Here is a 57,671-nt window from a genome sequence, read left to right as displayed (position 1 = left end):
ATTACAGTAGTTTCATCTTTACTTTGTTTCATTCTTTTTTCAATCATTTCTTTTGTTATTTCACTGGGAGACTTTCTAATTTCATCCAAATAATGAATCTTTTGTTTTTGTGTTGCTTCTTCAAACAGAATTGCTGTTCTATCTTTATTGGCGGACAATAAATGATGATTATATCTATTGATTCCTAATAAAACTTTCCCTGTATTTCTTAAGTCAAACTTTTTTGAGGTATCATTAAGATTTGGTTTAAATATTTTAGGCAAAAACACTGTAGAATAACATAATCGATTTCTAAATCTATTTATAGTTTGTATCGCGTCGAGAGCACTCACTTTTGTGTGTATATTTCCAAGATCTATTATTACAGCATATTGTTGTGTAGAGGTACCCCCATTGGAATGTTCCTCATTAGTGATATTGTCCAAATTAATATTGATACCATTTATAAAATATATTGTAGCTAAAACAATATCATAATCTCCAAACTTTCCTGATAGAATATTCTCTGTACAATGACCTTCAGAGCCGGAGTAAAACAATCCTATTTTAATGTCGGCTGAAATTTTAGTTTGAAGCTCTCTTCTATATTCATCCATTTTTTCTTTATTATTAAAAATTTGAACAACCTTTCTACCTTTTTTTAGATATTTTTTAATTTCAGTTATTACTGTATCTTTTCTTATTTTAACATCAACAGTATCTAAATGTGTTAAATACATTACAGGAGTCTTTTTATATTCTTTATCTATTTTTATAATTTGGAATAAATCTTTGATAGATTGTTTTTCCATGAGTTCTGGAATCACTAAAGTTTCAACATTAGGAGTGCCTGTCATAAAGATAATTTTGGTTTTTGATTTTCTTTTCTTTGCAACAAATTCGATTAAATAATTCATCAACCTAGCGATTACCTCAGCCCTGTAACTTAGCCCATCAGATAATGTATGACATTCATCAATTACTACATAGTCAAAGGTTGCCATATCTTCATGAGATATGTTTAATATTTGATTATATGTAGTTTGAAGTGTTAGGTTTTTGTTTTCTGGGATTTGAAAACCGTTTAGTGTTTTAGAATAATTCAATTTGATAGACTCTTCATTTGAACTTTTAAAACTATTAAGCGTTTTTTCAATAGTGGAGTTAACAAATAATTGTGAATTTCCTTCTGTTTGTTTGTTGTTCCAAGCATCAGATGCAATCTGATCTCCTATACTTTTGTATGGCATTCCAATAGCAATCCTTCCAGGCATTTTGTATTTAGGATTACCTGTTATACTGTTTTTACCAGTCATTAATGTTCAGAATGAGTCGTTAACTCATTCCCGAAATAATATTTATAAAATATCTTTCTGCTTATAGTTTCCCATAAGATCGGACTATATCTTTACCTGTTCTAGGTAACATTTACTTCCACTAGACTTCTAGCGTACTCCCCGGAGGGATAGTCTCTGAACTTTCTAATTCAATATATAGGGACCAAGTGTGGAGATCCTCTTTTATTATATATTAAAAGGCACCTTCCCCAAGTGGTCCTTTCTGTGATATAGATTATGAATTAGCTTAGCTGCTGATTAGCGACTTAGCGTAAGTTCTTTATTGTTCACTTACGTACCTTGTTGTTTGACAAGGGTTAGCCTTCCAGCAATTCAAATGTTTTATTACTCAAGGTTTCCATCTTGAGACGGCACATAATTTACCGCACTGGCTTCGTAACAAGAAGATTCTTTTAGTGGCATATTTATTTTGAAAAATATCATGCATCACATCTTTGTCTAGATAATCTTTGGTACCTAGAATCACTTCAGGAATAAGATTATCAAATTCTTCTATTAAAGGTAATCTTGTTTTCTTTTTGTTTAAATAATCAGTAATATCATCCAAAAACTCATTTAAATTCTCGGTATCATCATCAAGCTCTTTATTACGTGTATAAGTTTCGTAGTAGTTATTCAATATTTTAAAGTCAGAGAAGTTTTTAGAAGATGCTCCAAAATTTTCTGAAATAAAATCGTTTATAACCGGGAGCTTTCTTACCCTTGCATAGAAGGGGGATGGGGTCAAAGACTCAAGTAATTCCTTATCATAATCATCTTTTGATTTTATTGCCCAACGATAATCATTATGATCTTCATCTAATTTGTTAGAATCAGAAGGTATTAATCTTTTTATTTGTTCGATGGCTAAATCCCCAAATACACCATACAAAACCCAACTTAATTTTTGAAGAGAATGATAGTTGTCAAATTCTTCCAAAACCCAGTTTTCTACACGAGAATCTTTACTAGTTTGCTCTTCTATAAAATCAATCACTTTTATAAATTTATCAGTCTCTAGCTCTAGATCAAAATCATATATTCTTTTTTTTTGAAATAACTGGTAAGCTTCTTCTGGAGAGGAAATATTATGTTCCTTCATAAACTTGTCAACCTCAACCTTGTTTTCTGAAATCTTTTGGAGAATGATCTCATGTTTTAGTTTCCTTTCCTTTTCAACGATCTCAGAATAAGTAGAGGTTCTTAAGATGTCGTATTTGAAGTCATTCTCTTTGTTTGCAATAAAAGGAATGTAAGTCAAACGCTGGGGGTCGGTGGTGGCTAAATCTATCTTATCTTTCAATTCTGGAAATTTAGATACTAATTCTTTTCTAGCACCTTCATACCATACCTTGTGATGCATTATTACAGTGTTTTTATCTTCTGAGGCAAAGTCTTTTATAAAATCTACATTAGTGGTATCGATTTTGAAGAATACCTTGACACCTTTTCCCCTAGGAGAAACAAATGCCATATAAGGCTTGATATTTTTAGTGCATTTCCAAATGTTGTTTAAACACTCTATAGCATGTTGTTTGTCTTCTAGACCATCTATATCAAAACAAAACCGACCAGTATGTTTGAATCTCATTTTATTTGTATCCCTGGTATTGGTGTGAAGGGATATCATTATGGCTGGTAAAAACGGCTTTACAGCAGAAAGATCTCCTTCTGAAGCGTCTAACAACTTTTTAATAGATGACTTAGGACTAGTCATGTCTTCAATTAGCTCATTTTCTATAATTTCTTCTGCTCTGTCTTTACTGTTTTTTCCAAAGGACTTAGTGCTTGCATTCCATTGGTTGGCGTACCCTAAGAAGTTATAAAGAAATTCTTTTGGAGAAGTATCTTTCAAGTTATACAGCTCATAAAGTTCAACTTTATGTTTTGCTATAAATTTAGAACAATATTCTAAAGTGCTAAATTGTTTGTCTCGTTTCCCATAGTCTTTTACGAATTTCTCTAGTAAAGTTTGAGTTTCTGCATCTAGTTTTTGGTATGCTGCATTAGCTTTTAAACGAGTGTAAACTTGTGGGTGGGTTGTGTGCGTTGAAAAATAATAATAGTTATTATTCATTTTTAATGTTAAGATTTAATACATCTTTATATGGCCCAAGTGTGGAAGCTAGGCTTTATTATATATTTAAAGCATGCTTCCTCAAGTGGTCCATATCAGGAATCTATAAATGCGTTTTATAGATCAATTTTTATAGCGATTTTCCTATTTAGTATAAGGTCTTAAGATTTTACTCGCTGTTGGTCTTTTGGAAGGGGTATGTTGAGGATTAATTCCAATCTTGGTCCTGTTATAAAGGTTTTGAGTTTTAATTAGCTGTCTGTAATAAATTATTAAAACAATGTTTTGCAATAACAAAATCTGGAAAGAATATGATGAAACTAACGTTTCTGTTTTATTAAAATAAGTATTGTTTACATAAAAAATAAAAGCTCAAAATACGAATGAATAGTATTATGAACCTAGAATAATAATGCATAAATTTAATTAAGAAAAGAGTTGTTTTTTAGCTCAGTTCTTTGTTACCTGCTGGTTTCTATATTTATACTAAACCTCTATTTCTTTCCTCAAAGTCTTTTATATCTGTTGCGGATCGTTTGTAAGTTAATCCCAAGTAAGGGTAGTCCTCTAAAGACATTCCCTTTCTATCGTTTCCATCCCCTATTAAGAACTCCAGGGATCTCTCCCTGGAATCTTTAACATAGGAATCCACCATATCTATAAGGTATTCGCGATTCATAATTTATTTATATTTGAGTTTAATTAATAATAGTCTTATTTACTGTAAGCCAACATTTCTGCTGGTATGAATGGGAAGGATTTATACCCTTCCAATTTGAAATCGGATATAGAACAGTTTTTTAAGAAATCATCCAATTCTGATTTTTTATCTATTTCCTAAATTATTCCCAGATTTATATTGCTATAAGTATCTGGATCTCTAGTTAGTTGTAGCTTGATAGCTTCCAGATGAGGTTCGTATACGTGAACATTACTTAAATCACCTATTATACTTTTAGGTTTCATACCTGTTAATTTTCCCAGCATTACAGCTAGTAAGGAATAGGAAGCAATGTTGAATGGTAACATTTTATTCCATAAAGTTCGTTACTACTTTATGCGTTTAATCAATAACACTTTACCGTAGGTTTCGAATGTTATTCATTAGACTGCTACATATTACTATGCAGATTAGACTATATCTTCACTCATTTCTGAGGACTAGCTTTTCCACTTACTTAAGTGTACTCCCCGAAAGGATAGTCGTTAGAGTTCTTCCTCCAGATTATGTAGCCTTAAAAGCCAAAATTTATGTCGCTATCCGGGGGTAGGACCTAATATTAAGGAATATATACGTGTTCCCCAGGATAGCGACATAAAATAAGCTCTAGCGAGCTTGTTTTACTGTCTCCATCTTTTAGGGGATTCTCAAGATGTACCTTAAGTATTCTACCCAAGCAAATAATTTATGTCGCTATCCGGGGGTAGGACCTAATATTAAGGAATATATACGTGTTCCCCAGGATAGCGACATAAAATAAGCTCTAGCGAGCTTATTTTACTGTCTTTACCCTCATGTAATATTATTGAGTATGCTAAATAATTTTTGGCTTTTAAATCTATTTCTGGAATCTTTACTACGGGATTGTCCTTAACTTAATAGTAGGAGTTTCCCCGTTTAACTAGTTTTTACTTGAGCTTACTACCTACCCAGGAACTTATCTACGCTGTATTGATGCCACTTTAAAGTGAATTGGTATCCGACTACTTGTTGTATATACAAAACAAAGCACAATGCTAAAGAATAAAATATATGGAGAATAAGTACTAGGAAACCCAAGTAAGTTTGTTGTAAAGTCTTTAAAATAAAGTTTAAAGAATCTTGAAAAACAAATAAAAAATTTAGAATCAGAGTTGTTAGTTTTAGTTAAACAAGCTCACCAAGAAGTATTAACAAATTTAAAAAGCATACCAGGGATAGGAGATAAAACAGCGATTATGTTAGTGGTTTTAACCGATGGATTTGATCGATTTACAAGCGGCAGTGAATTGTGTAGTTACGCAGGATTAACACCAGTGATTCGGCAAAGTAGGAGTAGTGTAAAAGGACGTCCGCGAATTAGTAAACTAGGAAATCAAAAGCTTCGGAATTTATTATTTATGTGTAGCTTTAATGCCTGTAGATATAACCATGCTTGCAAAGCAATATACGATCGATTGGTGGCCAAAGGAAAGAGCAAAAAATTAGCCTTAATAGCGGTTTGTAATAAGCTTTTAAGACAGGCTTTTGCTATCGCAAAATCAGGACTTAATTATGATAATAATTATAGAAGTACTTTAGTAAAAAGTTAATGAGTTTTTACTTGTTTTTTACCACAGTACTTTGTTGTGCACAGTTATTTTACTCTCTTAGATTTATAAAGTATGAGAATGTATTATTTAGTTTCTTTGATGGCTTTTTTATTGCATAATCAACTAAATTTGAGCTATAATTACCTACAATGGCAGAAATTCCGCTTAGATATGCTGTAGCCATTGGGGTTAAATTTTCTTGGATTCCGATTGAAGCTCCTATTACAGCAGTACCAAAGGGAATAGCTTGGTTCAAAAATCTATTTAAGTTTTTTAAGAATTCAATTTGATATTTTGATAACAACGGTTCAATTTCTTTAGAAATATAGTTATCTACTTCTTTTATGAAATTGTTATCAAAATCACTATTTTCTAAAAACGATATAGCTTGCAATAACTTACGTCTCAATTTCATACATTCTTGAAATGAATTTTGTCTAGCTATTATTAATTCTTTTACAGAGATTTCGGCTAATACCTCGTCAGTAAGAATGACTTGAGAGATTTTGTGTAATAAATATTGAACGTTATTTATTTCCTTACCATATTGGCTTTCAAATTTCTCATTGACATTTTTGTCTACATTCTTTTTTGCAATTTCATTTTTGAAAGAATAAGCTTTTGCAATTTGGTTATCAGTAAATATCGGAATTAAATCAAACTCAGCACAAACGGCAAGTCCTTTATCAATTCTTGCTGTAATTGAATATAATTGATGATCTAATGCGAACTTTTCATTTTCTTTATCGTCAAAAAAATTAACGGATTTTGGTATATCGGGATATAATTTCACTCCTGATGGGCTAATAAAACCACCTCTAAAAATTCCGGTTTTTCTACTAATATTTTCTTCTCTTTTTAGAAGTGGAAGAAACGTATTTAATAATTCTGCATTTCCTGTATCAAAATCATAAGCTAATCTCAATGGCAACCAATTTTTATGGTAAAATTTTCTTAGTCTTATGTCAAGAATTTTGATTATTCCTTTGCTCGTTGCATAATTAAATTTATCTAAAAGCTCTTCTTCTTGATTTTGAAAATTTTCTCCATTATAGAGAATTCCATATTCATATCCCGTAATAGTCATCTTACCATAATTAATTGTAGAGACTTCAGCAGGAATCAGTACATTATTTTCAATTGGATCCAAAAAATATATTGTATCAAAAATCAATAATAGCCTTTTCAAATATGATTCCGAAATAGGTTCGTGATTAATTATAATTCCTTCTAACTTATTATTCATTTACGTAAATGATGATTTTATAATTGTGCACAACGTGTTTATGTATGGTTAGTTGCGTTGTATAAGCAGTGAATTTACTAAATAAAACACGAACGGCGAAAATCCGAAGGATTTTCCCAAGTGAGTTAAAACCAGCAATTAATTATACATGGTGTTGTAACACGTTTTTTTATTCAACTTTTTCATAAATTGTTGTTCCACAATCTTCGCAAGGACTTTTTCCAGGTTTTAAAGTTAATAGTTCATTTGATTTAATATTAACAGTATAAATTCCTTTCTTTTCAAATTCTATTATTGGCATTGCATAATAAGTTCTAGAAAGTTTATATTTTTCTTTTGAGATTAATTTTTCATCTTTAAAGAAATAGGCAAATTTATCTTTCTTAAATTCTATTTTTTCGTTTCTGTGACCATTAAACGGTAAAAATGTATTAATTAATGCTTTCCATTTCCATTTTCCAACAATCTGATTGAATTTTACAATTCGTTGATTTACTTCGATATTTTTAATTCTATCTAATGAATACATTGATAAATATGACTTTGGAAATTTTTTAGCAAAATCGACGTATTCTTTCACAAGTATTGAATCAGATGTTTTCAATTCATTTTCTTGTGTAGGTAAAATATATTCAGTTTTAGATTTATTTCTCAAAGAATCTAAGGAAGAATCTTTAGATATTATTTTTTCAAATTGAACGCTTGGTAAATTTCTCAAAGAATCTAATTCAGATTTGAGCGAATTTATTTTATTATTCAATTTAGTATTTTCATATTTTAATTTTTCAGATGTATTTGAACAAGATAAAAAAGAAGCTATAATTATAAATATTGCGATGTTTTTCATAGTATGGTCAAATGTGTTACAACGTTGTTGTATATGGTTTGTTGCGTGTTTCAAGCACCTAATTTAGTAAATAAAACACAAACCAAGAAAGTCCGTTTAGACTTTCGTAAGTAAGCAAGAAGCTAGCAATAAATTATATACGGTGTTGGCAACTGGCTTTTTGTTATTATCATTAATTAACATTTTTCAAGTCATATCTCACCTCATTTAATGGTTTTTCAAATGCAGTTGATTGTTTAGATTCAGTCATTTCAAAACCGTATTTTGTATAAAGGGAAGCTGCTGTATTTAATTCATGAGTTGTCCATAAATAAGCAGAATGATATTTCTTTTCTTTTAAGAAGTTCATAAAGAGTTCCATAAGTTTTTTTCCTAACCCAATCCCTCTGTATTCGGGTTCTAGGTAAAAATATCTAAGTTGAGCAGTATTATTTTCTCTATGCATTAATAATACAAACCCTATAATTTTATCATCATGTTCACATATCCAAACCCTATCTTTATCTGTGTCATAATTTTCATAGAATTCGTGAAGACCTAGACCGACATATGTTTCAAAACTTATTCCATAGTTGTATTCATCACCATACAGTTTACCATGTCTATAAATTACATATCCTAAATCACCAGGTCTAATTTCTGTTCGTATTTTTATTTCATTAATGTTCATTTTTATTCTTTGGAATTAATAATTTATGTATTTCTTGTAAATTTTTAATTAGTTTCTTTTGTTCCTCTGAGGTTAGGTGACTTATTAATTTCTTCACACTTTTTGATGAGTTTTTATTGAGTTTCAGAAAAATGATTTCTCCTTTTTTAGATAGTTTTAATATAGATATTCTGTTATCTTTTTTTGACTTCTCCTTTTCAATAATATTTTGCCTTACTAATTTTTTAATTAAACGGCTCAGATATCCTTCATCAACATTTACAAGGTTCTTTATAAGTCTAGCAGTAATTTCAGGATTGCTATAAATTTCATACATTACACGAACTTCAGTAAGTGAGTAACTACTTTCTAAAATGTGATTATTAGTAACGCCTATAATTCCTGTATAGAATCGGTTAAATTCTCTAATTTTTTGAATTATATTATTTTCCATGGTGCAAATATATAAAAATACTTGCCCAAGGCAAGTATTTTTATATAGACAGTTTAACTATTAAGGAAAATTTATATTATGTATGTGGGTTTATCCGTTCATTTTAATTTTAGACGGATTATTTTTAGCTTGTTGCCAACTGGTTATATATAATCAAATATATTACATTTCGATTGAATTTTAGTGGATAATAAAAGTATCATTATTTTTGCAAAAAAAAGTGTTATACTAAAACAGAGAAAACCTGTTATTTTAAGGACGTATTTATAAAATATATTTACTAAAGTAAAAACTTTGATTATTCCAGGATAATAAAATAACATAAAAGAAATAAAACCAGTAAGAAACGATTTACACCCATTACTAGTTAGTTTTTTGAGTTTCACATTTAGATCAAAAGAAATTAAACTCTTTAAGAAGTTATTAAATTGTTATTTTACTTTTTTGGTTGTTGTTTTAAGAGATACGGTAGAATCTAAATAATCTTTTACGTCAACAGAAAAGAGATTTATACTGTAATTCTAAGAGCCCTCCCCCTTAGAATCATTTGCATAGTAGTTTCTTCTAAAATATCTGGATTGCAGATGTCTTTATTTCTTCTAATTTAGGAATAATCCCATCTTTCGTGATAAATCTTTCATTTTTATAGACATAGTTACATAAAAACTTACACATTTTACTTGACGCTAAAAGTAGCATAGCAATCTTTCCTTGTGGTTGAATCATAATTGATTCTCTTTGCTTTTATAAATTCTATATAACAAAAAGATTTCCCCAACTATTACACATTAGTTATCATAAATTTTAAAAAATAATTCATTTTTAAGTGATAAAGCTAAACTAATATCGATTGTATTGGAAGGTGTGTTGACATGATTTTGATAGGACTATTTACTTATCTAATAGCCTTATAGGAAACAAAAAATATGTCAAAATTAAGTAAAAAAGAATTTTTAAAACACTACAGTTCAAACCCATTTTTTCATAGAAAGTTGTTAAAACAAGGCAGTGTGGAGTGGTCGTTATTAAAAAAGTATCCACAGGATTATTACGCTGCTGATAGCGGATCTGTTCCTGGTATGATCTATTATGTAGATACAGTAGCTTTTGCAAAAAAACATCACTTGAATATATTGCAAATTCTAAATGAATTTGAGTGTGATTGTGGTAAGTTAGAAAACAAGCCAAGCCCTCAAGATGAAACTCAATATTTTAATTGGATGTCCTGGTTTGCTTGGGAAAATATGATGAGTGAAGTAATTTCATTTATGGAGACTGAAAATTAAGAAAAAGAGGAGGGGTTACCCTTCCTCTTTTCAGGTATTTGACTAGTATTACAGAACAATGATTAGTAATCGGCATAATTTATTAAACCTTTTGATTTTTCAATTTCACTTGCCTTAATATAAGTTCTAAATGCTTTTTCAGTCTCATGCCCAGTAGCAGCCATTATTAAATTTATAGGAGTGTTTTTTAAGAAAAGATTTGTGGCGAATGTTCTTCTTCCGGTGTGAATCGTAATTAAATCTCGTTTAATAAAAAGACCATTTAATTTTTCTTTATGTAATATTATTTCTTCTGAAAACAAATTATACAATTTTAAAACTTCCTTTAGTCTTCTATTAAAATATGCATTAGTGTATTTTGGTAGTTCAAAATCATATTTTAATAATAATTCACAAGCTTTTTTATGGACAATTGGGACTGAAACTTCTTTTTTTGTTTTTGTCTGTTGGAAGTTAATAAACCAGTGTCCATCAATTAGAGAAAAGTTATTTTTAGAAATTTTAGAATAGTCAGAAAATCTAATACCTGTCAGGCAAATAAAAACGAAGGAATCTATAATTTGCGCTTCATTTGTTTTTACAAAGTCAGTATTTGAGAGTTGTTCAATTTCACTTTCAGACAAGTATATATTAGAAGTGTTTGTCTTTTCTTTTTTAATTGACTGATATTTTGTAAAGTCATGAAGTTCTAATTCGTGTGCATAATTTAGAACTGATTTTATGTTTTTTATTTGATTGCTTCTTGTTCCAGGAGAATGTTTAAGTTTGGTCTTTAAGAAATGAAGATATTTTTCAAACCAAACTTTATTTAATTTGGTAAATGTTAAGACCTCATCGTTATTTACATAATTTTTTAAATGAGTGAGTGAATTCTTATATGAGTTTATTGTTACAGGTGCATATATTTTACTTTTAGATTTTATAAATAAATCAAAAGCATAAAAAAGATCTTTTTGTTTTGGTTTTTCATTCTTAGTAGAAAATTTTTGTTTGATAAAATTTTTAAGTAAATCGTGATTATAAGATTGTCCTTTTCTTTTTAAATCATTAATATGAGCTTCTATTTCATTTCTATAAGATTTTATTAATTGATTTGCAGAAGTTGCATCATTAGAACTTTTAAGAATGGATTTGTTTTTTCTGTTCCATTCGTTTGTTTTACATTGAATTCCAGTATATATTCTAAATTGTTTTCCGTTAATGCGATACTGAATAATGATTGAATTTTTTTTCTTTAAAATTGTTAACTTCATAAATAATTCTTTTTCGGCACCCCTATGAGCACCCCCAGAATTATATCATTATTTACTTTTGTCTAAATTTGCACCCGCATTAGAGTATTGGCCTATGGTGTAATTGGCAACACACCGGTTTTTGGTACCGACATTCAAGGTTCGAGTCCTTGTAGGCCAACAAAAAAGTCCTAACAATTTTAAATTGTTAGGACTTTTTATTTGTATCAATAACTATTACTTATTGTATTTATTGAGTATGGATTTCATAAAATAATAGTTAATCTTGAAAGTTTTATTAGCATATTATTTATTCTGATTATTGATAAGTTTCATAGAAAAGAAAAGAGTGAACAAATATTGTTTTAAACAAAGGAATCTTGTAAATTGTCAGTAAATAGTCTATCTGTTTTACGTAAAATAGATAGGTTTTAGGTTTGTTTAAAATAAATCTTACTATAGTTTTGCCGGTTTTTAAAAAACCCCATGAATTTTTAAAGTCATTCTTCTTAGAATTAATTCTTGTAGTTTTTGCTAGATGTTATATTGTTGATTTTAATATGCCCTTGAATTTTAAAATAACTATTAAAAATGCGTTTATTGTTTTTATTGATATTTTTAATATCATTTACACTTTTCTCACAAAATGAAAATCAATCTAAAAGATTTGATTCTATATTTTTTAATGTAGCTATAAATATTTCTTCATCAGACCCTGTTAAGGCAATATACTTAGCGGATTCACTTTCTTTGTATTCTACAAATAAAAGACAAAAGATGAAATCTTTAATGTTGATTGCTGATATTTTAGCCAAACAAGAAAAAAGAGGAGAAGCTATTATAAAGGGTTTAGAGGTTTTAGAAGTAGCAAAAAAAGCAAAAGATTATGTTTATCAAGCAAGGGTTTATGGCTTTTTATCTACTCAGTATAGGTTGATAGGTTTTGTTGATAAAGGCAAGAGTTTTCTTAAAAAAGGTATTGAAGTAAGTAATAAAATTTCTAATAAAAAATATGTAGTTGATTATCTTGCAATGGCTAATCAAGAATTAGCAGAATTTGCTATAGAAGAAAAAGAGTACAAAAAAGCTTTGGAGTATTTAAAATTAGCCCTTCTAACATATAATAAAAAAGAAGAATCTCAAACTAAAAGTTTTCTTATTGCCAATGCAGAAGAAATGTTGGGGCGTTGTCATATGTTTTTGGGAGATAAAAAAGAAGCGCTATCTCATTTTTATAAATCTAATATTTTTATAAATAAATCAGGGTCTGGAAATACTATTTGGGCGTCACTTATTTATCATCGTTTAGGTAACGCATTTTTAGAATCAAAAAAATTAGATAGTGCAGGTGTTTATTTGTCAAAATCTTTAGCTATTTCTAAAAATAGCAGCCATGGTTCTTTAAAAGAAAGTGTGTATAAGAGTCTTGCAGAGTATTACAAGCAGTTAAAAGAAATAGATAGTTTTTCTCTGTATGATACTAAGCATAATAAAATGGTCGAGGAAAATAAAAGGCAAAAAAGGTTGATGATAAATAGAGCTTACAATGCGATTGATAAAGATTCAAATACTATGCTTTCTAACATTAAAATTTACATTATAATAGGTGTAGTTTTGTTTTTTCTTCTATTGATATCTTTCTTAAAAATAAAGACTCCTTTTGCTAAGTCAAAAGTTATTCCATTAATAAAAAAAGTGAAACCATTAAAATTAATGATTTCAAAAAAAATTAAAAAGAGGCTTATTGTAAGGTTGAAAGAGTTTGAGGAGTCTAAAAAATTTTTAGATAAAAATATGTCGGTAACTAAATTAGTAGGCTTGTTAAATACAAATACTAAGTACTTTAGAATATTTCTTAAAGAACATAAAAATAGAGATTACAATCATTATATTAATGAACTAAGGATAAATTATATTGTAGATAAATTAACTACAGATAAAGATTATTTAAATTATAAGATTAGTTATTTAGCAGATGAATGTGGTTTTTCTTCTCATAGTAAATTTTCTGCGTGTTTTAAGTCAATTGTTGGTATACCTCCTTCAGAGTTTATAAAAAACATTTCAAATAAATCCGTATAGTTATTGTTATACATAGTGTTTATTTAGATAGATTTTTTTTATGATATAATCTATTATGTAAGAATGTTTTTATCTTTTTAATTTAAAACTTAATTTTCATGTTAATAAATATGTTTGATAAATGGTATTTAGAAAATATTGTAATCAAAAAATATTAGTTGAAAAATTTATGTGATTAAGTCGCTTTTGTTCTGTCTTTTTTCGGTAAAACGGCTATTGTATAAGTTTTAAATAAGTAGGTGTTAGTGTAGTTTTGTTAGGAATGTTGATTTTTTAATATCTCTCTAACGATGAAAAAAACTACTCTAAAACAATTTTTTATTTTTTTATTTTTTATTGGTTTTGTAAGCATATATGCGCAAAATAATATTTCTAGTTTACCTAAAAATCAAATTGTACCATTGGTTAATGATGCCATTAATTTTACGGGAATTGGTGTGGAGAGTAGTAAATTTCTTTCTTTTGATGAATGGGATAACAAAACGAACTCTATAAATAGTTCTATATCTGATTATGCAGAAACAAATAGTGATTCTCATTTAACAATTACATCTCCTGTAACAATGCCAGCAGGAACTTATGCGGGAGCAAGAATAGGGTCTAGCTCCCTATTGGGATCAATAACAAATCTGCTAGAATTTTTAAATGGTGTAACTATAGTTACCTATAAAGATAATGTTCTTCAAGAAAGTTATGCTGTTCGTGATGATAGTTCTTTAAGTTTGTTAGATCTTTCTAGTAACTCCCCATACAACGTTGGTTTTGCAACTACAAAAGAATTTAATAAGATAAGAATTACTTACAATACTGGTTTAATAGGTAGTCTAACTGCTGCTTTAAGAGTTTATTATGCTTTTGTAAAAATATATGATGATGATGTAAAAGATTTAGATTGTAATACAATGACGCCTATTACGGCACCAGATTATGCCTTAGAGATTGATGATGTTGGGACTACAGGTCTTGATATTACAGTTTTAGGTAGTAATATTCTTAATTCAGAAAATGTTATAGATACAGATCAGACAAATCATGCAACACTAAATGCGGCTACAGCAGGTGTGTCTGTGTTAGCAACTACATATTTATCTATAAAAAAACAATTAGCATATGATGATGTAGATGGTGTGTTAGATCCTTTTTCTGCAGGGACCTATGCTGGTTTTAATATTACCTTAGCGGATGTTGCAAATGTTGGTGTTTTAGATAACATTATAATATCTACTTATAAAAACAATGTACTTAGAGAATCTAGTGATACATCTACTAATCTTATAGATGTACCGCTTTTGGGTGCAGCTACTCAAAATAAAGGGTTTATTACTACGTTAGATTACGATGAAATAAGAATAACGGTCTCTCAACCCGTAGGTGTTACTTTAGGTGAAGTTCAAGTGAATTATCCAATAATAAAAAAATATTGTAGTAATGATGATTCTTTAAATTGTAATATGCAATTGCCTTGGACGAATACAGACTATCCTGTAGAGGTTTATACACCGGTTACAGCTGGTGTGTTAGCAGCAGGTACAACCATAACAGGATTAGATAATATTATAAACAATGATACTACAGATTATGCAGAGTTAGGTTTAAATGTTAGTGCTCTAAGTGATTTTGAAATAGGTGTTTATGATGTTTTAGATAGTTATACAGATCCTAATTTTGTTGGTTTTAATATAGAGTTAGCAAGTCTGATAGATGTAAATGTGTTAAATAGTATTACAGTTTCTACATATTTAGATGGTAGTCTTAAAGAATCTAAAACAGGGGCTACTTCATTGATAGATGTACCATTACTAAATAGTTCTATTGTGCAGACTATTGGTTTTGTAACTTCTATGGAATTTGATGAAGTAAGGATTAAGTTTAGTTCAGTAGTTAATGCAAATTTAGGTACAATTAAGATTTACAATAGTGTAATTCAAAAAATGTGTGCAACAGATTTAGAGTGTAACACTTCATATAATTTGAGTTCTCCAGATTTTTCTACCTATGTAGATTTTACACAAACAGGTGTTTCTGGTGTAGCTTGTGTAGATTGTAGTGTTGTAGATGCTAATAATGTTATAACAGAATCAGAAACAGATTATGCGTCAATGAATCTAGCTGTGGGTGTTTTAGGGGCTGCGAGCATAGCGGTTAGAGATGCTACAAATGCATACCCTGCTGGTTCTGTAGCTGGGTTTAATATTTTTTATGATAGTTCTATTTTAAGTATAGATTTATTTGATGCAATAACAATATCTACTCTAAATGCAGATGGAACTGTTAATGAGTCTGCTTCGGGTAGTTACTTGCTGGGATTAAGTTTGTTAGGTGCTACATTTTCTGGTACAACAGGGGTTGGGTTTGCTAATATTGGGTTTAAAACCACAGAAGAGTATTATGGGGTAAAAATAACATTAGATAAGGTTATAGGTGTAGATGTTGGTGGTGTTTTAACGGCTAGTGAGATTAGGGTTTATGGGGCTTTTGTAGATACAAGAGGTGCTACTGGAGGTGTTTTTGAGGCTTGTTTGGATGCAGATACAGATTTAGATGGTGTTTTAGATAGTGTGGATTTAGATTCTGATAACGATGGTATTTTAGATGTTAATGAGGGGTATGTTGCACCTGGAGATTGTATAGAAGATTTAAGTCAGTCAACTTGTAATTATGATGAAAATGATAATAATATAAATTTATCTTCAGGTGAAGTACTTTGTGTAAATTCTGGGATATTTAATGGTTCAATTAATAATTTTGGAAGCGGGTCTATAATTTATATAGCACCTGGTGCAGCTTTTTCACCATCAACATTAAACAATCCTGCAGGTAAAATAATTAATCAGGGTACTGTAGTTTTTTCTAGTCTTAGTATTTCTAATGGTTTTACAATAGAAAATTATGGCGAAATAGATTTTACGTCTAATGTTAATTTTAATGGAGCTGCTATAATAAATAATTATTTAGGCGGAGTGTTAAACTTTAATGTTCAATTCGCTCTAGGAGGCAATGGTACAGAAATAACTAATTATGGAGAAATAGTTTCAGAGGCTGGTTTTAATACAGATAACACAACTACTTTTTATAATTATGGTAATATTATGATAAATAATCACAACAATTTTAATCCAAATGGTTTTTTTGTTAACAACTCATTGGTACATGCTACAGGGTTTATAAATATCAATAGTAACTCAACAGTAACAAATAATTGTGCATTTATAGCTGATGATGGTTTTAATAATAATAGTAATAATTTTATAAATGAGGGTACTATATTTGTTGATGGGTCTGCAGGAAATGAAGAGTGGAAGAATAATGCCTCTATGATAAATAATGGTATTATTGTTGGTGTTGATTTTCAAAATAATAGTCCTATGACCGGTTCGGGTTCATTTTATTTTTCTGGGAACACGGTTCAGAATAATCAGTTTGGAGAGGATGGTTTGGGAATAAATTTTTATGATACATCCAATACAAACAGTTCTCCATTTGACACAGGTGTTCCGCACTCATCTGTAACATCAAACCCTTTTACTCCGCCTAGTTTTTCTGATGTTGAAACGAGTTGTTTTGCAAATCAAACAATTATTTGTGAATCTTTAGACACAGATGAGGATGGTGTGCCAGATTATTTAGATTTAGATAGTGATAATGATGGCATACCAGATAATATAGAAGCACAGTCTACTGTTAGGTATATAGCACCATCTGGTGTAGATGATGATAAAGACGGTTTAGATGATGCTTATGATGCGGATGTTGATGAAGTTAATGATACAAGTACAACATCAATAGGTCTTGTGCCAGTAAATACAGATGAAAATTTAACCACCAATTCAGATGATATTCCAGATTATTTAGATTTAGATTCAGATGGAGATGGATTGTATGATATTGTAGAGTCGGGTAGTGGTTTTGATAATGATGGAAATGGTAAGGTTACAGGTGAGGTAGGAGTAAATGGATTAATCAATGAGGCAGAAAATAATGGGATGGATAGAGGGTATACAGATATAAATGGAATTTTTGATGATCCTAAAACAGATTTTGCAGATAGTGATTCTGATGTATTGTTGTTAGGGGATGTAGATTATAGAGATCTTCCAGGAAAAGTTATACCGATGATTACCCAAGTATATCAATTTGAAGGAGAAAGATGGATAGAAATAACAAACATTGGTTCTGTAGAACTGGCGGGAGGAGTGGTTTATGTACAATTATATAAAAATAAATCGTTAAATGATTCAAATTTAATACCAGATGTAAGTATAGGAATTTCTGGTGTTTTACCTCCGGGACATTCCGTTTTGTTTAAACGAAGTACATGTAGAATAAATAATTTATACTATCAAAGTAGTTCTTTACAAGATTTGTTTATAGCAGAAAATGATAACTTAACGGATTTTGAAGATGGAGATGATATAATTACTTTGTCTACAGGAAGTTCTATTGGGGGGACAGCTTGGGAAAATAGATTTGATGTTGTTGCTGATTTTGCAAATAAAACATCTTATGTAAGAATAGATGAAACACTATTGCCTAATAAACATTATAATGAAGATGAATGGCAGATTTTTATTGATGATGCTATACCTTCATATTCAGAAATAGGGGATGAGTCAATTTATTTAAACCCAAGACATCCACAAGTACCATTAATCTCTGAGATTGAAAATGCAGATACGGAGTCAAATTCTATTTTAGGTTTGCATAGAATTGATGTAACAACTAGAATTAGTGGTCTTTTGCCAAGCGATGAAGATGTTTGGTCTAATGGATACCCAGATAGATCTCGTTCTGTAGTAATTGATACAGATTATAGTCACCCAAGTACAGATAGGTTTAGTGCAAGAAGGCTAACGATCAATGATGGTAAGGTACTTGCTATTACAGATTCTCCATTAGTAGTATCAAATGATATTATTTTAAATGGAGAGATTAGGTTGATAAATGATGCTCAATTAGTACAAACACATATTTTTAATAATCAAATTAGTACAGGTGTTAATGGGAGGTTATTGGTGGATCAAAATTCAGAAGTTCCTAGTAAATATAGGTATAACTATATGAGTTCTCCTGTAACAAGTTTAACAAGTACAACTTATAGTATAGAGAGTGTTTTAAAAGATGGTACATTAGCAACTAATGTTAATGGGGTGGTTGGTGTAGATATAGCCAAAAATATTATTTTTATTGATGGGTATGATGGGACTTTTACATCAGAAAATATATCATTAGCAGATTATTGGATATATACTTTTGCTCCCAGCACAAATGGTCTTTCTAATTGGGTGCATAAATATAAACATGGATCAATTGGTAGAGGAGAGGGATTTATATTCAAAGGACCTGGAAGGCCTCAAAATTATACATTTTTAGGTGTGCCAAATGATGGGGTGTTAACTACTCCGCTAGAGGTTGGTGCTAATGAAGAATATTTAATAGGTAACCCTTATGCGTCTGCAATAAATGCACGCAAGTTTATAGAAGACAATGAAGATTCGCTTACAGGTTCGCTTTATTTTTGGGAGCACCATATGAGTGCTTTAGGTGAAACGGAGGGGGCGATAGATGGCCATATATATAGTGGTTATGTTGGTGGTTATGCGGTTATAAATAAATCTATGGGGTTATCAGCAGTTGGGAGTGCTAATAATAGTGCAAATGATGATAGTCAAGGAATTTCTGGGATAGGCACAGGAAACTATATGACACCAGCACCATACATAGCAATCGGACAAGGATTTATGGTTGTAGGGGATTCAGATGGTGGAGATATTCAATTTAATAATAGTCAAAGAGTTTTTGTTAAAGAAGGGTCGGAGTCTGTTTTCTTTAAAACAAGACAAGCATCAACAAAGAATGATGCAAAAACAAGTTCAGATTTACTGCCAATTATTAAGTTAGGTTTAGATTACAAAAATGATGATGAAGATGTAATGTTACACCGTCAAATAGGTGTTTCTTTTAGTGCTTCAAATTCATTTGATTTTGATAAGGGGTATGATGCAGAGATTTTTGATGTTGGTGACACAGATATGTATTGGAAATTTCCAGATAATGAAGAGAAATATGCAATTTTAGGTATACAAGAAATATCTGAAGATTTAGAGGTTCCTTTAGAAATTGTAATGGGGTATTCAGGAGAAGTTTATTTGATGATTGATGAGTTGCAAAATGTGCCACAACCTATATTTATAAAAGATAAGTTAACAAATACTTTTTATAACATCAAAGAAGATGATATTGTTTTAATGTTAGATATAGGAGAGTATATAGATCGGTTTGTATTAGTTTTTAAAGAGGTTGAGGGTAGTTTAAGTGTAGATGACGTTGATTTAAAGAATGGCATTTCGGTATTTTTAGATAATACCACAAAAGAAATAGTAATAAATAATAGTAGTAATTTAGAATTTAAAACGGTGGAGTTGTTTAATTTGTTAGGTCAAAAAATTAATCAATGGTCATTTGGTCAAGGAGCAAAAGAAACTAGATTAAAAACAAGTAATCTATCTAGTGCTATATACGTAGTTAATGTAAGAACTGAAAAAGGAAAAATTTCAAAAAAAATAATATTAAAATAATTTAATATTCATTAGCTACTTGAGTAAAGAAAGGGAGGAATTAAAATAATTTGTTGAAGAGGTAATTTATTACATAATTGTGGACACGTAATAGAAAAAGTTGATTTTAAAAAAGATGGGGGATTTTTTTAATTTTAGTTTAATTATTTTAAGCTTGATTCTTTTTCTATAGTGTCCTTTTTTTTAATTTTATAACAAAAAAGGATAACAAATCAATGTTATCCTTTTTTAGTTAAATTATTTTCTTAGCAGAAAATCTTTTAAATCTTGATAAGATGCTGCTTTTATGGCAACTTTTTTATTGCTAATTACTTTTTGTATTTGAGTAGGAATTTCAACTTTTACAGGCAAAGTCTCTTCAACTACATCTAAAAACTTAACAGGATGAGCAGTTTCTAAAAACACACCAAATTCGTTGTCTTTTAATCCATATTTTTTTAATCCTAAATAACCAACGGCACCATGAGGGTCTGCAACATAACCAGAATTGTTGTAGATTTCTTTCATTGTTTCTTTGGTAGCGTCATCAGAAAAGCTATAAGAAGAAAAAGCACTTTTAAGAGTTTCTAAATCATTGTTAAATAACTCTTGTATTCTAATAAAGTTACTTGGGTTACCAACATCCATTGCATTAGAAATAGTAGCTTTAGATGGCTTTGGCTTGTAAACACCGTCTATTAAGTAATTAGGAACTGTATCATTTACATTAGTTGAAGCAACAAAATGCTTAATTGGTAAGCCTAGTTTTTGAGCCATAATTCCGGCGCATATATTTCCAAAATTCCCACTAGGAACAGAGAAAATTAAGTCTTTATTTTTTTGATGTAATTCTTTATAAGCAAAGAAAAAGTAAAACATTTGTGGTAGCCATCTAGCAACATTTATAGAGTTTGCAGAGGTTAAAGTTCTTGTAATCTCTTCATCTAAAAAAGCGGTTTTTACCATTTCTTGACAGTCGTCAAAAACTCCATCTACTTCTAAAGCTGTAATGTTTTGCCCTAAAGTTGTTAATTGTTTTTCTTGAATATCACTTACTTTACCAGAAGGATATAAAATAACTACATTTACACCTTTTGCACCTAAAAAACCGTTTGCAACTGCGCCGCCAGTATCTCCAGAAGTAGCTACTAAAACAGTAACTTCATCATCTTTATCTTGATTAAAATACTCTAAGCATTTTGCCATAAATTTTGCACCAACATCTTTAAATGCCATAGTTGGGCCGTGAAATAACTCTAAAGAAGCAATATTATCGTCAACTTTTACTAAAGGAAAATCAAAAGAAACCGTTTCTGCAACTATTTCTTTTAGCTTATCAGCAGGAATTTCATCACCTACAAATTGTTTAATGGCTTCGTATGCAATTTCATGATTAGAATAATCAGAAATATTATCGATAAAATCTTTTGATAAAGGAGTAATGCTTTCTGGAAAGTAGATTCCTCTATCTTTTGCTAAACCTTGAACAACTGCATTTTTAAAAGTTGATTTTGGTGATTTATGATGTAAACTATAGTAGTTCATTTTTTTTGATTTTAATTTAGTTATCTGTACATTTTTGTTTCTAAAAAGTTACGATAACATATATAAACATATTGTTATATCTAGTTATTTTTTTAGAGAAGACGTACTAATACTTTTTTATTTACTTTCAATTATTTTTGTACCCTCGTTATTTACTTTTGATGTAAACATTTCAAAGGCAATACCTGTGTTTTTATAACTTTCTTTAATGTTTTTATAAACTTCTTCTGCAACTTCCTCTCCTTTGCAAAGGGCAAAAATTGTAGGTCCAGAACCGCTTATTCCAGCCCCTAAAGCTCCTGCTTTTAATGCTGCATTTTTTACATCATCAAAATGTGGAATTAAGGTTTTTCTTACGGGTTCTACAATAATGTCTACTAAAGAATTACCGATCAATTCGTAATTATTAGCATACAAACCTGCAATTAATCCACCAACATTTGCCCATTGTGTAACAGCGTCTTTTAGTGCTATTTTGGTAGGTAAAACATCTCTTGCGTCTTTTGTTTTTACTTCAATCTGCGGATGTATGGCTACAACTCTTAGCTCACTAGGTACTGGTAGTTTTACAATTTCTAAAGGTTGGTAACTTCTAATTAAAACAAATCCGCCGTAAACAGCAGCAGCAACATTGTCTGCAATTGGTGTTCCGCAAGCAACTTCTTCGCCAAACATGGCAAATTTAGTTAGTTCTAATTCAGAATAAATATTGCCTAATAATTGATTTGCACCAAAAGCAGCACCTGCAGCACTTGCGGCAGAGCTTCCTAAGCCACTTCCGGGAGAAAAGCCTTTATGGATTGTTAGTTCTATACCGAAATCAGCATTAGTTTCATTTAATATTTTTTTAACTACAGCACTTGCGGCATTTTTATCAACATCATAAGTTAAATTTGCGCCAGTTATGTTAGTTATTTTAACTCCTTTTTCTGCAGTTTTGGTAAATGTCATTTCATCTCCAATAGCATCAACTGCAAAGCCGAGAGAATCGAATCCGCAAGAAACATTAGCAACGGTTGCTGGAGCAAATATTTTTAAATAATTCATAATTTTAGTTTCGTGTATTTAGTCTTTTTTAATTTCAATTTATGTGTCTATGAAATATGAAGATTAAATACTTTTTTATTTTAAATTATTATTGATTTGCAATTCTAATTACATCAGCAAAAATACCAGAAGCAGTAACATCTGCACCTGCACCTGCACCTTTTATTAATAACGGATTTTCTGGATATCTGTCTGTAAAAAATAATACAATATTATCGCTACCTTCTAAGTTGTAAAAAGGATGGTCTGATGGGATATGTTGTAAGCCAACATTTGCTTTTCCATCAACAAATTCTGCAACGTATTTTAATCTACAGTCTTTATCATTAGCTTCTTTAAATATATTTTGAAAATGAGCTTCGTTTTTAGTTAAAGATGCATAAAAATCTTCATTATTATCTGTTTTTAAACTGTCTTCAGGTAAAAATGCATTTTTATCAATATCTTCTAACTCCATTTTATAACCGCTTTCTCTGGCTAAAATTAAAATTTTTCTAGCAACATCAACTCCGCTTAAGTCAATTTTTGGATCTGGTTCTGTATATCCTTCTTTTTGTGCAGCCGCAACAACATCGTGGAAAGTTGTGTTTGCGTTAAAATTATTAAAAACAAAATTTAAACTACCAGATAAAACAGCCTGAATTTTGTTAACTCTATCACCAGAATTAATTAAATTTTTAAGAGTGTCAATAATTGGTAAGCCTGCACCAACGTTAGTTTCAAACAAGAAAGAAGCGTTGTATTTTCTAGAAAGGTGTTTTAGGTTTTTGTAATTATCAAAATTAGAAGCACATGCTATTTTATTACATGTAACAACAGAAATGCTACTTCTTAAGTACTTTTCGTAAATTTCTGAAACTTGCTGATTTGCAGTATTATCTACAAATACGCTATTTATATGATTGCTGTGTTTTACTCTGCTATGAAATCTTTCTAAAGTTGTTGGTTCTCCGTTTTCTAAAGATTCTTTCCAATTTTCTAGATCGATACCTTCGTTATCAAAAAACATTTTTCTAGAATTAGCAATCCCGATAACTCTAATGTTTAGTTTTAGGTTTTCTTTTAAAAACTGATTTTGTTGATGAATTTGGGCTAAAAATTGTTCGCCAACATTACCAACACCTGTTACAAATAAGTTTAACTGTTTTGTTTTTTCTTCAAAAAACTGCTCATGTAAAGTATTTAAAGCTTTTTCTGCATCGTATTTATTAATTACTGCAGAAATATTTTTTTCTGATGAACCTTGTGCAATGGCTCTAACATTTACATTATTTCTACCAAGAGCGCTAAACATTTGTCCGCTTAATCCTTGGTAATCTTTCATGCTTTCTCCAACCACAGCTATAATAGCTAGGTCGTTTTCTATAATAACTGGTTTTATTTTTTTGTTTTCTATTTCTCTATTAAAAGTTTCATCTAAAAGCTCTTTTGCTTTTGTAGAGTCATTTTCGTAAACACCAACACAAATTGAGTGTTCTGAAGATGCTTGAGTTATAAAAACAACATTAATTTTTGCGATAGAAAGTGTTTCGAATAAACGTTTAGAAAAACCAGGAATACCAATCATTCCACCACCTTCTAGAGTAATTAGGCTAATATCTTCTATGTGAGAAATCCCTTTTACCTCATTAGTGTTTTCTGGATCGTTACAAATTAATGTTCCAAAAATCTCTGGTTCAAAAGTATTTTTAATTAAAATAGGAATTTCTTTTCTTAAAGCTGGTTGAATTGTTGGTGGATATAAAACTTTGGCTCCAAAATGAGACAATTCCATAGCTTCTTCATAAGAAATTTGCGAAATAGGGTATGCTTGTTTTACAACTCTTGGGTTTGCAGTATACATACCACTAACATCTGTCCAAATTTGTAATTCATCAGCATCTAAAGCGGCAGCATAAATAGCAGCTGTAAAATCAGAACCACCTCTACCTAATGTAGTTGTTTCTTTTGATGGATTAGAAGAGATAAAACCACCTAAAACAGTAACTTGATGTTTGTTTTCTTTAAAGTAAGAAGCAATGTTTGCATTGGTAGCTTCAAAATTTACTTGTGCATTTAAATAGTCGTTATTTGTAATAACTAAATCTCTACTATCTTTATGTGTTGTGTTAAATAATTCATTTGCTGCATTAGCAATAATGTAAGAAGAAAGCCTTTCTCCAAAGCTAGAAACTTTGGCCAAGGTTTTGTCTGATAATTCTTGTAATAAGTAAATACCTTCGTAAACAGAAGTTAAAGTATTAAATAGTGTATTAACTTCATTTATTACCTCCTCTTTATTTTTAGTGATTAATTTTTCAATAACCTCTAAGTGTAATTTTTTTATGTTTTCTAAAATTTCTTTAGAAGAGTTGATGTCTTTTAGGGCTTCATCTGCACCTAATAAAAGATTATTAGTTGTTTTGCCAAATGCAGAAACTACTACTGCTATTTTATATTTTTTAGAAGCAGATTCAACAATTGCTAAGACTTTTTGTATGTTTTCTGAGTTTGCGACAGACGAACCGCCAAATTTTAATACTTTCATTTTTAATGAATAGTTTTGTAATTTAATATTTTGTTGAGTTTATCTCTTTTGCTGTAAGAGACAATAATGTAACCTAGGGTGATATAAATATAGTAAACCCCTAAAGGGTAATTGTTGTAGTTGTGCAAATAATTGTGCGCATAGAAGTACAATCTACATTTGTAGTTGCTGAAGAATTGATATGTGTATTAGATAAAATCACAAAGCAAAAATAACAGTATTATTTAATTTAAAAACTTTTAATTGTGATTATTTCATGTTTTTAACTAATTTATGTAAAATTGTTTAAAATAAGTTGTTTTAATTGTTGATTTTACTTTGTTTGTTGGGTTTATTTATTTTTTCTTTAATAATTAAAGCAATCGGTTTGTTTTGTATTTTACTTTCTAACCAAGATAGTATGTCTAAGTACAAAAAGGCTCTTTTTTCATAAGGATGATTTTCGAAGACTTTTAACTTTGCGTGAATTTTTTTAAACTCATTTTTAATTTCATGCGGAAAAACATCACTCAAATCTCTAATTGAAGTTAAAAATACTTTTTGAACAGCTTGTAGGTTTTCCATTTTTAGTAAAAACTTATAAGTATCTACAAACTGTCTTTCTAAATCATAATCTAAACCACATTCGTAATGTGCAATTAAATTTAAAATACGTGCAAAACATTGTAGATCTTCTGCAGAACCAATGTTTTTAGATTTTATTATTTTTTGTAAATAAAAAATACATTCTTTGTTTTTGCCCATACCAAAGTATAAGCAGGCAATTTTATAATATAATAGAACTATAAAATGATTGTCTAATCTATTTTTATATTGTTCAATTTTATTATTAATTTCATCAACTAAGTATTCTCCTTTTTCAAAAGAACCTTCTAAAAAGTGTAAATGAAGTTTGTTGGTGTACAAATACAGAAAAATTAATAACTCTGTATTAGTATTCATTGTAATTTCTTTGTTTTCTATTTCCGATTCAAAAATGGCAAGTTCCTTTTTAAAAATATTTATTTTTTTAACTAAAAAAGAAGCTTCTAATAAGTAGTTTTTAGATTTTAAATAAAAAACAGGATGTAAAAGAATAAGTTTTGGTGTTTCAAATAAATCTACACATTTACGAGCGTATTTGTAACTCAGTAAAAAATCTTGAACTAAAAAACTATGCCATAAATGCGCTTTGTAAAGCCAAAGTTTTTCTCTAAAACCTAGGGTTTTATAGTGGTATTTGGGCATTCTGTCATTAAAATATTTGTCTACAAATTTTAGTTCTTTTTTATTTTTTACATATCCATTTTGTATTAAATGGCTGTATAGTTGTAAAGATAAATTAGAAAGTTTGCTAGCAATTACATTTTGCTGGCTAAGTTCTTTAGCTTCAATAGATAATTGGTCTGCTCTGTTGCTTAAACTTCTTGTAATGTATTGTGTTTCAATAACCTTTTCTAGTTCTACAATGTCGTAAGCAATGTTTTTTTCTTCATTATCTAAAGCCATGTGTTTGGCTTTTTCTAATAGTTTTAAGCTTTGTTTATATAAACCTTTTTGATATAATACCGTTGCAAAATCTAACTGTTCTCTAATTTGAATTCTAAGGTTTTTATGAGCAGGATTTAATCGTAAACTAATTAAGATTTGTTTGTATAAGTGTGCCTTTAAATTAGATAATTGTTGTTTAGAAACAATACCGCTTCCAATAATTACTTTTTCATCGTAAGTTTTTAGTTTTTCTAAAAACTTAAATAAAGAAAAGAATTTAGCATCAACATTACCACCTAATCTACCTACATATAAATTAAATTGTCTTTTTTCAGATTTGGTTAAAGATTTAATTAATACAAAAAGAGAATCATTTTGTTGATTGGCTGATGTAACGCTTTTACTCATAAAACACTAATAATTAGGTACTTGTATTTTCTTTAATGATATTAGAAATCGTACGGATTGGTAAAAATAACGAATTATTTTAATCTCTATATATACATTTGATTTTTAAATAGATAATCTTTACAAAAAGTATGCAAGATAACAAGGTACAAATTTTTGACACAACATTAAGAGACGGAGAGCAAGTTCCTGGATGTAAGCTAGATACTAAACAGAAATTAGTAATTGCAGAGAGGTTAGATTTGTTGGGCGTAAATGTTATTGAAGCTGGTTTTCCGGTTTCTAGCCCTGGTGATTTTAATTCTGTTGAAGAGATTTCAAAAATTGTAAAAAACGCAACTGTTTGTGGTTTAACAAGAGCTGTAGAAAACGATATTAAAATTGCTGCAGAAGCTTTAAAATATGCAAATCATCCAAGAATTCATACAGGAATTGGTACAAGTGATTCTCATATACAGTTTAAATTTAATTCAACAAGAGAAAAAGTTATAGAAAGAGCGGTCAAAGCAGTTTCTTACGCTAAGTCTTTTGTAGAAGATGTAGAGTTCTATGCAGAAGATGCTGGTAGAACAGATAATGAATTTCTTGCAAGAGTTTGCGAAGCTGTTATTAAGGCAGGTGCAACTGTTTTAAATATACCAGATACTACAGGATATTGTTTACCAGAAGAATATGGTGCTAAAATGAAATATTTACGTGAAAACGTAAAAGGTATAGAGAATGTAATACTTTCTTGTCATTGTCATAACGATTTAGGTATGGCAACTGCTAATTCTATAGCAGGTGTTATAAATGGAGCTCGTCAAATAGAGTGTACTATTAATGGTATAGGAGAAAGAGCAGGTAATACAGCTTTAGAAGAAGTAGTTATGGTATTAAAACAACATCCGTACTTAAATTTAGAAACTAGTGTTAATACAAAATTATTGTATGATACAAGTATTATGGTAAGAGAAAGTATGGGTATGCCTGTACAACCTAATAAAGCTATTGTTGGTGCAAATGCTTTTGCTCATAGTTCTGGTATTCATCAAGATGGAGTTATAAAAAATAGGGAAACTTATGAAATTATGGATCCAGAAGATGTTGGTGTTACAGAAAGTGCAATTGTATTAACAGCAAGAAGTGGTAGAGCTGCTTTGGCTTATAGGTCAAAAAAGATTGGTTACGAGTTAACAAAAGTACAATTAGATTTAGCTTATGATGCTTTCTTAAACACTGCGGATAAACAAAAGGAAGTAAAAGATGAAGATATTCATGTTATAATGAAAGAAGTAAATAAGTCATCTAAGATAGCAATGGCGTAACAAAATCTTTGCTTTTTTCTTATGAGTATTTTATCAGTATTTTTTAAGAATGCTTAAAAAATAAATAATTATCTTTGATTAGATATTAACTCACTAGAAGATTATAATGAAATACACAATTGCTGTTATACCTGGAGATGGAATTGGACCTGAAGTAATTGATCAAGCAAAAAAAGCTTTAGATGCCATTGCTGAGGTTTATGATCATATTTTTCTATATAAAGAAGCGCAGTTAGGAGCTTGTGCAATTGAAGAAAAAGGAGATCCATTGCCTAAAGAAACAATAGAGATTTGTAAAAATGCAGATGCAGTTTTATTTGGAGCAATTGGAGATTTAAAGTACGATAATAATCCGTCAGCTAAAGTAAGACCAGAACAAGGTCTTTTACGTTTAAGAAAAGAGTTAGGCTTGTTTTGTAATGTTAGACCTATAAAGGTTTACGATAAATTAATAAAAAATTCTCCATTTAAAAAAGAAATCATATCAGGTACAGATATTGTTATTTTTAGAGAGTTAACTAGTGGTATTTATTTTGGAAAAAAAGAATTAAGTGATGATGGACAATCTGCACTTGATAGTTGTACTTATTCTGTAGAAGAAATTTCTAGAGTAGCACATTTAGCATTTCAAGCAGCGCAAGGAAGAAAAAAGAAAGTAACTTTAATAGATAAAGCTAATGTTTTGGTAACTTCTCGTTTATGGAGAAAAACAGTTACAGAAATAGCAAAAGAATATAAAGATGTTTCTTTAGACTTTTTATATGTTAACAATGCAGCTGTTCAAATTCTTTTAAACCCAAAATCTTTTGATGTTATTTTAACAACCAATTTATTTGGAGATATTATTTCTGATGAAGCAAGTGTGTTTAGTGGTTCTGTAGGTTTATTAGCATCTTCTTCTATAGGAGAAAAAAATGCCTTGTTCGAGCCTATTCATGGTTCGTATCCAGAAGCAAAAGGTAAAGATATTGCAAACCCGTTAGCATCAATTCTTTCTGTGGCAATGCTTTTAGAGCATTTAGGTTTGTTAGAAGAGGCAGACGCTGTAGAAAGAGCTGTAGAAAAATCTTTAGATTTAGGAATTACAACAGAAGATATAAAAGGTAAAAATCAATATGCAGCATCAACATCAAAAGTAGGGCATTTTATTGCTGATTATATTGCACACCAAGATGATAGTAATATGAATTTTAAGAATATTCATATGGGACAAAGTACTATTATCTAAAAATAAATTATTACTTATTTGGATTTTAAAATTTTAAATTCAGATATTTGACACAATAAAATGAAAAAACAATTTTTAAATATTATTTCTATTGTCGTTGTCATCGTAATTATTACGATATGATGAGGAAGTGATATTTATACCATAAATTTTAAAATAGAACCTTCCTGTTAAATGGAAGGTTTTTTTATGAATTTATTTTAGCACTTGAATGTCATAATTAAAAGTACTTAAAAACTTGTTTTTTAAGTGTTTATGTGTTTTTTTTAACACGTGGATTTAAATGATGATATTTAATTTTATTCAATAGAAATAGAGAAACATAGTAATTTAGTCAAACAATTGAACAAAACCTTAAATGAAACTAAACAAACACAGTAGCAGATTAACACAAGATGAATCTCAGCCAGCATCACAAGCAATGTTGTACGCGGTAGGTTTAACTGATGAAGACATGCAAAAAGCGCAAGTAGGTATTGCGAGTACTGGTTATGATGGTAACCCTTGTAATATGCATTTAAATAATTTGGCAGCAGAGGTCAAGGTAGAAAGTAAAATTGCAGGTTTAGTCGGTTTAGGATTTAATACAATTGGGGTTTCAGATGGTATTTCTATGGGAACTTCTGGTATGAATTATTCATTAGCATCAAGAGATATTATAGCAGATTCTATAGAAACTGTAATGAACGCTCAAAGTTACGATGCATTAGTAGCTGTAGTTGGTTGTGATAAAAATATGCCAGGAGCTGTAATTTCAATGTTACGTTTAAACCGCCCATCAATTATGATGTATGGAGGTACAATTGCATCTGGTAATTATAAAGGAAAAAAATTAAACGTAGTTTCTGCTTTTGAAGCTTTAGGACAAAAAGTAGCAGGAGAAATAGATGAAGAAGAATATAGAGAAATTATAAAAAGAGCAATTCCGGGAGCAGGAGCTTGTGGAGGAATGTATACAGCAAATACAATGGCTTCAGCTATAGAATGTATGGGTTTTGCATTGCCGTATAACTCTTCTATTCCGGCAGAAAACCCTAATAAATTATCTGAAGCAGAAAGAACAGCTTTAGCAATTAAAAATTTATTAGAGTTAGATTTAAAACCATTAGATATTATCTCTAAAAAATCTTTAGAAAACGCAATTGCATTGGTAAATGCTTTAGGAGGTTCTACAAACGCAGTATTACACTTTTTAGCAATTGCACATGCAGCAGATATAGAGTTTACTTTAGAAGATTTTCAAAGAGTTTCAGACAGAACTCCATTAATTGCAGATTTAAAACCATCTGGTAAATATTTAATGGAAGATGTTCATGGAGTTGGAGGAACACCTGCAATTATGAAATATTTGTTAGAAAATGGATATTTATATGGAGACTGTATGACAGTTACAGGTAAAACGTTAGCCGAAAATTTAGCAGATGTAAAAGCAATGGAATTTGAAGACCAAGATGTCATCTTTCCTAAAGATAAAGCATTAAAATCGTCTGGAAATTTACAGATTTTATACGGAAATTTAGCAGAAGAAGGAGCTGTTGCAAAAATTTCTGGAAACGAAGGTTTATTATTTGAAGGTAAAGCTGTGGTTTATGATGGAGAACAAGCAGCAAATACAGGTATTTCTAACGGTGAAGTAGAAAGAGGAGATGTAGTTGTTATTAGATACGTTGGGCCAAAAGGAGGACCAGGAATGCCAGAAATGTTAAAACCAACTTCATTAATTATGGGAGCAGGTTTAGGTAAATCTGTAGCATTAATTACAGATGGTCGTTTTTCTGGAGGTACTCACGGTTTTGTCGTAGGACATATTACTCCAGAAGCGCAAAATGGAGGAGCAATAGGGCTTATAGAAACTGGAGATAAGATTAGAATTAGTGCAGAAGACAATTCTATAAATGTTTTAATTTCTGATGAAGAATTAGCAGAAAGAAAAGCAAAATGGGTTGCACCAGCATTAAAGCATAAAAAAGGAATTTTATACAAATACGCAAAAACAGTAGCATCAGCATCAAAAGGATGTGTTACTGATGCTTAATATTATATTGATATGGATACACAAACCATAAAAAACAACGATGCTTCAAAAAAGATAACAGAACGTATTTCTGGTAGTGAGGCAATAGTGAGGTGCTTAATAGAAGAAGATGCAAATATAATTTACGGATATCCTGGAGGAGCAATTATGCCAGTTTATGACGAGTTATATAAATATCAAGATAAAATTCATCACGTTTTAACACGTCATGAGCAAGGAGCAACGCATTCTGCACAAGGTTATGCAAGAATTTCTGGTAAAGTAGGTGTTGCAATGGCAACTTCTGGGCCAGGAGCAACCAATTTAATTACTGGTATTGCAGATGCGCAAATAGATTCTACGCCATTAGTATGTATTACAGGGCAAGTATTTTCACACTTATTAGGTTCAGATGCTTTTCAAGAAACAGATATTGTTGGTATTTCTACACCAGTTACAAAATGGAATTGTCAAGTAACAAAAGCAGAAGATATTCCAGCTGCAATTGCTAAAGCATTCTATATTGCAAAAAGCGGAAGACCAGGGCCTGTTTTAATAGATATAACAAAAGATGCTCAGTTAGAAGAATTCGATTTTTCTTATGAAAAATGTACAAAAATAAGAAGTTATAATCCTGTGCCAGAAACAGATGTTTCCTCTGTAAAAGCAGCAGCAAAATTAATTAATGGAGCAAAAAAACCATTAATTGTTTGGGGGCAAGGAGTTATTTTAAGTGAGGCAGAAACACAGTTAAAGGCTGTAATAGAAAAAGCTGGTATTCCTGCAGCTTGGACAATTTTAGGAGCTTCTGCAATTCCTACTTCACATCCGTTAAATGTTGGTATGGTTGGTATGCATGGTAATTATGCACCAAATAAATTAACAAATGAATGTGATGTTTTAATAGCAATCGGTATGCGATTTGATGATCGTGTAACAGGTAGTTTATCTACTTATGCAACACAAGCCAAAGTAATTCACTTTGAAATTGACCCTGCAGAAATTGATAAAAATGTAAAAACTGATATTGCTGTTTTGGGTGATGCAAAGGCAAGTTTAGAGTTATTATTGCCTTTATTAAATGAAACAAAGCATTCAGATTGGCTTCAAGAATTTAAAGACTTGTATGCTATAGAATATGAAAAGGTAATTAAAGACGATTTATATCCTACAAAAGAAGGAATTACAATGGGTGAGGTTTTAAAGGAAATCAACATTCAAAGTAAAGGAAATGCTGCAATTGTTAGTGATGTTGGTCAGCATCAAATGATTGCTTGTAGATATGCAGATTTTAATGTAACAAAAAGTAATATAACCTCTGGTGGTTTAGGTACAATGGGGTTTGGTTTACCGGCAGCAATTGGTGCAAAAATGGCAGCGCCAGAAAGAGAAGTAGTTTCTATTTCTGGTGATGGAGGTTACCAAATGACTATTCAAGAATTGGGTACTATTTTTCAGCAAAAAGCAGCTGTAAAAGTGGTGGTTTTAAATAACGACTTTTTAGGGATGGTACGTCAATGGCAACAATTGTTTTTTGATAAACGTTATGCATCAACAGAAATGGTAAACCCAAATTTTGTAGCAATTGCAGAAGGTTATTATATCAAAGCTAAAAAAGTTACAAAACGAGAAGAATTGGCTGACGCTGTTGCAGAAATGATAGCAAGTAAAGAAGCATATTTTTTAGAAGTTTGTGTAGAGAAAGAGGATAATGTGTTTCCAATGATCCCTACAGGAGCAAGTGTTTCAGATATAAGATTAGAATAAGATGAGTACAGAAAAAGAGTTATTTACTATATCAGTTTATACTGAAAATAATATTGGATTGTTGAATAGGATTTCAGCAATTTTCCAAAGAAGACACATCAATATAGAAAGTTTAAATATTTCTCCATCAGAAATAGAAAATGTATCTAGATTTACAATTGTAGCAAATATGATTGAGGTTGATGTGAGAAAGATTATTGGGCAAATAGAAAAACAAGTAGAGGTTATTAAGGCTTATTACCATACGTTAGATCAGGTTATCTATCAAATATCTGGTTTATTTAAAATAAAGTCTGAGCTTTTGTTCGAAGAACGTCAAATACAGAATATAATTAAAGAAAGTAACGCAAGAATTGTTACTGTAAATAAAGAGTTTTTTGTTCTAGAAAAATCAGGAAAAAAAGAAGAAATAGCAGATTTATACGATGCATTAAGCGTTTATGGTATTATGCAATATACACGTTCTGGTCTTATAGCAGTAACAAAAGACGAAATGAAAATTTCATCATTATTAGAATCATACAATAACTAAATAAATAAAAATGTCAAATTATTTTAACACGTTAACATTAAGAGGGAAATTAGAGCAATTAGGAAAGTGTCGTTTTATGGATGCTTCAGAATTTGAAGATGGAGTAGAAGCATTAAAAGGAAAGAAAATTGTTATTGTAGGTTGTGGAGCTCAAGGTTTAAACCAAGGTTTAAATATGAGAGATTCTGGATTAGATATTTCTTATACACTAAGACAGGCAGCAATAGATCAAAAAAGAGAATCTTATATAAATGCAACTTCTAATGGATTTACGGTAGGTACATATGAAGAATTATTACCAACTGCAGATTTAGTAATTAATTTAACACCAGATAAGCAACACACAAATGTTGTAAAAGCTATAATGCCTTTAATGAAAAAAGGAGCAACATTATCGTATTCTCACGGTTTTAATATTGTAGAAGAAGGAATGCAAATTCGTGAAGATTTAACGGTTATTATGGTAGCACCAAAATCTCCAGGATCTGAAGTAAGAGAAGAATATAAAAGAGGGTTTGGTGTACCAACATTAACGGCTGTTCACCCAGAGAATGATCCAGAAGGTAAAGGTTGGGCACAAGCAAAAGCATATGCGGTTGCAACTGGTGGTCATAAAGCAGGTGTTTTAGAATCTTCTTTTGTTGCAGAGGTAAAATCTGATTTAATGGGAGAGCAAACTATTTTATGTGGTTTGTTACAAACAGGAGCAATTTTATCTTTTGATAAAATGGTAGAAGAAGGAATTGAGCCAGGTTATGCTGCAAAATTAATTCAATACGGTTGGGAAACTGTTACAGAAGCTTTAAAGCACGGAGGAATTACAAATATGATGGACAGATTGTCTAATCCTGCAAAAATTGAAGCTTTTAAGATATCTGAAGAGTTAAAAGAAATTATGCGTCCGTTGTTTCAAAAACATATGGATGATATTATGACTGGTCATTTCTCTAAAACAATGATGGAAGATTGGGCTAATGATGATAAAAACTTATTAACTTGGAGAGCAGCAACTGGTGAAACGGCTTTTGAAAAACAAGAAATAACTACAGATGAAATTCCAGAACAAGAATATTTTGATCATGGAACTTTATTAGTTGCTTTTGTAAGAGCTGGTGTAGAATTAGCTTTTGAAGCAATGACTGATTCTGGTATTATTGCAGCATCTGCATATTATGAGTCTTTACATGAAACTCCTTTAATTGCAAACACAATTGCACGTAAAAAATTATATGAAATGAATCGTGTAATTTCTGATACAGCAGAGTACGGTTGTTATTTATTTGATCATGCTTGTAAGCCTTTATTAACTGATTTTATGAAAACAGTTTCTACAAATGTTATTGGTAAATCATTTAGTTCAGAAAATGGAGTTGATAATCAAGAATTAATTAAAGTTAATGATATTATTAGAAATCATCCTGTAGAAATTGTTGGTGCAAAATTAAGAGCATCTATGACTGCAATGAAGGTGATAAAATCAGCTTAATTTAAATAAATATTTTAATAAAAAGGAGAGTTAACTTTTATAGAAGTATTACTTTTCCCTAAAGTAGAGTTAAAAACCTATTAGATTATTTAATCTAATAGGTTTTCTTTTTACATTTGAACAATGCAAACAAAACAAAAATATTTCCCGACTTTAGAGAGTGTTAAAGCTGCTGCAGAAAATTTAAAAGGTGTTGTTTCTAAAACTCCACTAAATAAAAATTTTGGTCTTTCTAAAGAATTAAGCGCAACAATTTTATTTAAAAGAGAAGATTTACAGGTTGTTAGGTCGTATAAAATTAGAGGTGCATTTAATAAAATGTTGTCTTTAAGTGATGATCAAAAACAAAGAGGAATAGTTTGTGCTAGTGCTGGTAATCATGCGCAAGGTGTTGCTTTATCTTGTAAGTTATTAAAGATAAAAGGCACTATTTTTATGCCTTCTCCAACACCTAATCAGAAAATTAACCAAGTAAAAATGTTTGGGGAAGATTTTATAGAAGTTGTAATTGGAGGAGATACTTTTGATGATGCTTCTGATGCGGCAAAATTGGAGTGTGATTCTAATAATAAAACATTTATTCATCCTTTTGATGATGAAAAAGTAATAGAAGGGCAAGCAACAATTGGTTTAGAAATTTTAGAACAGACAAAAACAAAAATAGATTATGTTTTTGTGCCAATTGGTGGTGGTGGTTTATCATCTGGTTTGTCTTCTGTTTTTAAATATTTATCACCAGAAACAAAAATAATTGGTGTTGAGCCAGCAGGAGCTCCTTCTATGAAAACATCAATTGAAAATAAAAAAAACACCATTTTAGATACAATTGATTCTTTTGTTGATGGAGCAGCAGTTAAAAAAGTAGGAGACTTAAATTTTGCTATTTGTCAGCAAAATTTAACCGAAGTTATAACAGTGCCAGAAGGGAAAATCTGTCAGACAATTTTAGATTTATATAATAAAGATGCAATTGTGGTAGAACCAGCAGGAGCTTTATCTATTGCGGCATTAGATTTTTATGCTGATAAAATTAAAGGTAAAAATGTTGTATGTGTTGTTAGTGGAAGTAATAATGATATAACTAGAACGCCAGAAATAAAAGAAAGGGCTTTGGTTTATGCAAACTTAAAACACTACTTTATTGTAAAGTTTCCTCAAAGGGCAGGAGCGTTAAAAGAATTTGTTGCAGAAATTTTAGGTCCAAATGATGATATTACTCACTTTGAATATACTAAGAAAAACAATAGGGTAAATGGGGCTGCAATTGTTGGTTTAGAATTAAAATTCTCTAAAGACTTAGAACCTTTAATACAAAGGATGAAAGAGAAGAATTTTTATGGAGATTACTTAAATGATAAGCCAGATTTATTTCAGTTCTTAGTATAAATCTTTTAAATGTAATTATTCTGTTTTTTTCATAGTTATTATTGTTATGTGATTTTAAAAATATAATTTTTATAAGACAGCAGATAATAAAGAAAGAAGTGAAAGCAAAACAATAAGAATAAGTTAATTTTTGTTTTCTTTAAAATTATTATACTTCAATAAAAGTAGCTATAATGTTCTTTAAACATCGAAAACCATTTCGTTGTTTAAAGAATAAACAGTGCATTTTACGGTAATTTTTAGTTAATTTTGGATTACAAATAATGATATATTTTTTTAAAAATTATTATTGTTTTGTATAGTTTATAAAATATAATTTATGAAAGCAAAATTTAAAGAAATTCCAGAAGCATATAAAATTGATAATTTATTACATCAAAAAACGTATTTAGTAGGTGGGGAATTAAAAGAATGGAAAGGAGATGTAGCGGAGGTTTATTCAACAATTTCATCAACAAAAGAATACAAACCAACTTTATTAGGTACGGTGCCAAATTTAGGAGAAAATGAAGCGTTAGAAGCTTTAAGTTCTGCTTACAGAGCTTATGATAAAGGGCAAGGTTTGTGGCCAACAATGAGGGTTGGAGATAGAATTGAGTGTATGGAAGAGTTTGCAGAGCAAATGAAAACCAAAAGAGAAGAGGTTGTAAAGCTTTTAATGTGGGAGATTGGAAAATCTTTGCCAGATTCAGAAAAAGAATTTGATAGAACCGTAGAATATATTTATGATACTATTGAAGATTATAAACAAATGGACCGTGACTCTGCTAAGTTTGAAAAAAACAGTGGAGTACATGCCCATATTAGAAGAGGTCCTTTAGGTGTTGTTTTGTGCTTAGGGCCATATAATTATCCTTTAAATGAAACATTTGCATTATTAATACCTGCTTTAATAATGGGTAATACAGCTGTGTTTAAGCCGGCAAAACATGGTGTTTTATTGTTATCTCCGTTAATGGAGGCTTTTCAAAATAGTTTTCCAGAAGGAGTGGTAAATGTTATTTATGGTAGAGGTCGTGTCTTAGCAACTCCTATTATGAAGACAGGTAAAGTAGATGTATTAGCTTTAATAGGTAATAGTAAATCTGCCAATGCAATACAGGCAAACCATCCTTTTAAAAATAGATTACGTTTAGTATTAGGTTTAGAGGCAAAAAACCCTGCAATTGTATTGCCAGATGCAGATTTAGATTTGGCAATAGATGAGTGTATTTCTGGAGCAACTTCTTTTAACGGGCAACGTTGCACAGCTCTTAAAATTATGTATGTTCATGAACATATTGTAGATAAATTTAATAAAAGATTTGCGAAAAGAGTTGATGCTCTAAAATTTGGGAATCCTTGGGAAAATGGTGTTAAGTTAACTCCATTACCAGAGCCTAGTAAGCCAGCATATATTCAAGAATTAATAGATGATGCTAAAGAGAAAGGAGCAAAAGTGATTAATAAAAAAGGAGGAGAAACAACTGATAACTATATTTTTCCTGCTGTTTTGTATCCAGTGTCTAAAGAAATGAGAGTGTTTCATGAAGAACAATTTGGACCTGTTATTCCTGTTGTTTCTTTTAAAAATATTCAAGAACCTTTAGATGATATGGCAGAATCTAATTATGGACAACAGGTTAGTGTTTTTGGTAGTGAAATAAAAACTTTGGCGCCATTAATAGATACTTTGGTTAATTTAGTGTGTAGAGTAAACTTAAATAGTGCAGCACAAAGAGGTCCAGATGTATATCCTTTTACAGGAAGAAAAGATTCTGCAGTAGCTACTTTAAGTGTGCATGATGCATTACGTTCTTTTTCTATAAGAACATTTGTAGCTTCTAAAGATACACCTTACAATAATGCAATTTTAGAGGAATTATTAGATAAGAAAGCTTCTAATTTTATAAATACAGATTACATTTTATAGACTAAATAAAGTGTTTCTCAATAAAAAAAGCTCCTTTTGGAGCTTTTTTTATTGATTTTTAAATTTTAATAGTCATCATTGGTCTTAATGAGTTTTTAGATAATTTTTTGGTAACACTTCCTGTAAAAAAATGAGCTAGACCACTTCTGCCATGTGTGGCTAATGCTATTAGGTCTGCCTCAATTTCCTCAGAAAAATTCAAAATTCCTTTTTCTACAGAAACATCATTATAAATTTTTATTTTAGATTTAGGTAGGTTGTAGTCTGATATAAAATCTTTTATTTCTTGCTTTGCTTTTGCATTTCCTTGAAAATTGGCAGGAGTATTTATTTTTAATAAGTAAACTTTACTACTAAATATATTAGCAAAATTTACAAATTTGCTAAATATTTCTTTGTTGTCTTCTTCAAAGTTAGAAGCAAAAACTATTTTTTTTAATTTAAAACTCTCAGGGTCTTTTTTTACGATAATAACGGGTTTTGTAGAGTTTCTAACAATTTTCTCTGTGTTAGACCCAATAATTATTTCATCTAGTTCAGAATGACCTTTAGAGCCCATTATTATTAAATCAGCATTAATTTTGTCAGCATATTTTTGTATGCCTTCAAAAGGTGAATTTAACTTTATAAAATAGTTTACATTAGTGTTTTCACTAAAAAATTCTTTTTTAAAAATAAGTATTTTTTCTTTTACTTTTCTTAAGTATAACATGCTTTCGGGTATGCTAAATTTACTGCTAACTCCCATGTCTATAACACCTTTTGGTAATTCAATTAAATGAATTAGGTATACTGTAGCGTCGGTTTTTTTGGCAATTTTAGACGCTATAATAGAGGCGTATTCAGAAGTTTTGGAGAAATCTATCGGAACTAAAATTTTTTTCATAATAGAGGGGTATTGAGGTTGATAATAGTTGTATTTAAAGTTACAAAAAATAATTGACTTTAACTTAATTTGGTATATCCCAAACATTTAGTATATTTGCATCGAAATTTATAATAAGTGGAGAAGGAAGGGGACTAGAAAGTCCCCTCTTTTTATACTTTATTTTAAGATTAAAATGAACCAAACCAAAGTAAGAGATATAGTTGATGAGGCACTGGCGTTTGATGAGTCGTTGTATTTGATAGATTTAGTAATATCAGAAAATAACAAAATTCAAATTACTGTTGATGGAGATAATGGAGTTCCATTAAGTGAATGCATTAGAATTAGTAGAAGTGTAGATAATAGTTTTGATAGAGAAGAAGAAGATTTTTCTTTAGAAGTTTCTACTCCAGATATTGCACATCCACTAAAAGTTAAAAGACAATACAAAAAAAATATCAACAGAATACTTAAAGTTAAAACCTTAGAAGAAGAATTTGAAGGAACTTTAGTAGAAGCAGATGAAGATAAAATTGTTTTAAGTTGGAAAGCTAGAGAAGCTAAACCCATTGGTAAGGGAAAAGTTACTGTTCAAAAAACAGCAACTTTAGATTATAAGGATATTAAAGAAGCAAAAGTGAAGATTGTATTTTAAGCAAAAGATGTAATGGAGAATATAGCATTAATTGATTCGTTTTCAGAATTTAAAGATATTAAAAGTATAGATAGAGTAACCTTAATGTCTATCTTAGAAGAAGTGTTTAGAGCTGCATTAAAGCGTAAGTTTGGTTCTGATGATAATTTTGATATTATTATTAATCCAGATAAAGGAGATTTAGAAATTTGGAGGAATAGAGTTGTTGTTGCAGATGGCTTTTCGGAAGATGATAATGAAGAAATAGAATTAGCAGAAGCAAGATTGATAGAACCAGATTTTGAGATTGGTGAAGATGTGTCTGAAGAAGTGAAATTAGTAGATTTAGGAAGGAGAGCGATTTTAGCATTACGCCAGAATCTAATTTCTAAAATATATGAGCACGATAGTACAAATATTTTTAAGCATTTTAAAGGTTTAGAAGGAGATTTGTATAGTGCAGAAGTTCATCACATTCGTCATAACGCAATTATTTTGTTAGATGAAGATGGTAACGAAATAGTTTTACCAAAAAGTGAGCAAATTCGTTCTGATTTTTTTAGAAAAGGAGATTCTGTAAGAGGGGTTATAAAAACAGTAGAATTAAGAGGTAGTAAACCTGCTATAATTTTATCTAGAACTGCACCAGCATTTTTAAATAAGTTATTCGAACAAGAAATTCCAGAGGTTTTTGATGGCTTAATTACTGTTGAAGGTGTTGCAAGAATACCTGGTGAAAAAGCAAAAGTAGCTGTAGATTCTTACGATGATAGAATTGATCCTGTAGGAGCATGTGTCGGTGTTAAAGGTTCTAGAATTCATGGTATTGTACGAGAGTTAGGAAACGAGAATATAGATGTTATTAACTATACCAAAAACGAACAATTGTTCATTTCTAGAGCATTAAGTCCTGCAAAAGTGACTTCAATGGAGATTGAAATGTATGATGAAGAAAGAAACGGTAAAAAAGGACGTGTAAGTGTCTTATTAAAACCAGAAGAAGTTTCTAAAGCTATTGGTAGAGGTGGTGTAAATATTCGTCTTGCTAGTGAGTTAACTGGTTATGAAATTGATGTTAAAAGAGAAGGATTAGAAGAAGAAGATGTAGAATTAACAGAATTTGTAGACGAAATTGAAGATTGGGTAATTGCAGAATTTAAAAAGATTGGTTTAGATACAGCAAGAAGTGTATTAGAAACTAGTGTTGCTGAGTTGGTTAAAAGAACCGATTTAGAAGAAGAAACAATTATAGATGTTCAAAGAATTCTGAAAGAAGAATTCGAGGACTAAATATAGTATAGAAATAAAGTAAAAAGTATATTTTTACAATTATAAAGTTAAAAAGAATATATGTCTGTAGGCAAAACAATGAGGCTTAATAAAGTTTTAAGAGAATTAAATATTTCTCTTGATAGAGCAGTCGAATATTTAGCGGGTAAAGGTCACGAAATAGAATCGAGACCAACCACTAAAATTACGGATGATGTCTATCAAGTTTTACTAGATGGCTTCGAAAAAGATGCTAATAAGAAAGCAGCATCTAAAGAGGTTGGAGAAGAAAAACGTAAAGAGAAAGAAGCTATTCGTTTAGAGCATGAAGCTAAATTAGAGAAAAAAAGAGCGGAAGAAGTTAAGAAAGAAGAAGAGGTTTTAAAAGCCAAGGCAGATAAATTAGAGTTTAAAACTGTTGGTAAAATAAATATTGATGCCATTGGTAAAAAGCCCGAAGTTAAAACTGAAGAAGCTAAAGAGGTTGTTAAAGAAGAGGTAGCTAAAGAAGAACCAAAAGCGATTGTAGAACCTACAAAACCTGTTGTAGAAAAGCCTGTTGTAGAAAAACCAAAAGCACCTAAAAAGGTTTCTGAAATAGAAAAAGAAGTTTCTAAAGTGATAGAAAGACCTAGATCTAATAATAAAGAAGCGTCTAAACCAGAAGAGAAACCAACAGAAGTTACTGCAGAAAATGCTGAGGCAATTAAAACGCAGTATAAAAAATTAGATGGTCCAAACTTTACAGGAAAAAAGATTGATTTAAAGCAATTTGAAAGACCTAAAAAGAAAAAACCAGAACCTAAAAAAGATGCTAATACTAATTCTGAAGCTAGAAAAAAGCGTAAACGTATAAGTAAACCAGGTTCTTCAACTTCACCTAATAATAGAAATAATAATAGGGGAACTCAAGGGAACAATAGAGGTGGATTTAAAGGTAAAGGAAGAGGTAACCAAAGACCTGCTGCTGTTAAAAAGGAAGAGCCAACAGAGGCAGATATCCAAAAACAAGTAAGAGAAACTCTAGAGAAACTACAAGGGAAATCTTCTAGAGGTAAAGGTGCTAAATATCGTAGAAATAAAAGAGAAGCGCACAGAGAACATACCGAAGCAGAATTAGAAGCGCAAGCTTTAGATAATAAAATCTTAAAAGTAACAGAATTTGTTACTGTAAGTGAAGTTGCTACGATGATGGAAGTTCCTGTAACAGATATCATTTCATCTTGTATGATGTTAGGTATGATGGTAACAATGAATCAGCGTTTAGATGCAGAAACATTAGTTATAGTTGCAGAAGAATTTAATTATAAAGTAGAGTTTATAGGAGCCGAAGTAGAGGAATCTATTGAAGAGGTAATCGATAAACCAGAAGATTTAGTTAATCGTGCACCGATTATCACGGTAATGGGACACGTAGACCACGGTAAAACATCATTATTAGATTATATTAGAAAGGCTAATATAGTAGATGGGGAAAGTGGAGGAATTACACAGCATATTGGAGCTTATTCTGTAAATGTTGGTGATGAAAAAATTGCTTTCTTAGATACTCCTGGTCACGAGGCCTTTACAGCAATGCGTGCTCGTGGTGCTCAAGTAACAGATTTAGTTATTATTGTAGCGGCTGCAGATGATGATGTTATGCCACAAACAAAAGAAGCTATATCTCATGCGCAAGCAGCTGGTGTTCCAATAATATTTGCAATTAATAAGATTGATAAACCAAATGCAAATCCAGACAATGTTAAAACTCAGTTATCTTCAATGAATTTATTGATTGAAGAATGGGGTGGTAACATTCAGTCACAAGATATTTCAGCTAAAACTGGTCAAGGTATTGATGAGTTATTAGAAAAAGTTTTATTAGAAGCAGAGATTTTAGAGTTAAAAGCTAATCCTAATAAAAATGCAGTTGGTACAGTTGTAGAAGCACAATTAGATAAAGGTAGAGGTTATGTAACAACGATATTGGTACAAGCCGGAACTTTAAAAATTGGAGATTATATTCTTGCAGGGAAAAACAGTGGTAAAGTTAAAGCCATGTTTGATGATAAAGGAAGAAAGCTTAAAGAAGCGGGTCCATCAACTCCAGTATCTATTTTAGGTCTAGACGGTGCTCCACAAGCAGGAGATAAATTTAATGTCTTTGAAGATGAAAGAGAGGCAAAACAAATTGCATCAAAAAGATCTCAATTACAAAGAGAACAATCAGTTAGAACTCAAAAAACATTAACATTAGATGAAATTGGACGTAGAATTGCGTTAGGAGACTTTAAAGAATTAAATATTATCCTTAAAGGAGATGTTGATGGTTCTGTAGAAGCGTTAACAGATTCTTTCCAAAAATTATCTACAGAAGAAATTCAAGTTAATATTTTACATAAAGGTGTTGGTGCAATTACAGAGAGTGATGTGCTTTTAGCAACAGCTTCAGATGCAATTATAGTAGGATTTAATGTGCGTCCGCAAGGAAATGCAAGAGCAGTTGCAGATAGAGAAGAAGTAGATATTAGAACATACTCTATTATTTATGATGCTATTAATGACCTTAAAGATGCAATGGAGGGAATGTTATCTCCAGAAATGAAAGAAGAAGTTACTGGTAATTTAGAAATTAGAGAAATATATAAAATTTCTAAAGTAGGTAATATTGCAGGTTGTATGGTAATGTCAGGTAAGATTCTTAGAGATTCAAAAATTAGAGTTATTAGAGACGGAATTGTAGTTCATGATGGTACATTAACTGCATTAAAACGTTTTAAAGATGATGTAAGAGAAGTTACTAAAGGATTCGATTGTGGTGTTCAAATTAAAAATTACAATGATATTGAACAAGGCGATGTAATTGAAGCTTACACTGAAGTAGCAGTTAAGAAGAGATTAAAATAAATACTATAGTAATATCAAATAAAAAAAAGCCGCAATTTGCGGCTTTTTTTTATTTGATATATTTTTGTTTTCTATTTACCCATCGGTATTACAATGATTCCAGAAAATTTTTCTTTAAAAATAATTAAATCTTTATCAGCTTCTAATTTTGTTTTGTAATTACCTACTTGAACTTTCCATTCTGGTGCTTTATATACTAAATTAGATTCTGTATTAGGAAACTCTAATTTAAACTGTTCACTATACTTTCTAGCCAGTTCTTCCTTGCCGTTATAAATTTGAATTTTATAGCCAAAACCATATTTTTTATTAAATATTCTTTTCTTAGAAATTAAATTTTCAACCTCTTCAGAGTTGTTTATTTTATTTTGTGAAAAAGATTTATTGCTTAAGCCAAACAATATAAGAGCTAGAGGTAGCACTAATAGATTATTTTTCATTGTATTAAATGTTTTTACAAAAATAAGAACTAATAATAAATATGGTGTTAAATCATCTTATTTAGAATAGATATAAATTGTTGTTTAACGTTCCTTTAGTTTTTTTAATTTTGGTAAGATGTGCTATTTTTGTCTGAACAAAAAAAATGACTTTTATCATTTTATATTAGGTATTTTTAAACAAAGTTTAAATATGAAAAGTGTAGGATTGCACAGTAGATTAAACACATTATTTATAAAGAGTATTACTGTACTTTTTGTTTTTGCATTTAGTATATCTGCTTACTCTCAAGATGTAGATGAAGCCCGTCAAAAAGAAGGTAAAAAATTATTTAAATCTTTATGTGCTTCTTGTCATAAATTAGATAAGAAACTAATTGGGCCAGCTTTAAGTGGTGTAGAAGAAAGAAGGGAAAATGATTGGTTAAAGGCTTGGATTAAAAATAATGCAGAGTTAAGAGCTTCTGGTGATGCTCAAGCAAATGCTATATTTGATGAGTATAACGGATCTAACATGACGGCTTTTCCTCAGTTGTCAGATCAAAACATTGATGATATTTTATATTATACAACTGTAGGTGAGATTAAAAAGGTAGCTTCTGCTGCAGAAGGTGTTGCTGTTGCAGGTGAAACTTCAGGTGGAGCTCCAGAATGGTTAATCTATATTTTAGCGGCAGCAATTGTTGTAGCCTTTTTAATGATTGCTAGCTTGTTAAAGCAGGTTAATGAGTTAAAGGGTAATGTTGCTGCGGGTGAAACTTCAGATATTAAAAGAGATTTACATGAGCTTTGGGTTGGTGTAAAACAAAATACTTTTTTGAAAGTGCTTTCAACTATATTCTTATTGCTAGTTGGTGCTTACTTTGTGTTCGGAACGATTTTTAAAGTTGGTGTTGATGAAGGGTATCAGCCAATTCAACCTATAGCTTTTTCTCATAAAATTCATGCAGGTGATAATAAAATTGATTGTCAGTATTGTCACTCTTCGGCTAAACATAGTAAAACATCTGGAATTCCTTCAGTTAATGTTTGTATGAATTGTCATAAAAATATCTCAGAGGTTTCTGATGATACTGTTGTGGAGTTAGAGGATGGGCTTGTTCTTGGTAAAGAGCAATTAGATTTAGAGATAGCTAAAGTATATAAAGCAGCAGGTTGGGATGCTGATAATTTAGAATATACAGGAGAAACGTCACCTATAAAGTGGACAAGGGTTCATAACTTGCCGGATTTTGTTTATTTCAATCATTCTCAACATGTTACTGTAGGTGGTTTAGAGTGTCAAAAGTGTCACGGGCCTGTTGAAGAAATGGATGAATTATATCAGTATTCTCCTTTAACCATGGGGTGGTGTATAGATTGTCATAAAGAAACTAAGGTGAATTTAAAGGGTAATGAATATTATGCTAAGATTCATGAGGATTTGGCAAAGAAATATAATGTAGATCAGGTTACCATTGCGCAATTAGGTGGTAAGGAGTGTGGTAAATGTCACTATTAATTAAAGAAGAAAGATAGTTTGGTTTTGGTGAAAACTAGAGCTAGAAACTAACAACTAATAACTAAATATAAATGGCTTCAAACAAAAAATACTGGAAAAGTGTTGAGGAACTAAAAGATAGTCCTATTGTTGAAACGTTAAGTAAAAACGAATTTGTTGAAGAGATTCCAACAGATGAGTTTTTAGGTGATAAGGAAACATTAGAAAATTCTTCTACTTCTCGTAGAGACTTTTTAAAATATGTTGGTTTTACTACAGCAGCAGCATCTTTAGCTGCTTGTGAGGGGCCAGTGAGAAAATCTATTCCTTATGTTGTAAAACCTGACGATGTTACTCTTGGAGTTGCAGATTGGTATGCAACTTCTGTAGCGGATGGATATGATTTTGCAAATGTATTAGTAAAGACACGTGAAGGGAGACCTATTCAGATTATGCCTAATAAAGAGGCAGACGGTACTACAAGTGCAAGAGTACAAGCTTCTGTTTTGTCTTTATATGATCAAGAGCTGCGTTTAAAAGAACCAGCTAAAGCAGGTAAAGTAATCTCTTGGGAAGATGCGGATAAAGAGATTGGGTTAAAGTTAAATGAATTAAAAGAAAGTAATAAACCTGTTGTTTTATTAACGGGTACAATGGCAAGTCCTTCTACTGATAAAATTATTTCAGATTTTATTGTTGCCTATCCTAATGTTAAGCATGTTATTTATGATGCTGTTTCAGAATCTGGAGCTGCTGATGCAATGTTAGCAATGTATGGTAAGCGTGTTTTGCCAAATTATCACCTAGATAGAGCTAAAACGATTGTTTCTTTTGGTGCAGATTTTTTAGGAGATTTTCACGGAGGATTTGAAAAACAATTTATAGTTGGTAGAAAGCCAGAAACAGGTAAGATGTCTTACCATGTTCAGTTTGAAAGTAATATGTCTTTAACTGGTGCAAACTCAGATAAGAGGGTGGTTGTAAAACCTTCTGATCAAGTTTTTGCTTTGTTAAACTTATATAATGCAATTACAGGATCTAATGTTCCTTCTAAAGCAACTGCTGTAGATGCAGATGTTAAGAAAATGGCTTCAGAATTAAAGAAAGCAGGTTCTAAAGGAGTTGTATTAACAGGATTGAATGATGTAAATGCACAATTGATTTCATTAGAAATCAATAAAGCATTAAATAGTGAGATAATTGATGTAAATAATACATTAAATGTTCGCCAAGGTAATGATAAAGACGTTGCTGAATTAATATCGGGAATGAAATCAGGTAAAATTGCAGGATTAATTTCTTACAATGTAGATCCTATATATACATTAGCTAATTCAACTGATTTTTCTGAAGGATTAAAAAAGTTACAATTATCAGTAGCCTTATCTACAGAAAATAATGAAACTGTTAATGCTTCTAATTACGTTTTACCAACTCCACATTTTTTAGAGTCTTGGGGAGATACTCAATTTGATGAAGTAACTTACGGTTTAATGCAACCTACCATTCAGCCTTTATTTAATACACGTCAAGTACAAGATACGTTATTAAAGTGGTCTGAGAACACAACTAAATATTACGATTATTTAAAATCTTTTGCAACAACTTCTGTATTAACAGGTAGTTCATGGAATACAGCTTTACATAATGGTTTCTTTAAAAAAGAAGTTATTGAAGTTGTTGAAAGTGTAGAAAGTACTGTTGTAATTTCTGATGTTGCTTCTAAATTAGCAGCATCTGCAAAGAAATCATCAGGTTTTGAGTTAAATTTTTATACAAAACCTGGTTTAGGAGATGGTAAGCAAGCTAATAATCCTTGGTTACAAGAATTTCCAGATCCAATTACAAGAGCTTCTTGGGATAACTATTTAACCATGTCTATTTCGGATGCAAGAGAATTAGGTTTTTCTAATCCAGTAAAAGATAATGGAGCTATTGATGGTGATTATGCTAAGATATCTGTAAACGGAAAAGAAATTACTGTACCTGTAATGATTCAACCAGGTCAAGCTAAAGGATCTATTGGAATTGCATTAGGATACGGTAGAACTTTTGGGTTTAAAAAAGAAATGCAAGTTGGTGTTAATGCTTATCCATTATACGCTAACGGTAATAATATACAATACGGAGTTAGTATAGAAAAAGTATCAGGAACGCATAAGTTTGCATGTACACAAGTACAAAAAACAATTGCTGGTCGTCATGATATTTTAAAAGTTACTTCTTTAAAAGATTACAAAACTGTTGATCCTAAAGATCATCACCATGGTTGGAATAAGCCAGCGTATGTGTCTTATGATCATAATGAAGTAGAAGCAAACACAATAGATTTGTGGGATGAGCATAATAGAGAAATTGGGCATCATTTTAACTTATCTATAGATTTAACTTCTTGTACAGGTTGTGGAGCATGTGTTATTGCATGTCATGCAGAAAATAATGTTCCGGTTGTAGGTAAAAATGAAGTTAGAGTTGGTAGAGATATGCATTGGTTGCGTATTGATAGATATTATTCTTCTGAAGTAGAAACTAGAGAAGAAGCAAAAGAATTAGGTTTAAGTAGAGGAGATATGTATTTGGCCTTAGAGACTGAAGCAGAAAATCCTGAGGTTACTTTTCAACCAATGATGTGTCAACATTGTAATCATGCTCCTTGTGAGACTGTTTGTCCTGTTGCAGCAACATCTCATGGTCGTCAAGGACAAAATCAAATGGCATATAACAGATGTGTAGGTACAAGATATTGTGCAAACAACTGTCCATATAGAGTTCGTCGTTTTAACTGGTTTAATTATGCAAATAATAACGAGTTTGACTTTAATATGAACAATGACTATGGTAAAATGGTGTTAAATCCAGATGTGGTTGTGCGTTCTAGAGGAGTTATGGAGAAATGTTCTATGTGTATACAAATGACACAAGCAACAATTCTAAAAGCTAAAAAAGAAGGTAGAGCTGTAAATACAGATGAATTTGAAACCGCTTGTTCATCAGCATGTACTACCGGTGCGATGGTTTTCGGAGATATAAACAACAAAGAAGACAAAGTAGCATCATTAATAGAAGATAAAAGAGCTTATGGTGTGTTAGATTATTTACAAACAAAGCCAAATGTAATTTATCAAGTTAAAGTAAAAAACACTAACGAAGGGTAACAAAAAAAGTATAAAGTTTTCGTTATACTTTAAAACAAATAAAGATTAAAACTAAGTAATAAAAATATGTCTCATTACGAAGCACCCATAAGGGAACCTTTAGTATTAGGTGATAAAAGTTATCACGATATTACCGAAGACATTGCAAAACCTATAGAGGGTAAAGCAAACAAAAATTGGTACATAGCATTTTACATTTCTTTAGCAGCAATGCTTTGGGGATTTGGATGTATTTTTTACACAGTAGGAACAGGTATTGGAGTTTGGGGATTGAGCAAGAACATTGGATGGGCTTGGGATATTACTAACTTTGTTTGGTGGGTAGGTATTGGTCACGCAGGTACTCTAATTTCTGCGGTACTTTTATTATTCCGTCAAAAATGGAGAATGGCAATTAACCGTTCTGCAGAAGCAATGACCATTTTTGCTGTATTCCAAGCGGGATTATTCCCTATTATTCACATGGGGCGTCCATGGAATGGATATTGGGTATTACCAATACCAAACCAGTTTGGATCATTATGGGTTAATTTTAACTCACCATTATTATGGGATGTATTTGCAATTTCAACTTATTTATCTGTATCATTAGTTTTCTGGTGGACAGGTTTATTACCAGATTTTGCAATGATAAGAGATAGAGCTGTTAAACCTTTCCAAAAGAAAATATATGCATTATTAAGTTTTGGTTGGTCTGGTAGAGCTAAAGATTGGCAACGTTTTGAAGAGGTATCTTTAGTACTTGCAGGTTTAGCAACTCCATTAGTACTTTCTGTACACACTATTGTATCTATGGACTTTGCAACATCTATCAACCCAGGTTGGCATTCAACTATTTTCCCTCCTTATTTCGTTGCTGGGGCAATCTTCTCTGGATTCGCTATGGTACAGACGTTATTAGGAGTTATGAGAAAGGTAACCAACTTAGAAGATTATATTACTCGTATTCATGTTGAATATATGAATATTGTAATTATATTAACTGGTGGTATTGTAGCTATTGCCTATGCAACAGAGTTTTTTATTGCTTGGTATACAGGATCACCTTATGAAAACTATACTTATTTATCTGTCGGTGCTGAAACAGGACCTTATTCTTGGGCATTTTGGTCATTATTAATATTCAATATTTTTACACCTCAATTACTTTGGATAAAGAAAATAAGAAGAAGCTTTATATGGACGTTTGTAATTTCTATTGCTATTAATATAGGTATGTGGTTTGAGCGTTTTGATATTATTGCAATTGTATTAAGTAAAGGTCATTTACCTTCTACTTGGTGGCGTTTTGAGCCTACATTTGTAGATGTTGGTATATTTGTTGGTACAATCGGTTTTTTCTTTGTATTATTTCTTTTATATGCAAGAACATTTCCTGTAATTGCACAAGCAGAGGTTAAGACGATATTAAAGTCTTCTGGTGAGTTTTACAAGAAAAGAAGAGAACAAGGTATACTTACAAAACCAGCAATTAATGTGGTAAGTGTAGAAAGTGAATCAGATAAATCAGATAAAGAATAATTATGGAATCATCAAAAGTTATTCATGCATTTTATAATGATGACGAAGTTGTGTTAGATGCAGTAAAAGCTGTAAAAGCAGACGGTCATCATGTCGAAGAAGTTTTTTGTCCTTTTCCTGTGCATGGTTTAGACAAAGCAATGGGATTAGCACCAACTAGATTAGCAATAACTGCATTTTTTTACGGAATTACAGGTTTATCATTTGCTATTTGGATGACTAATTATATGATGATTCAAGATTGGCCACAAGATATTGGTGGTAAGCCTAACTTTTCTTGGTTTACTAATATGCCAGCATTTGTACCTATTATGTTTGAATTAACAGTCTTTTTTGCTGCACACTTAATGGTTATTACTTTTTATATGAGAAGTAGAATTTGGCCTTTTAAAGAAGCTGAAAATCCTGATCCAAGAACTACAGATGATCTTTTTTTAATGGAGATTCCTGTAGAGAATAACGAAGCAGATATTACTGCGTTACTTGCAAAGACAGGAGCTGTTGAAATTAATGTTGTTGATAAGCACTAATATATAGATAATGAAGAATTTTAAGTTAATTATTGCTTTAGCTATTTTTACAAGCATTGTTTCTTGTAACAATAAAAGAACGCCACAATTACAATATATGCCAGATATGTATGTTTCTGTTGCATATGATCCAAATGGAGCAGAAGGATTAAATGATGCTCCAGTAAACATTAAACCAGTTGCTGGTACAATTCCAAGAGGTGGTTTTCCATCTTATGATATCCCAGATACAAATGAAGGTTATGAATTGTCTAAAACAAGAACTAATCCTTTAGAAGCTACCGAAGCTAATTTAGCTAATGGTAAAGCAATGTATGATATTTATTGTATAAGTTGCCATGGGAAAAGTGGTGATGGTAACGGAGTTTTATCTCAAAGAGAAAAATTTTCTGGTATACCAAATTATAAAGACAGAGAAATTACAGCCGGAAGTATTTATCACGTTATAATGCATGGTAAAAACTTAATGGGGTCACACGCTTCTCAATTAACGTACAAGGAACGTTGGCAGATAGTACAGTATGTAGAAAAGTTACGTACAGATTTAGCAAAATAATTAGAAAAAGATAGAATACGAAAGATATGTATCAATTTTCAGGTAAATTAAAAATATTCTCAATTGCATTAATTATAATAGGTGCTATAGGAATAACACTAAGTTTCTTAAACGCTCCTTCTAGCATAGAAGAAGCTAAAGAGATTATAGCTCTTCAAGCATCTCATGGAGATGAGCATGGAGGTTCTCATGATAAAGTTTCATCAGAAGTACATCATAATGATGTAGTAGAAGAACATTCAAATGCTCATGGTACAGCAAATGAACATCATGATGATGCATCACATGATGAACATGTTTTTCATCAATTACAAAATAAACCTTGGTCAGCTTTTTATGTATCATTAATTTTCTTTTTAGGAATATCAGTAGTTGTATTAGCTTTTTATGCAGCTCAAAGAGTTGCACAAGCTGGTTGGTCTATCGTTCTTTTTAGAGTTATGGAAGCTATTACAGCCAATTTAGTTCCAACGGCTATTATTATGATAGTTATTGTAATTACTGCTGTTTTACACTATAATCATATGTTTCCTTGGATGGCAGAAGGTGTTTTTGATAAAACAAGCCCTAATTATGATGCCATTGTAGATGGTAAATCTTGGTGGATGAATGTTCCTGGATGGGCTATTAGAAGTGTTATCTATTTACTTTTATGGAATGCTTACAGATGGTTTATCCGTAAAAACTCAATTAAAGAAGATACAGCTAACGATAATTACAAAACATACAAATTAAATTACAATGTTTCTGTAGGTTTCATTTTTGTTTTTATGATAACTGAAACTTTAATGGCTTGGGATTGGATAATGGGATTAGATCCTCACTGGTTCTCTACATTATTTGCATGGTATGTTTTAGCTACTTTTTTAGTTTGTGCTTTAACTGTAATTGCATTAGTAACTATCTACTTACGTTCTAAAGGTGCATTACCAGCTGTAAATGATAGTCATATACATGATTTAGCTAAGTTTATGTTTGGTTTTTCTGTATTTTGGACATATTTATGGTTTGCTCAATTCATGTTAATTTGGTATGCAGATATTCCTGAAGAAACTACTTATTTTGTTGCAAGATTTAATGAATATAAATTGCCATTTTTAGCAATGGTTGGTATGAATTTTGTTTTCCCTGTTTTATTATTATTAAACAGTGATTTTAAAAGTATGCCTTGGTTTGTAATTATTGGAGGTGTTGTTATATTAGCAGGACACTATATAGACGTTTTTGTAATGATTATGCCAGCAACTGTTGGAGCTCAATGGTCATTTGGTATTGCAGAATTTAGTTCTTTACTATTCTTTTTAGGAATATTTATTTTTGCAACTTTTAGTGCTTTTGCAAAAGCTAATGCTATACCTTCTGGAAATCCTTTCTTAGAAGAAAGTGAGCATTATCATTACTATAATATTGAACACAGAGGAGAAGGTTCAGGAGATCATCATTAATATATAATTTGAATTAAAAATAATTAAGAAAAGATAACTATGCTAGCTTTATTTTATATTTTTATTGCTGTCGCAATCGGTATAAGTTTTTGGCAAATTACCAGAATTTTAAACTTTAGAAGTGTAATTGCTACTGATGAAGACAACAAAAATCAAGGTAAAAATGCTATATACTTTATGGTGTTTTTATATGCTATGATGATTTATTGTTTAATATTTTTGAATGTAATTATGCTACCAGAATCTGCATCTTATGAAGGTGAGCATGATGACAATCTTTTTAATATTACTTTTTGGTTAATTGGTATTGTTCAGTTTTTAATGCAATTTTTAATTTTCTTTTTTACATTTAAGTACAAAGGAAACAAAGAAAGAAAAGCTAAGTTTTATGCTGATAGCCACAAATTAGAGGCTATTTGGACTATTACACCTGCAGTTGTTCTTGTATTATTAATTGGTTACGGATTATGGCAATGGAATAATGTTATGGATTTATCAGATTCAGAAGATCCTATAACAATAGAAGTGTATGCACAACAATTTAGATGGGATGCTCGTTACGCAGGAGAAGATAATACATTAGGTCTTGGTAATGTTAATTTTATAAAAGGGATTAATACATTAGGTGTAGACATGTCTGATGAAAACTCTTTAGACGATAAACAAGTTACTGAATTATATTTGCCAAAAGGAAGAAAAGTACATTTTAAGTTTAGATCTCAAGATGTTTTACACTCTGCTTATATGCCTCACTTTAGAGCTCAGATGAACTGTGTTCCTGGTATGATTACGCAATTTGGATTTACTCCGAAGTACACTACAGAAGAAATGAGAGCTCAGCCAGAAGTAATCGAAAAAACTAAAGGAATTAATAAGATTAGACAAGAAAAAGGAGAAGATCCTTATGTTTTTGACTATTTATTATTGTGTAATAAAATTTGTGGTGCATCTCATTACAACATGCAAATGAAAATTACTGTTGTAGAACCAGAAGTTTACGACAAATGGATTGCAGAGCAACCAACATTATCATCAGTTATTAAGTAATAATTTTTAATTTAGATTCTACAAATAAGTAAAATTATGTCAGAACATCATCATAAAGAAACTTTTGTAACAAAGTATATTTTTACTCATGATCATAAAATGATTTCTAAACAGTTTTTAGTAACTGGTATTTTTATGGGAATTATTGGTGTATTTATGTCTATGTTATTTCGTATACAAATAGCATGGCCAGAAAAATCATTTTCTATTATTGAGGCTTTTTTAGGAGATCACCAAACAGACGGGGTTATGAATCCTGATATGTATTTAGCATTAGTTACAATACATGGTACTATAATGGTGTTTTTCGTTTTAACAGCAGGTTTAAGTGGTACTTTTTCTAATTTATTAATTCCACTTCAAATTGGAGCTAGAGATATGGCATCTGGTTTCTTAAACATGGTTTCTTACTGGTTGTTTTTTATATCAAGTGTAATCATGGTTATATCTTTATTTGTAGAAGCAGGACCAGCAGCAGCAGGATGGACTATTTATCCTCCACTTAGTGCCTTACCACAAGCAATACCAGGTTCTGGTTTAGGTATGACATTATGGTTAGTTTCTATGGCTATATTTATTGCATCATCTTTAATAGGTTCTTTAAATTATATTGTTACTATATTAAATTTAAGAACAAAGGGTATGAGCATGACAAGGTTGCCATTAACAATGTGGGCTTTGTTTATAACAGCTATTATTGGTGTAGTATCTTTCCCAGTTTTATTATCAGCTGCGTTGTTATTAATTTTTGATAGAAGTTTTGGTACATCATTCTATTTATCAGATATCTTTATTTCAGGAGAAGTTTTACATTATCAAGGAGGATCTCCAGTATTATTTGAACATTTATTCTGGTTCTTAGGTCACCCAGAGGTATATATTGTTTTACTACCTGCCCTAGGTATAACATCAGAAATTATATCGACAAATGCAAGAAAACCAATTTTTGGATATAGAGCAATGATTGGTTCTATTATGGCAATTGCATTTTTATCTACGATTGTTTGGGGACACCATATGTTTGTATCAGGAATGAACCCTTTCTTAGGATCTGTATTTACTTTTACAACTTTATTAATAGCAATACCATCAGCGGTTAAAGCTTTTAACTATATAACTACTTTATGGAAAGGTAATTTACAGTTAAATCCTGCAATGTTATTCTCAATTGGATTGGTTTCTACTTTTGTAACAGGAGGATTAACAGGATTAGTATTAGGAGATTCTGCATTAGATATTAATATTCATGATACTTATTTTGTAGTTGCACACTTTCACTTAGTAATGGGTGTATCTGCTATATTTGGTATGTATGCAGGTGTTTATCATTGGTTTCCTAAAATGTATGGAAGAATGATGAACAAGACTATGGGATATTGGCATTTTTGGTTAAGTATAATTTGTGCTTATGGTGTTTTTTGGCCAATGCACTTTATAGGATTAGCTGGTTTACCAAGAAGATATTATACAAATACTAATTTCCCAATGTTTGATGATATTTCAGATATTAACGTTGTTATTACTTTATTTGCAATAGTAGGAGGTTTAGCTCAAATTATATTCTTGGCAAATTTCTTTATCTCGATTTATAGAGGTAAAAAAGCTACACAAAATCCTTGGAATTCTAATACATTAGAGTGGACAACACCAATTGAACATATACATGGAAACTGGCCAGGTAAAATACCTGAAGTTTACAGATGGCCTTATGATTATAGTAAAAGAGTAGATCCTAAAGACGATGATAGTGATTATTTACACGGTCAAGATTTTGTCTTACAGACTACACCTTTATTAGATGGAGAAGAGCCTTCTTAAATAAAATTATAAAACAAATTATAAACCTTTCCTAATCGGAAAGGTTTTTTGTTATGTAACAAATCTTACAAAAGTCTATAGTAAAATATTTTATATTTGTGATTATGAACGAAAACTTAAACCCAAATAATAGCAACTTATCAAAAGTAGATTTAGATGTTGAAAAAGTATTAAGACCTCTTTCTTTTGATGATTTTACTGGACAAGATCAAGCAATTGATAATTTAAAAGTTTTTGTTGAAGCTGCAAATCAAAGAGGAGAAGCCTTAGATCATACTTTATTTCATGGGCCTCCAGGTTTAGGTAAAACAACACTAGCTAATATATTGGCTAATGAATTACAAGTTGGTATTAAAATTACATCTGGGCCAGTTTTAGATAAACCTGGTGATTTAGCTGGTTTACTAACAAATTTAGATGAACGAGATGTATTATTTATTGATGAAATTCATAGATTAAGTCCTATTGTAGAAGAGTATTTGTATTCTGCAATGGAAGATTATAAAATAGATATAATGATAGAATCTGGACCAAACGCTAGAACAGTTCAGATAAATTTAGAACCATTTACTTTAATTGGTGCTACAACAAGATCAGGATTATTAACTGCACCTATGCGAGCTCGTTTTGGTATTAGTAGTAGGTTACAGTATTATAAAACAGAATTGTTAACTACAATTATACAAAGAAGTGCGCACATATTAAATGTTCCTATTTCTATGGAAGCTGCAATAGAAATTGCTGGAAGAAGTAGGGGAACACCTAGAATAGCAAATGCACTACTAAGACGAGTTAGAGATTTCGCTCAAATTAAAGGAGATGGTAACATTACTATAGAAATTGCAAAATATGCTTTAAAAGCATTAAATGTAGATGCACATGGTTTAGATGAAATGGATAATAAAATTCTATTAACCATTATAGATAAATTTAAAGGAGGACCTGTAGGATTAAGTACAATAGCTACTGCTGTATCAGAAAATACAGAAACTATAGAAGAAGTATATGAACCTTTTTTAATTCAACAAGGCTTTATTTTAAGAACACCAAGGGGAAGAGAGGTAACTGATTTGGCTTATAAACATTTAGGAAGAGAAAAAGGAAGTAATCAAGGAGAATTATTTTAGCGAATGAACATTAAAAAAATAATACCAATTTTAGAATGGTTACCTAATTACAATATGTCTCTATTTAGAGGAGATTTAGTTGCAGGTTTAACTGTGGGTATTATTTTAATTCCACAAGGTATTGCTTATGCCTTAATTGCAGGTTTACCACCTATTTACGGACTTTATTGTGCTTTAATGCCACAAGTTATGTATGCTGTTTTTGGCTCTTCTAGACAAGTATCTGTT

The 57,671-nt window shown here is 30.6% G+C and carries 39 protein-coding genes, 1 tRNA gene and 1 pseudogene (2 of these 41 cut by a window edge); 26 read left to right on the top strand and 15 right to left on the bottom strand.

Annotated features, from left to right (window positions below):
* The 4 genes from KI686_RS00415 to KI686_RS16865 form a co-directional block, all read right to left on the bottom strand.
* Positions 1-1,295, bottom strand: partial view of a DEAD/DEAH box helicase family protein gene (locus KI686_RS00415; RefSeq protein WP_237587249.1) — the 5' end (the start) only. 1,849 nt of this gene lie to the left of the window's left edge; 1,295 of the gene's 3,144 nt are visible here — the first part of the coding sequence; it begins with the start codon at positions 1,293-1,295; the stop codon falls past the left edge of the window.
* Positions 1,296-1,665: 370 nt separating this feature from the next.
* On the bottom strand, positions 1,666-3,393 hold the full coding sequence (locus KI686_RS00410) for a BT4734/BF3469 family protein (protein ID WP_237587248.1): 1,728 nt from the start codon (positions 3,391-3,393) through the stop codon (positions 1,666-1,668).
* A gap of 481 nt (positions 3,394-3,874) precedes the next feature.
* Positions 3,875-4,072 (bottom strand): hypothetical protein, encoded by a 198-nt coding sequence (locus KI686_RS00405; protein WP_237587247.1) that lies wholly within the window; start codon positions 4,070-4,072, stop codon positions 3,875-3,877.
* A 158-nt stretch (positions 4,073-4,230) separates the two neighbouring features.
* The gene (locus tag KI686_RS16865; RefSeq protein WP_368735862.1) at positions 4,231-4,422 is read right to left on the bottom strand and encodes a thymidylate synthase; all 192 of its coding nucleotides are present in this window, start codon (positions 4,420-4,422) and stop codon (positions 4,231-4,233) included.
* 672 nt (positions 4,423-5,094) lie between these two features.
* Here KI686_RS16865 and KI686_RS00400 point away from each other — a divergent pair.
* Positions 5,095-5,685 (top strand): annotated as a pseudogene (locus tag KI686_RS00400) (IS110 family transposase); the annotation flags it as partial.
* Between the two features lie 49 nt (positions 5,686-5,734).
* On the opposite strand, the gene KI686_RS00395 reads toward KI686_RS00400, so the two are convergent.
* The 4 genes from KI686_RS00395 to KI686_RS00380 all read right to left on the bottom strand — a co-directional run bounded on the left by KI686_RS00395 (position 5,735) and on the right by KI686_RS00380 (position 8,881).
* Positions 5,735-6,931 (bottom strand): hypothetical protein, encoded by a 1,197-nt coding sequence (locus tag KI686_RS00395; protein WP_237587246.1) that lies wholly within the window; start codon positions 6,929-6,931, stop codon positions 5,735-5,737.
* Positions 6,932-7,100: 169 nt separating this feature from the next.
* Positions 7,101-7,778 carry a hypothetical protein gene (locus tag KI686_RS00390; protein WP_237587245.1) on the bottom strand — a complete coding sequence of 226 codons (678 nt, stop codon included), beginning with the start codon at positions 7,776-7,778 and terminating at the stop codon, positions 7,101-7,103.
* 172 nt (positions 7,779-7,950) lie between these two features.
* Complete coding sequence (locus KI686_RS00385) at positions 7,951-8,448, bottom strand: GNAT family N-acetyltransferase (RefSeq protein WP_237587244.1); 498 nt, start codon at positions 8,446-8,448, stop codon at positions 7,951-7,953.
* Positions 8,438-8,881 carry a MarR family winged helix-turn-helix transcriptional regulator gene (locus tag KI686_RS00380; RefSeq protein ID WP_237587243.1) on the bottom strand — a complete coding sequence of 148 codons (444 nt, stop codon included), beginning with the start codon at positions 8,879-8,881 and terminating at the stop codon, positions 8,438-8,440. Before KI686_RS00380 ends, KI686_RS00385 begins: the two co-directional genes overlap by 11 nt.
* A 1,010-nt stretch (positions 8,882-9,891) precedes the next feature.
* On the opposite strand from KI686_RS00380, the gene KI686_RS00375 reads away from it, so the two are divergent.
* Entirely contained in the window at positions 9,892-10,167 is a 276-nt protein-coding gene (locus KI686_RS00375) for a DUF7222 domain-containing protein (protein ID WP_237587242.1), read from the top strand.
* 62 nt (positions 10,168-10,229) lie between these two features.
* Here KI686_RS00375 and KI686_RS00370 read toward each other — a convergent pair whose 3' ends face one another.
* Complete coding sequence (locus tag KI686_RS00370) at positions 10,230-11,420, bottom strand: site-specific integrase (protein ID WP_237587241.1); 1,191 nt, start codon at positions 11,418-11,420, stop codon at positions 10,230-10,232.
* Positions 11,421-11,508: 88 nt separating this feature from the next.
* On the opposite strand from KI686_RS00370, the gene KI686_RS00365 reads away from it, so the two are divergent.
* The 3 genes from KI686_RS00365 (at position 11,509) to KI686_RS00355 (ending at position 20,056) form a co-directional block, all read left to right on the top strand.
* A tRNA-Gln gene (locus tag KI686_RS00365) sits at positions 11,509-11,580 on the top strand.
* A 410-nt stretch (positions 11,581-11,990) separates the two neighbouring features.
* The gene (locus tag KI686_RS00360; RefSeq protein ID WP_237587240.1) at positions 11,991-13,481 is read left to right on the top strand and encodes an AraC family transcriptional regulator; all 1,491 of its coding nucleotides are present in this window, start codon (positions 11,991-11,993) and stop codon (positions 13,479-13,481) included.
* Positions 13,482-13,771: 290 nt separating this feature from the next.
* Complete coding sequence (locus KI686_RS00355) at positions 13,772-20,056, top strand: DUF8693 domain-containing protein (protein ID WP_237587239.1); 6,285 nt, start codon at positions 13,772-13,774, stop codon at positions 20,054-20,056.
* A 237-nt stretch (positions 20,057-20,293) separates the two neighbouring features.
* Here KI686_RS00355 and thrC read toward each other — a convergent pair whose 3' ends face one another.
* From thrC to KI686_RS00335, 4 genes are all read right to left on the bottom strand, one after another.
* Positions 20,294-21,580: a threonine synthase gene (gene thrC, locus KI686_RS00350; protein WP_237587238.1), complete on the bottom strand. Its 1,287-nt coding sequence runs from the start codon at positions 21,578-21,580 to the stop codon at positions 20,294-20,296.
* Between the two features lie 117 nt (positions 21,581-21,697).
* Positions 21,698-22,627 (bottom strand): homoserine kinase, encoded by a 930-nt coding sequence (locus KI686_RS00345; protein ID WP_237587237.1) that lies wholly within the window; start codon positions 22,625-22,627, stop codon positions 21,698-21,700.
* 88 nt (positions 22,628-22,715) lie between these two features.
* A complete protein-coding gene (thrA, locus tag KI686_RS00340) occupies positions 22,716-25,154 on the bottom strand; it encodes a bifunctional aspartate kinase/homoserine dehydrogenase I (RefSeq protein ID WP_237587236.1) in 2,439 nt (812 codons plus the stop codon).
* Positions 25,155-25,454: 300 nt separating this feature from the next.
* A complete protein-coding gene (locus KI686_RS00335; RefSeq protein ID WP_237587235.1) occupies positions 25,455-27,032 on the bottom strand; it encodes a hypothetical protein in 1,578 nt (525 codons plus the stop codon).
* A gap of 131 nt (positions 27,033-27,163) precedes the next feature.
* Between KI686_RS00335 and KI686_RS00330 the strand changes: the two genes are divergently transcribed.
* The 8 genes from KI686_RS00330 to KI686_RS00295 all read left to right on the top strand — a co-directional run bounded on the left by KI686_RS00330 (position 27,164) and on the right by KI686_RS00295 (position 38,664).
* Positions 27,164-28,339 (top strand): 2-isopropylmalate synthase, encoded by a 1,176-nt coding sequence (locus KI686_RS00330; RefSeq protein ID WP_237587234.1) that lies wholly within the window; start codon positions 27,164-27,166, stop codon positions 28,337-28,339.
* 106 nt (positions 28,340-28,445) lie between these two features.
* Positions 28,446-29,567 carry a 3-isopropylmalate dehydrogenase gene (gene leuB, locus KI686_RS00325; RefSeq protein ID WP_237587233.1) on the top strand — a complete coding sequence of 374 codons (1,122 nt, stop codon included), beginning with the start codon at positions 28,446-28,448 and terminating at the stop codon, positions 29,565-29,567.
* 358 nt (positions 29,568-29,925) lie between these two features.
* Entirely contained in the window at positions 29,926-31,602 is a 1,677-nt protein-coding gene (gene ilvD, locus KI686_RS00320) for a dihydroxy-acid dehydratase (protein WP_237587232.1), read from the top strand.
* A 12-nt stretch (positions 31,603-31,614) separates the two neighbouring features.
* Positions 31,615-33,348, top strand: a complete 1,734-nt coding sequence (gene ilvB / locus KI686_RS00315) for a biosynthetic-type acetolactate synthase large subunit (RefSeq protein ID WP_237587231.1) — start codon at positions 31,615-31,617, stop codon at positions 33,346-33,348.
* A 1-nt stretch (position 33,349) separates the two neighbouring features.
* A complete protein-coding gene (gene ilvN, locus KI686_RS00310; RefSeq protein ID WP_237587230.1) occupies positions 33,350-33,880 on the top strand; it encodes an acetolactate synthase small subunit in 531 nt (176 codons plus the stop codon).
* A 10-nt stretch (positions 33,881-33,890) separates the two neighbouring features.
* Positions 33,891-35,366: a ketol-acid reductoisomerase gene (gene ilvC / locus KI686_RS00305; RefSeq protein ID WP_237587229.1), complete on the top strand. Its 1,476-nt coding sequence runs from the start codon at positions 33,891-33,893 to the stop codon at positions 35,364-35,366.
* 123 nt (positions 35,367-35,489) lie between these two features.
* Positions 35,490-36,752, top strand: a complete 1,263-nt coding sequence (gene ilvA, locus KI686_RS00300) for a threonine ammonia-lyase IlvA (protein WP_237587228.1) — start codon at positions 35,490-35,492, stop codon at positions 36,750-36,752.
* A gap of 319 nt (positions 36,753-37,071) precedes the next feature.
* Positions 37,072-38,664, top strand: coding sequence for an NADP-dependent glyceraldehyde-3-phosphate dehydrogenase (locus tag KI686_RS00295; protein WP_237587227.1), 1,593 nt, complete (start codon positions 37,072-37,074; stop codon positions 38,662-38,664).
* 58 nt (positions 38,665-38,722) lie between these two features.
* Here KI686_RS00295 and KI686_RS00290 read toward each other — a convergent pair whose 3' ends face one another.
* On the bottom strand, positions 38,723-39,550 hold the full coding sequence (locus tag KI686_RS00290; RefSeq protein WP_237587226.1) for a universal stress protein: 828 nt from the start codon (positions 39,548-39,550) through the stop codon (positions 38,723-38,725).
* A 175-nt stretch (positions 39,551-39,725) separates the two neighbouring features.
* On the opposite strand from KI686_RS00290, the gene rimP reads away from it, so the two are divergent.
* The 3 genes from rimP to infB are packed head-to-tail and all read left to right on the top strand — an operon-like array spanning position 39,726 to position 44,324.
* Positions 39,726-40,187 carry a ribosome assembly cofactor RimP gene (gene rimP / locus KI686_RS00285; RefSeq protein ID WP_237587225.1) on the top strand — a complete coding sequence of 154 codons (462 nt, stop codon included), beginning with the start codon at positions 39,726-39,728 and terminating at the stop codon, positions 40,185-40,187.
* Between the two features lie 12 nt (positions 40,188-40,199).
* Complete coding sequence (gene nusA / locus KI686_RS00280) at positions 40,200-41,456, top strand: transcription termination factor NusA (RefSeq protein WP_237587224.1); 1,257 nt, start codon at positions 40,200-40,202, stop codon at positions 41,454-41,456.
* A 60-nt stretch (positions 41,457-41,516) separates the two neighbouring features.
* Positions 41,517-44,324 carry a translation initiation factor IF-2 gene (gene infB / locus KI686_RS00275; RefSeq protein ID WP_237587223.1) on the top strand — a complete coding sequence of 936 codons (2,808 nt, stop codon included), beginning with the start codon at positions 41,517-41,519 and terminating at the stop codon, positions 44,322-44,324.
* A 71-nt stretch (positions 44,325-44,395) separates the two neighbouring features.
* Here the strand turns inward: infB and KI686_RS00270 are convergent, their stop codons facing one another.
* A complete protein-coding gene (locus KI686_RS00270) occupies positions 44,396-44,764 on the bottom strand; it encodes an SPOR domain-containing protein (protein ID WP_237587222.1) in 369 nt (122 codons plus the stop codon).
* A 193-nt stretch (positions 44,765-44,957) separates the two neighbouring features.
* On the opposite strand from KI686_RS00270, the gene KI686_RS00265 reads away from it, so the two are divergent.
* The 10 genes from KI686_RS00265 to KI686_RS00220 all read left to right on the top strand — a co-directional run.
* Positions 44,958-46,265 carry a c-type cytochrome gene (locus KI686_RS00265; protein ID WP_237587221.1) on the top strand — a complete coding sequence of 436 codons (1,308 nt, stop codon included), beginning with the start codon at positions 44,958-44,960 and terminating at the stop codon, positions 46,263-46,265.
* 71 nt (positions 46,266-46,336) lie between these two features.
* Positions 46,337-49,399 carry a TAT-variant-translocated molybdopterin oxidoreductase gene (locus KI686_RS00260; RefSeq protein WP_237587220.1) on the top strand — a complete coding sequence of 1,021 codons (3,063 nt, stop codon included), beginning with the start codon at positions 46,337-46,339 and terminating at the stop codon, positions 49,397-49,399.
* Positions 49,400-49,465: 66 nt separating this feature from the next.
* Entirely contained in the window at positions 49,466-50,920 is a 1,455-nt protein-coding gene (gene nrfD / locus KI686_RS00255) for an NrfD/PsrC family molybdoenzyme membrane anchor subunit (protein ID WP_237587219.1), read from the top strand.
* Positions 50,921-50,922: 2 nt separating this feature from the next.
* Complete coding sequence (locus KI686_RS00250; RefSeq protein WP_237587218.1) at positions 50,923-51,450, top strand: DUF3341 domain-containing protein; 528 nt, start codon at positions 50,923-50,925, stop codon at positions 51,448-51,450.
* 10 nt (positions 51,451-51,460) lie between these two features.
* Positions 51,461-52,006, top strand: a complete 546-nt coding sequence (locus tag KI686_RS00245; protein ID WP_237587217.1) for a c-type cytochrome — start codon at positions 51,461-51,463, stop codon at positions 52,004-52,006.
* A 26-nt stretch (positions 52,007-52,032) separates the two neighbouring features.
* Positions 52,033-53,451 (top strand): quinol:cytochrome C oxidoreductase, encoded by a 1,419-nt coding sequence (locus KI686_RS00240; protein ID WP_237587216.1) that lies wholly within the window; start codon positions 52,033-52,035, stop codon positions 53,449-53,451.
* Positions 53,452-53,490: 39 nt separating this feature from the next.
* Positions 53,491-54,498: a cytochrome c oxidase subunit II gene (locus KI686_RS00235; protein WP_237587215.1), complete on the top strand. Its 1,008-nt coding sequence runs from the start codon at positions 53,491-53,493 to the stop codon at positions 54,496-54,498.
* 36 nt (positions 54,499-54,534) lie between these two features.
* Positions 54,535-56,316 carry a cytochrome c oxidase subunit I gene (locus tag KI686_RS00230; RefSeq protein WP_237587214.1) on the top strand — a complete coding sequence of 594 codons (1,782 nt, stop codon included), beginning with the start codon at positions 54,535-54,537 and terminating at the stop codon, positions 56,314-56,316.
* 104 nt (positions 56,317-56,420) lie between these two features.
* On the top strand, positions 56,421-57,443 hold the full coding sequence (gene ruvB, locus KI686_RS00225) for a Holliday junction branch migration DNA helicase RuvB (protein WP_237587213.1): 1,023 nt from the start codon (positions 56,421-56,423) through the stop codon (positions 57,441-57,443).
* Between the two features lie 3 nt (positions 57,444-57,446).
* A protein-coding gene (locus KI686_RS00220) for a SulP family inorganic anion transporter (RefSeq protein ID WP_237587212.1) crosses the window boundary here: on the top strand, positions 57,447-57,671 show its 5' end (the start). 1,503 nt of this gene lie beyond the right edge of the window; only the first 225 of its 1,728 coding nucleotides appear in the window; the start codon lies at positions 57,447-57,449; the stop codon falls past the right edge of the window.

Origin of the sequence: Polaribacter sargassicola (assembly GCF_021991835.1) — a bacterium.
In the GTDB taxonomy this organism is placed as follows: Bacteria; Bacteroidota; Bacteroidia; order Flavobacteriales; family Flavobacteriaceae; genus Polaribacter; species Polaribacter sargassicola.
This window is presented reverse-complemented; position numbering and strand designations above follow the sequence as displayed.

Bases quoted from the DNA above. Each gene is read 5' to 3' on its own strand.
- KI686_RS00410 (WP_237587248.1), bottom strand. From the start codon at position 3,393: ATGAATAATAACTATTATTATTTTTCAACGCACACAACCCACCCACAA.
- KI686_RS00405 (WP_237587247.1), bottom strand. From the start codon at position 4,072: ATGAATCGCGAATACCTTATAGATATGGTGGATTCCTATGTTAAAGAT.
- KI686_RS16865 (WP_368735862.1), bottom strand. From the start codon at position 4,422: ATGTTACCATTCAACATTGCTTCCTATTCCTTACTAGCTGTAATGCTG.
- KI686_RS00395 (WP_237587246.1), bottom strand. From the start codon at position 6,931: ATGAATAATAAGTTAGAAGGAATTATAATTAATCACGAACCTATTTCG.
- KI686_RS00390 (WP_237587245.1), bottom strand. From the start codon at position 7,778: ATGAAAAACATCGCAATATTTATAATTATAGCTTCTTTTTTATCTTGT.
- KI686_RS00385 (WP_237587244.1), bottom strand. From the start codon at position 8,448: ATGAACATTAATGAAATAAAAATACGAACAGAAATTAGACCTGGTGAT.
- KI686_RS00380 (WP_237587243.1), bottom strand. From the start codon at position 8,881: ATGGAAAATAATATAATTCAAAAAATTAGAGAATTTAACCGATTCTAT.
- KI686_RS00370 (WP_237587241.1), bottom strand. From the start codon at position 11,420: ATGAAGTTAACAATTTTAAAGAAAAAAAATTCAATCATTATTCAGTAT.
- KI686_RS00360 (WP_237587240.1), top strand. From the start codon at position 11,991: ATGCGTTTATTGTTTTTATTGATATTTTTAATATCATTTACACTTTTC.
- KI686_RS00355 (WP_237587239.1), top strand. From the start codon at position 13,772: ATGAAAAAAACTACTCTAAAACAATTTTTTATTTTTTTATTTTTTATT.
- thrC (WP_237587238.1), bottom strand. From the start codon at position 21,580: ATGAACTACTATAGTTTACATCATAAATCACCAAAATCAACTTTTAAA.
- KI686_RS00345 (WP_237587237.1), bottom strand. From the start codon at position 22,627: ATGAATTATTTAAAAATATTTGCTCCAGCAACCGTTGCTAATGTTTCT.
- thrA (WP_237587236.1), bottom strand. From the start codon at position 25,154: ATGAAAGTATTAAAATTTGGCGGTTCGTCTGTCGCAAACTCAGAAAAC.
- KI686_RS00335 (WP_237587235.1), bottom strand. From the start codon at position 27,032: ATGAGTAAAAGCGTTACATCAGCCAATCAACAAAATGATTCTCTTTTT.
- KI686_RS00330 (WP_237587234.1), top strand. From the start codon at position 27,164: ATGCAAGATAACAAGGTACAAATTTTTGACACAACATTAAGAGACGGA.
- leuB (WP_237587233.1), top strand. From the start codon at position 28,446: ATGAAATACACAATTGCTGTTATACCTGGAGATGGAATTGGACCTGAA.
- ilvD (WP_237587232.1), top strand. From the start codon at position 29,926: ATGAAACTAAACAAACACAGTAGCAGATTAACACAAGATGAATCTCAG.
- ilvB (WP_237587231.1), top strand. From the start codon at position 31,615: ATGGATACACAAACCATAAAAAACAACGATGCTTCAAAAAAGATAACA.
- ilvN (WP_237587230.1), top strand. From the start codon at position 33,350: ATGAGTACAGAAAAAGAGTTATTTACTATATCAGTTTATACTGAAAAT.
- ilvC (WP_237587229.1), top strand. From the start codon at position 33,891: ATGTCAAATTATTTTAACACGTTAACATTAAGAGGGAAATTAGAGCAA.
- ilvA (WP_237587228.1), top strand. From the start codon at position 35,490: ATGCAAACAAAACAAAAATATTTCCCGACTTTAGAGAGTGTTAAAGCT.
- KI686_RS00295 (WP_237587227.1), top strand. From the start codon at position 37,072: ATGAAAGCAAAATTTAAAGAAATTCCAGAAGCATATAAAATTGATAAT.
- KI686_RS00290 (WP_237587226.1), bottom strand. From the start codon at position 39,550: ATGAAAAAAATTTTAGTTCCGATAGATTTCTCCAAAACTTCTGAATAC.
- rimP (WP_237587225.1), top strand. From the start codon at position 39,726: ATGAACCAAACCAAAGTAAGAGATATAGTTGATGAGGCACTGGCGTTT.
- nusA (WP_237587224.1), top strand. From the start codon at position 40,200: ATGGAGAATATAGCATTAATTGATTCGTTTTCAGAATTTAAAGATATT.
- infB (WP_237587223.1), top strand. From the start codon at position 41,517: ATGTCTGTAGGCAAAACAATGAGGCTTAATAAAGTTTTAAGAGAATTA.
- KI686_RS00270 (WP_237587222.1), bottom strand. From the start codon at position 44,764: ATGAAAAATAATCTATTAGTGCTACCTCTAGCTCTTATATTGTTTGGC.
- KI686_RS00265 (WP_237587221.1), top strand. From the start codon at position 44,958: ATGAAAAGTGTAGGATTGCACAGTAGATTAAACACATTATTTATAAAG.
- KI686_RS00260 (WP_237587220.1), top strand. From the start codon at position 46,337: ATGGCTTCAAACAAAAAATACTGGAAAAGTGTTGAGGAACTAAAAGAT.
- nrfD (WP_237587219.1), top strand. From the start codon at position 49,466: ATGTCTCATTACGAAGCACCCATAAGGGAACCTTTAGTATTAGGTGAT.
- KI686_RS00250 (WP_237587218.1), top strand. From the start codon at position 50,923: ATGGAATCATCAAAAGTTATTCATGCATTTTATAATGATGACGAAGTT.
- KI686_RS00245 (WP_237587217.1), top strand. From the start codon at position 51,461: ATGAAGAATTTTAAGTTAATTATTGCTTTAGCTATTTTTACAAGCATT.
- KI686_RS00240 (WP_237587216.1), top strand. From the start codon at position 52,033: ATGTATCAATTTTCAGGTAAATTAAAAATATTCTCAATTGCATTAATT.
- KI686_RS00235 (WP_237587215.1), top strand. From the start codon at position 53,491: ATGCTAGCTTTATTTTATATTTTTATTGCTGTCGCAATCGGTATAAGT.
- KI686_RS00230 (WP_237587214.1), top strand. From the start codon at position 54,535: ATGTCAGAACATCATCATAAAGAAACTTTTGTAACAAAGTATATTTTT.
- ruvB (WP_237587213.1), top strand. From the start codon at position 56,421: ATGAACGAAAACTTAAACCCAAATAATAGCAACTTATCAAAAGTAGAT.